This is a genomic window from Pseudomonas sp. 1, assembly GCF_056626735.1.
This window is the reverse complement of record NZ_JBWXMQ010000030.1, coordinates 1-43,107: the sequence shown is the minus strand read 5'-3', so window position 1 is coordinate 43,107 and position 43,107 is coordinate 1. Positions and strand designations below refer to the sequence as shown.

General features: G+C 53.7%; 30 protein-coding genes and 1 pseudogene. 13 read left to right on the top strand and 18 right to left on the bottom strand.

The window, feature by feature from the left end; translation table 11 throughout:
* The first annotated feature begins 150 nt into the window (after positions 1 to 150).
* A complete protein-coding gene (locus AC1MDC_RS28030; protein ID WP_085703083.1) occupies positions 151 to 615 on the top strand; it encodes a GNAT family N-acetyltransferase in 465 nt (154 codons plus the stop codon).
* A 25-nt stretch (positions 616 to 640) separates the two neighbouring features.
* On the opposite strand, the gene AC1MDC_RS28025 is transcribed toward AC1MDC_RS28030, so the two are convergent.
* From AC1MDC_RS28025 to AC1MDC_RS28015, 3 genes are all read right to left on the bottom strand, one after another.
* Entirely contained in the window at positions 641 to 1,051 is a 411-nt protein-coding gene (locus tag AC1MDC_RS28025) for a hypothetical protein (RefSeq protein ID WP_085702960.1), read from the bottom strand.
* A gap of 104 nt (positions 1,052 to 1,155) precedes the next feature.
* Positions 1,156 to 4,680 carry a transporter substrate-binding domain-containing protein gene (locus AC1MDC_RS28020; protein ID WP_480394150.1) on the bottom strand — a complete coding sequence of 1,175 codons (3,525 nt, stop codon included), beginning with the start codon at positions 4,678 to 4,680 and terminating at the stop codon, positions 1,156 to 1,158.
* Positions 4,681 to 4,791: 111 nt separating this feature from the next.
* Positions 4,792 to 5,406, bottom strand: a complete 615-nt coding sequence (locus AC1MDC_RS28015) for a response regulator (RefSeq protein WP_480394153.1) — start codon at positions 5,404 to 5,406, stop codon at positions 4,792 to 4,794.
* A 324-nt stretch (positions 5,407 to 5,730) separates the two neighbouring features.
* Between AC1MDC_RS28015 and AC1MDC_RS28010 the strand changes: the two genes are divergently transcribed.
* From AC1MDC_RS28010 to AC1MDC_RS27990, 5 genes are all read left to right on the top strand, one after another.
* On the top strand, positions 5,731 to 6,603 hold the full coding sequence (locus tag AC1MDC_RS28010; protein ID WP_480394149.1) for an EAL domain-containing protein: 873 nt from the start codon (positions 5,731 to 5,733) through the stop codon (positions 6,601 to 6,603).
* Between the two features lie 113 nt (positions 6,604 to 6,716).
* Positions 6,717 to 7,319: a fimbrial protein gene (locus tag AC1MDC_RS28005; RefSeq protein ID WP_480394148.1), complete on the top strand. Its 603-nt coding sequence runs from the start codon at positions 6,717 to 6,719 to the stop codon at positions 7,317 to 7,319.
* A gap of 52 nt (positions 7,320 to 7,371) precedes the next feature.
* Positions 7,372 to 8,067, top strand: coding sequence for a fimbrial biogenesis chaperone (locus AC1MDC_RS28000; RefSeq protein WP_480394147.1), 696 nt, complete (start codon positions 7,372 to 7,374; stop codon positions 8,065 to 8,067).
* 52 nt (positions 8,068 to 8,119) lie between these two features.
* Positions 8,120 to 10,579: a fimbria/pilus outer membrane usher protein gene (locus AC1MDC_RS27995; protein WP_480394146.1), complete on the top strand. Its 2,460-nt coding sequence runs from the start codon at positions 8,120 to 8,122 to the stop codon at positions 10,577 to 10,579.
* Positions 10,580 to 10,593: 14 nt separating this feature from the next.
* Positions 10,594 to 11,661, top strand: a complete 1,068-nt coding sequence (locus AC1MDC_RS27990) for a fimbrial protein (protein ID WP_480394145.1) — start codon at positions 10,594 to 10,596, stop codon at positions 11,659 to 11,661.
* A gap of 177 nt (positions 11,662 to 11,838) precedes the next feature.
* Here the strand turns inward: AC1MDC_RS27990 and AC1MDC_RS27985 are convergent, their stop codons facing one another.
* The 5 genes from AC1MDC_RS27985 to AC1MDC_RS27965 all read right to left on the bottom strand — a co-directional run bounded on the left by AC1MDC_RS27985 (position 11,839) and on the right by AC1MDC_RS27965 (position 17,344).
* Entirely contained in the window at positions 11,839 to 13,074 is a 1,236-nt protein-coding gene (locus AC1MDC_RS27985; protein ID WP_480394152.1) for an OprD family porin, read from the bottom strand.
* 100 nt (positions 13,075 to 13,174) lie between these two features.
* Positions 13,175 to 14,557 (bottom strand): tripartite tricarboxylate transporter permease, encoded by a 1,383-nt coding sequence (locus tag AC1MDC_RS27980; RefSeq protein WP_480394144.1) that lies wholly within the window; start codon positions 14,555 to 14,557, stop codon positions 13,175 to 13,177.
* Entirely contained in the window at positions 14,557 to 15,048 is a 492-nt protein-coding gene (locus AC1MDC_RS27975) for a hypothetical protein (protein ID WP_480394143.1), read from the bottom strand. The genes AC1MDC_RS27980 and AC1MDC_RS27975 overlap by 1 nt, the downstream gene beginning before the upstream one ends.
* An 89-nt stretch (positions 15,049 to 15,137) precedes the next feature.
* Positions 15,138 to 16,055: a hydroxymethylglutaryl-CoA lyase gene (locus AC1MDC_RS27970; protein WP_480394142.1), complete on the bottom strand. Its 918-nt coding sequence runs from the start codon at positions 16,053 to 16,055 to the stop codon at positions 15,138 to 15,140.
* A gap of 2 nt (positions 16,056 to 16,057) precedes the next feature.
* Entirely contained in the window at positions 16,058 to 17,344 is a 1,287-nt protein-coding gene (locus tag AC1MDC_RS27965) for a hydroxymethylglutaryl-CoA reductase, degradative (RefSeq protein ID WP_480394141.1), read from the bottom strand.
* 133 nt (positions 17,345 to 17,477) lie between these two features.
* Between AC1MDC_RS27965 and AC1MDC_RS27960 the strand changes: the two genes are divergently transcribed.
* The 4 genes from AC1MDC_RS27960 to AC1MDC_RS27945 all read left to right on the top strand — a co-directional run bounded on the left by AC1MDC_RS27960 (position 17,478) and on the right by AC1MDC_RS27945 (position 24,324).
* Entirely contained in the window at positions 17,478 to 18,854 is a 1,377-nt protein-coding gene (locus AC1MDC_RS27960) for an aminotransferase-like domain-containing protein (protein WP_234205267.1), read from the top strand.
* A gap of 703 nt (positions 18,855 to 19,557) precedes the next feature.
* Complete coding sequence (locus AC1MDC_RS27955; RefSeq protein ID WP_085702949.1) at positions 19,558 to 20,175, top strand: response regulator; 618 nt, start codon at positions 19,558 to 19,560, stop codon at positions 20,173 to 20,175.
* A 10-nt stretch (positions 20,176 to 20,185) separates the two neighbouring features.
* Entirely contained in the window at positions 20,186 to 23,380 is a 3,195-nt protein-coding gene (locus AC1MDC_RS27950; protein ID WP_480394140.1) for an ATP-binding protein, read from the top strand.
* Between the two features lie 110 nt (positions 23,381 to 23,490).
* Entirely contained in the window at positions 23,491 to 24,324 is an 834-nt protein-coding gene (locus AC1MDC_RS27945) for an EAL domain-containing protein (RefSeq protein ID WP_480394139.1), read from the top strand.
* Positions 24,325 to 24,371: 47 nt separating this feature from the next.
* Here the strand turns inward: AC1MDC_RS27945 and AC1MDC_RS27940 are convergent, their stop codons facing one another.
* The 4 genes from AC1MDC_RS27940 to AC1MDC_RS27925 all read right to left on the bottom strand — a co-directional run bounded on the left by AC1MDC_RS27940 (position 24,372) and on the right by AC1MDC_RS27925 (position 29,363).
* Positions 24,372 to 25,355 (bottom strand): fimbrial protein, encoded by a 984-nt coding sequence (locus AC1MDC_RS27940; RefSeq protein WP_480394138.1) that lies wholly within the window; start codon positions 25,353 to 25,355, stop codon positions 24,372 to 24,374.
* Positions 25,352 to 27,796 carry a fimbria/pilus outer membrane usher protein gene (locus tag AC1MDC_RS27935; RefSeq protein ID WP_480394151.1) on the bottom strand — a complete coding sequence of 815 codons (2,445 nt, stop codon included), beginning with the start codon at positions 27,794 to 27,796 and terminating at the stop codon, positions 25,352 to 25,354. The genes AC1MDC_RS27940 and AC1MDC_RS27935 overlap by 4 nt, the downstream gene beginning before the upstream one ends.
* Before the next feature lie 205 nt (positions 27,797 to 28,001).
* Positions 28,002 to 28,721, bottom strand: a complete 720-nt coding sequence (locus AC1MDC_RS27930; protein WP_480394137.1) for a fimbrial biogenesis chaperone — start codon at positions 28,719 to 28,721, stop codon at positions 28,002 to 28,004.
* 51 nt (positions 28,722 to 28,772) lie between these two features.
* Positions 28,773 to 29,363, bottom strand: a complete 591-nt coding sequence (locus AC1MDC_RS27925; protein ID WP_234205282.1) for a fimbrial protein — start codon at positions 29,361 to 29,363, stop codon at positions 28,773 to 28,775.
* Between the two features lie 277 nt (positions 29,364 to 29,640).
* Between AC1MDC_RS27925 and AC1MDC_RS27920 the strand changes: the two genes are divergently transcribed.
* Both AC1MDC_RS27920 and AC1MDC_RS27915 read left to right on the top strand, forming a co-directional pair.
* Positions 29,641 to 30,075: a YeeE/YedE family protein gene (locus AC1MDC_RS27920; protein ID WP_085702126.1), complete on the top strand. Its 435-nt coding sequence runs from the start codon at positions 29,641 to 29,643 to the stop codon at positions 30,073 to 30,075.
* A 2-nt stretch (positions 30,076 to 30,077) separates the two neighbouring features.
* Positions 30,078 to 30,497, top strand: coding sequence for a DUF6691 family protein (locus tag AC1MDC_RS27915; RefSeq protein ID WP_085696169.1), 420 nt, complete (start codon positions 30,078 to 30,080; stop codon positions 30,495 to 30,497).
* Between the two features lie 88 nt (positions 30,498 to 30,585).
* On the opposite strand, the gene AC1MDC_RS27910 is transcribed toward AC1MDC_RS27915, so the two are convergent.
* Complete coding sequence (locus tag AC1MDC_RS27910) at positions 30,586 to 34,329, bottom strand: autotransporter domain-containing protein (protein WP_480394136.1); 3,744 nt, start codon at positions 34,327 to 34,329, stop codon at positions 30,586 to 30,588.
* 435 nt (positions 34,330 to 34,764) lie between these two features.
* Here AC1MDC_RS27910 and AC1MDC_RS27905 point away from each other — a divergent pair, with 435 nt between their 5' ends.
* The gene (locus tag AC1MDC_RS27905) at positions 34,765 to 35,424 is read left to right on the top strand and encodes a hypothetical protein (RefSeq protein WP_480394135.1); all 660 of its coding nucleotides are present in this window, start codon (positions 34,765 to 34,767) and stop codon (positions 35,422 to 35,424) included.
* A 62-nt stretch (positions 35,425 to 35,486) separates the two neighbouring features.
* Here AC1MDC_RS27905 and umuC read toward each other — a convergent pair whose 3' ends face one another.
* The 5 genes and pseudogenes from umuC to AC1MDC_RS27880 form a co-directional block, all read right to left on the bottom strand.
* Positions 35,487 to 36,764: a translesion error-prone DNA polymerase V subunit UmuC gene (gene umuC, locus AC1MDC_RS27900; protein ID WP_480394134.1), complete on the bottom strand. Its 1,278-nt coding sequence runs from the start codon at positions 36,762 to 36,764 to the stop codon at positions 35,487 to 35,489.
* On the bottom strand, positions 36,757 to 37,182 hold the full coding sequence (locus AC1MDC_RS27895) for a LexA family protein (protein WP_085702940.1): 426 nt from the start codon (positions 37,180 to 37,182) through the stop codon (positions 36,757 to 36,759). Before AC1MDC_RS27895 ends, umuC begins: the two co-directional genes overlap by 8 nt.
* A 489-nt stretch (positions 37,183 to 37,671) precedes the next feature.
* Complete coding sequence (locus tag AC1MDC_RS27890; protein ID WP_480394133.1) at positions 37,672 to 38,022, bottom strand: hypothetical protein; 351 nt, start codon at positions 38,020 to 38,022, stop codon at positions 37,672 to 37,674.
* A gap of 3 nt (positions 38,023 to 38,025) precedes the next feature.
* Positions 38,026 to 42,897 (bottom strand): RHS repeat-associated core domain-containing protein, encoded by a 4,872-nt coding sequence (locus tag AC1MDC_RS27885; protein ID WP_480394132.1) that lies wholly within the window; start codon positions 42,895 to 42,897, stop codon positions 38,026 to 38,028.
* Positions 42,894 to 43,107, bottom strand: a pseudogene (locus AC1MDC_RS27880) (DUF4123 domain-containing protein); the annotation flags it as partial. The pseudogene AC1MDC_RS27880 and the gene AC1MDC_RS27885, both read right to left, overlap by 4 nt.

Sequence of the window (43,107 nt, the reverse complement as noted above, 5' to 3'; positions counted from 1 at the left end):
GGGTCAGTTGTAACGGCGGCGGACAAGCCAGGACGGAGATGTCTTCGTCCTGGTCAAGCAGTACCAGGCCCGAGATGAAGAAACTGCCGGCGTTTCCTTGGTACAGCCTGTAGCCTGGCTTTTCCCTTTGACTGAACCTCATGGATGCTTATGAAAATTCGCCGTTTCTCGCCAGGAGATGAGGCCGCGTTGTTTCGTGTCTTCTTCTCGAGTATTCATCAACTCGCAGCGGGTGATTACACTCAAAACCAGATTGATGCTTGGGCACCAGAAGACATTGACCCGCAGTACTGGACGACACGGATGCGAACAATCAATCCGTTTGTCGCTGAACACAATGGCGAAATAGTGGGCTATGCCGATATTCAGTCCAATGGTTACATCGACCATTTTTTTGTTTCCGGTGCCCATGCTGGTCAAGGCATCGGCACTCTTCTCATGAGTCGTATCCTTGACGAAGCGGATACGCTGGGAATTCGAGAACTCACTTCAGACGTCAGTCGCACCGCTGAGATCTTCTTTGAGCGTCACGGTTTTCATGTAGTGGAGAGAAAACTCTCGGTCACCCGCGGTGTGTCGTTGCCGAATGCGCTGATGCGTAAAGAGCTGAAGTGAAAGGTGAGTTCGACCGACTTAGAACCTAGAGTGCTGTAGCGCGAAGGTTTCCGGCTGGGGTCGGATTTATGATCCTTTGCAAATCTTCGCCTCGGACGGGTAGTTGCAATATACGAAGTGAGGGTAGTGAGCGTTTTTTGGCCCACTCGGCAAGGTGACGGCGCTCCTGAAAGTTCACATCCGAGGTGAGAATGATCAGGTTTATCGCGCGATACCAAGCAAGGGATTTCAGGCAATCGCTGTCCCTGCGAACTTCAAAATTGTCGAAGATCAACGTTTCGAATCGATCTCCAGCTTCGAGCAGTTCTACAACCTCTTTCGCAGTGCTACGAAGCGTGATGTTGAAAATCCCCAGGCGGTTAAGCAAGCGTGTGAACTCCAGCATCTCGCCAAAACGCTTTCCTATCACGACGACTCTCTCTTGAGTTCTCTGCATCGCTACGTCTCCAAAAAATCGCAAAAGCCTATGCAATTGATTGAGGGTTGTGCACAAGAAAAATCTTGTCTGGGGCCGGGTATATTCTCGAATATGCTCTGGGCTCACGAATCCGTCGAGGCCAGAAAGTTATTCAAATCGCTGAGCAGGTTCTCAACGGACTGATACAGTTCATCAACGACTTTCGCAAACTCCGTACTATCGGGTCCTGAACAGGCAAGTTGCAATTGATCACAGGCGTTTATCACGCGGTTAGCCATTATGATTCTTGCTACCCCCTTCACGCGGTGGGCCAAGTCATATAAGCCTATATGGTCGTCCAAGGCGAACAACCTGAGAATATGCCGTAAATCTTCCTCGCTCTCGCGGATGATGTCGTGTAGCAATTTAGTCATGAGCTCGGCATCGTGACTTGCGAGTTGTGTCAGGTTGGCAATGTTAAAGCTCGTCTGTTGTTGCGACGATTCGCTTTCTGAGTCACGTGCATCGACCGGCGCTGCCAAGTGTTGCAGCCGTTTTGCCAAATCATCCAAGCTGACAGGCTTGAACAAACAGTCATCCATTCCTGCTACCTTGCACATTTCCACTTCACGCGCCTGAGCATTTGCGGTAAAGCCTAAGATAAGGCAGGGGGCTCTAGCTGACGTTTTCTCCACGTGACGGATTTTTTTAGCCAGGTCGTAGCCGTTCAGAATGGGCATATTGCAGTCAGTAAACACGACGTCGAACCCGCCTGCATTCCAAGCACGGAATCCACTGATACCATCAACTTCATCGGCCACCTGATGGCCGAGATAGATGAGTTGTTGGGTCAGCAACAAGCGATTGGCAGGATGATCATCCACTACCAAGATCTTCAGTTCGCGACTCATGGGCATTTCGAGGATGCTGACCGCGTTACGTATCTCGGGTGGTGCAAATTCCACATTAAGATTTAACTCAACCTCCGTACCTTTTCCAAAGACACTCCGAAGATTCAAGGTACCACCCATCATGGAAGAAAGTGCCTTGCTGATATTCAATCCCAATCCTGACCCAACCGAAAGTGAAGCGCTATCAGTACCCACTTGGCTAAAAGGTGTAAACAGCTTTGGTATATCTTCAGCCTTAATTCCCACGCCGGTATCGCGGACACAGACATTTAACGCCAGATGGCTGGTACTCCATCGATGCGCGCTGACATCAACGGTGACATTACCCTGCGAGGTGAACTTGATCGCATTACTCAGCAAGTTGGAAAGTATCTGTTTGAAACGAAGTGGATCGATAAAAACCTCGCATTGGGCCAACGCATCGACCTTGACGTCAATACTGAGACCTTTCTGCCGAGCGAGATTGTGAAAAACGCGCGTGGTCGAAATGATAAGATCCTTCAACGCCACACGCTCAGGCGCGAGTGTTAGATGTCCCGACTCGACGCGTATGATGTCTAATGTATTCCCGATGATACCGACCAGATTTTTCGAAGAATCGTAAGCGACCTCGATCGCCAGTCGATCAAGTACCCCCTGCCGAGCTTTGATCATGGCAAGTTCCAACATACCCACAACAGCGTTCATCGGCGTCCTGATTTCGTGGCTTATGGTTGCTACAAATTTTGTTTTGGCTTGACTGGCGCTATCAGCCTCATGTTTCGCTTCTATGAGTTTTAATAGCAACGCTTCACGCTCTGTGACATCCACCCACCCACCAATAACACCTTTGATTACGCCATCATCATCCTGGTAAGGCACAACCCAATGGAAGGCGGTAATAGAACGACCTCCAGGGAGATAAAGCTTCATGTCCTCCGAGTATTGTTCGCCCCTCGCCATCACATGCAGGTATCTATTCTGAAAGACATTTGCATACTCTGGCGGAATGAATGAGTAGTCGGTCAGGAGCGTCCCCGTTACGTCGCTCGATGATAGTCCTGTTTCTGCCAGATAACGCTGATTGCAGGTGATCAAACGTGCAGCTTGATCCCTCACATATATGGGATGCGGGAGACTATTAATAAGAGTCTCCATGAACTTCATTTGATCTCGCAGCGCTTTTTCAGCGATTACTCTCTGGTTGATGAGATGCCGAAGGTACAGGATCCAGACGATGGCGACCGCGAGAAGAAGAACGGCCGACACTATCCCTCGGTAGTAGACACTGCGTGCAGCGACCAGCTCGGTTTTATCGATAGCCACGTCGCCGCCCCAACGACTCGCCAACGCTCTCAGCTGTTCCGGATTAAGCGATGCGACCGCAGCATCGATAATAGAATATAAAAGCTTATTCTCAGGACGTGTCCCCATTGCAAAGTGAGAAAATTTGCCATCCACGACATTGACGATGCGCAACTCATCCCTTTGATTTTTCGCAAGCGCATACTTGGCCGTTGCAAAATTCCCGATGCTGGCATCCACTTGGCCTGTTTTGAGTAAGTGGAGCGATGTATAAATGCCATCGGAGGGCACCTGTATTATGTCCGGATATTCTCGCCTTAGATAATCCACAAAATCGAGATTGGTAGTGTCGAAAGCAACGCGATGTCCTGCCAGATCAGAAATTTGTGTGATCCACGTATCCGACGCGCGCGAAATCAGAACTCTCGGAGTCGAGAGAAACGCGCGGGTGTAAATGATTTCAGCATCGGGTCGGATACCGGACAAATTAAGTACGATATCGACCTCACCATTCGCGAGCTTCGTTCTGACCTCTTCTGCTGAGGAGCACTCTACAATTTTAAAGTGTAAACCCGTGATCTCGCTTACGTATTCAAGAACATCAGCAGCTATACCCCGGTAAGCATAGTTTTGATCGTTAAAGGAGATAGGCGGATAATCGGTGACGAGACCAATTTTGACTGGGGAGTTTTCAGTGATCCAGTGGCGCTGGGTGGGTGTCAAATTCAGCTCAGAGAGGGGCGGGGGGTAGAGCGAGGTACCGGTCCAGCGCTGTATGATGCCTGCTTGTTTCTCTTGGTTAACCGCCGACAATACCAAGTTGACCGCGCGCTGCAGATGTTGATCGGATCGGCGAAACCTGAAGCGCTTCATACTCGACATCTCTTCAATCGGACTTAAATACAAACCAGAAAAAAAATTGGCATTGATCACATGTGCTGCATCCAAGGCACCACCCACAAAGCCATCTACTAAATCGAATTTGACAGCCGCAATCGCTTCCAGGGAGGTTGGGTAATTTGTAATTGTAACGTTAGGGTATGACTTGTGCAGAGCCGCCAGTCCAGTTGAAGACGTCACCGCAGATAAATGAAGCACCCGCTGCGAAGGGTTGAGGGGGAAAGCTTTCTGTCGAGTCACGATCACGCTGGGATCCACCCAATAAGAGGACGATTCAATAAATGACTCCGCAGAAGTATGTCTCGTTCCCGGGGGAGCCAACATGTCAACTTCACCGTTAAGTAACGCAGTTTCCGCCGAAGCTTCATCAATATATCGCCGGACGCGAATCTCCACACCCAGCGCGTCGGAAATCAGTTCAAGGTAATCAGCGGTAATTCCGCTGTACTCACCTTTTAAAGTCCTGATTTCCAAGGGAGGGGCTCCCGCAAGGGACGTACCAAACGTGATAATTTTTTTTTGCTGTAACCAGCTCTTATTGGGAAAATTATCGGACTGGATAAGTGGCATCATGTGCGACCGCCCGTTCAGCGGTAACGACTCGATTCCAGCGGCTGCCGAAAATGAATCTAATGTCAAGCTCCAAATCGCCAACACGCAAAGTAACTCTGTCCGGTACTTCATTTATATAAGGTTATTTCGTTTGGCGAAGTCGGCAAGATAGACGACCGAGCGTACTTGGAGTTTTTCGGCAAGTCGGGTTTTATACGTACTAACTGTCTTGTTGCTCAACAGCATAGCCTCGCCGATTTCTTTATTGCTAAAGCCACGAGCCAATTGCTGCAAAATAGCGAGCTCACGGTTCGAGAGATTCTGGATCATCAACTGTTCGGATTTCTCTGCGTCCGTACGGCACACCGAGCTAGTTGGTAACTCGGGGAAGAAGGGATAGCCGCTCATAACGGCTCTGACGGCTCTGCGCAGCTCCGCAAAGTCGCCGGTTTTACACACATACCCGGCGGCACCGGCTTGCATGCAACGGCGAGCAAAAAAGTTGGGCTCTTGCGACGTAAAGATCAAAACCTTGGTCGTCAGCCCATAGGTACCTATACGCGTCAGAACCTCCAAGCCATCAAGCATAGGCATTGCGATGTCCAGTACCAGTAACTGCGGGGCATACGTGCGTACCATCTGTACCGCCTCAGCACCATCGCCAGTTTCAGCGACAATATCAAACTTTTCTTCCTGCAAGAGCATCCGTACACCCACACGGATAATAGGGTGATCGTCAACAATCATCGCTTTCACATCGACACCTCTGCAACACAAACCTTGAATAGCTCAGGCTGTCACCAAGAGCAGATCAAGGATAGGTCAGATTCGAGCAGCGGTAATGTAGGAAATTTCTTACGACACGCCAGCCTCCCTCTGTGATGCGCGATCCAGCCTCTCTGTTGGCTGTCCCTGCTTTTCAGGATGCTGACTAGCAACAATGCTGGCAGATCGCCGCATTCTCCATAATTCGCCACTTGGGAAATTTCCTACAGATACCACAGCTGTTTCCTAATTACAGTGCCGCCATCACGACTGAACCACTCCTCCTATATAGGGATTTGAAATACCGTGAAGCGTCAATTCCCAGCATACCTCGAGAGCGAATTTGGAGTCAGAGATGCAGCAGCAAGCACTGCCCACTCTCAGCTATCTCTTGTGGCTGATATCAAACGAGGTTTGGAGTCACAGGAATTTAAAGCCTTTATACAGCCAAAGATTCATCTGCTTGATCGCCAGGTGGCGGGCGGCGAGTTGTTGGCGCGCTGGAACCATCCTGTTAGGGGAGTTCTTCCAGCCGGGGAATTTATCCCGGCAATGGTGCAGCATGGGTTGATCGACTCACTGCTCTGGGTGTTGTTCAAACAGGGGTTGGCACTTCAGAGACAGCTGGCACACATTGATGCTCTGGTGCCTCTTTCATTGAATTTACATCCAGTACAACTGGCGAATAAAAATTTGGTAGAGGGGTTAATTGAAGAAATAGAAAAAAATAACGTAAGCCACAACAGCATTGTTTTTGAAATTTTGGAGTCCGCGACGCTTCCCGGTAGTTCCGCCGCTTACGAAAATGCGTTGCATTTGAGAGGTGCAGGATGTGGATTGTCATTGGACGATTTTGGCTCAGGGTACTCAACGTTGGAGAGACTTATCGTATTGCCGTTTACCGAGGTGAAGCTCGATCGGGCATTTGTCCAAAGAATTCCGGATGATTTCCAGGTTGAGGCTGTCATCTCTTTCGCACTTGCGCTTACAGAGAAGCTGAGCATGTCAATGGTGGTAGAGGGTGTCGAAACTGCCACGCAATGTCAGCGTTTGATTCAGCTTGGTGTGCAATATGCACAAGGCTTTTTCTTCGCACGCTCGATGCCTTCGGAAGTGTTTGTTGAATATTGCGGTAAATTTGGAAGGGGCGTCTCCAGCGCCGTTACTCGGTTGTTTTGAGGGGAAGATGCAGAAATTATTTTTAATCGTCTAGTCACTAAGCGCGATCAAATAAAAAATAATCGCGCGACAGTTATGGCTTCCTAAACTCAATTAATGCAATTGGAAATCTTATGAAACACTACATCAAAACGCTCGCGGCCGTATCGGCTGTTATTGCTAGTGTCCACTCCGTAGCTGCCACAAACGTGTCAGGTGGCGTGATTTCTTTTAACGGCATGATCACCGACACCACTTGCACAATCAATGGTGGTAAGAGTGCCGACTTCACTGTCGCGCTTGCACCTATAACGGTTGCAGAGGCTGGGACGACTGTAGGTCCAATCTTAAAGAATAAGAAATCATTTTCAATGACCTTTTCGGGCTGTAATGCGGCCAGCAGTTCCGCGACTACGCCAGCTGCTCCAACCACGCCACTAATGATGTATTTTTCGTCAGCGGATAATATCTCCACCGATGGAAAGTATCTGGTGAATACCTCGGTAAACGAGAGCGATGCAGCGATTGCCAAAAACGTTGGCTTTTCTCTGGGCTTGCCTGGAACGCAAACACCTGTGCAACTCAATACGCCGTTCAATACCGGGATCATCGGTGCGAAGAAGTCGCCCGATTCAGAAACCCTAGTGTTCGACGCTTACTATTACAAGACAAACACGGCTGCTGCAAGGGTAGGGTCAATAAGCTCTAGTTTGATATATACCATTTCGTATCTCTGATACGTCCTTCGAAGCTCCAGGCCGCTACAGCAGGCCTGGTTTGGGGCAAGCGATGTTTAAGTTACTGATATTGGGATGTTTTGTTGTGGGCTCCGCCTGTGCCCAAGCAAACATAATTTTGAATGGTACGCGAATTATTTACCATGAAAGTAAGGGATTTAAAACCGTACAACTGACGAGCACGGGGGCGGATGCTTCTTTAGTTCAGGCCTGGATTGATGATGGAGATGTCAACTCTACGCCTGAAACAGCGCAGGTACCGTTTTTGTTATCCCCTCCCATCGTCAAAGTGCTCGGCCACGGCGGGCAGCAACTCAGGATCGAAAAAACTGACCAACCGGTACCCGGCGATCGTGAAAGTGTATTTTATTTGAATGTTCTAGAAATACCTGCATTTCCGGAACACTTGCAAGGGCAAAATACGCTGCAACTAGCCCTTAGAACACGCGTTAAGCTTTTTTTTCGCCCTAGCGCTCTGAAGTCGCTCCCTGACTTCAGTAATGAAAACATCAGAATTATGGCGCGCGGCACGAGTGTGTCTGTTTTCAATGACAACGCCTATCACTTGACGATTGTGCGAATTGCGGAAAAAAACTCGAGCGTTGAAATCGCGGGGTCCAACATGATTGCTCCTTATTCTTCATTGGACATACCAGGCAATACTAAACTTGAGCCTGGTACTCAATTTATTTTGACTTATGTTGACGACCTGGGTGCATACCGAGATGAAGTGGTCACATTGCGCTAAATCGATTTCTCAGGTAGAAACAATAAAGACTTTCGCTTGTTTTAGCGTACTAATGAGCGTTTCAGCGGTGATGCATGATGCGCGCGCGGAGTTGTTTGATACGTCACTTCTGGCCGGCAGGTCGAAAGAGTCAGATCTTTCGAGATTTTTGAGCAATGTTGAACTACCTGCTGGCCGACATAAATTGGATGTTTATGTAAATGATCTATGGAAGGGCCGATTTAAGGTGCTGCTTGGTAGTACACGAGAGGATGTTAAAATCGCCTCAACCGCTATTTCAGAACTGGGGCTGCAAACCTCCTTGGTGTCACCCGCTGCGGATTCCAATGATTGGATTCCTGTCCAGAAAATTTCAGAGGGCGCGACCTTTGTGCTGGACATCAGTACACAGAGTCTTCGCGTGAGTATCCCTCAAGCCTATGTACGACGTACTGATCAAAGCTACATTGATCCGCAGTTCTGGGATCCCGGATTGTCTGCATTAATTCTTGGTTACAATGCTGTTTATAACCGGCTGGAAGCCCAAAGTACAAATGTCGCCACCAATGACCTTTACTCAGGCCTGAGTCTAGGTGTAAATATCGGTGGGTGGCAGTTTAGAGAACTTGGCTCGGCAAGTAAGCGGGCCGACGAGCGGATGCAGTACCAGTCCAATCTCCGTTATGCACAAAATAATATTGCGTCATTGAAGTCCGTGGTAAGAGTCGGTGAGTTTTATTCTGGTGGGGAATTATTTGATTCTGTCAAAACCAAAGGTGTCGGTTTATTTTCGGACATCAACATGCTTCCTAACTCAATGCAAGCATTTTCTCCGGTTGTCCGAGGAACCGCCAGAACCAATGCACTGGTTATAGTGAAGCAGAACGGCAGCATCATCTATCAGGAAAACGTACCGCCAGGTCCCTTCGTGATTGATGCATTACCGCAGACCGGCTCGGCGGGGGATCTCACAGTGATTGTTCAAGAGGCCAGCGGAGAGGTCACGTCATTCACAATACCTTTTTCGTCCGTTCCTAGCATGCTGAAAGCCGGTGTTAGTAAATACGCTTTAACATTGGGCTCTGCCGTACAACCTAATACGAACTATACCCCGGATTTTTTCCAGGCAACCTGGCAACGAGGGCTTGATAATCGCGCGACGGGCTACCTCGGAAGTACAGTGAGCTCCGAATATCAAGCGTACTTGATCGGCGGCGCCTTTAATTTGCCAGTGGGCGCTCTGTCTCTGGACGTTACCCATGCGCGCACGGATCTAAAAGAGCAAGATTTCACCGGGCAGAGTATTCGAATCACCTACAGTAAACTTCTCGATGCCACGGCCACAAATTTCACGCTAGGCGCTTTTCGGTACTCGAGCGCAAATTTCTATACGTTTGATGATGCCATTTATGCGAAAGAAAACAATTTCAGTAAAGGTCGAAAAAAATACCAGGATCGATTTAATATACATCAGACCGAAGACACCTCTGTGATTGACATGAAGACTTGGGATTCGTTAACTGGTGCACGGCCCCGTAACAATTTCAGCCTCAATATCAGTCAACGTCTCCCCGGCGAATGGGGTTCTGTATATTTCGCAGGCGTGCAACGAGATTACTGGGGCTCCAACAAAAAAAGTCGGGAGTACCAGTTTGGCTTTTCGAAATCGTTCAACCAGGTATCCATTAGTCTGTCCGTCAACAAGGTCCGTGATTCACATGGGCATGAGCAGACGCGATCGTATATTGGTTTTACTATTCCATTCGAGATGTTTTCGAATCGTGCCACCATCGCCAGTAGCGTTTCATTTGCCGACTCACGTTATTCGCAAAGCAATACTAGTGTCAGCGGTAGCGCCCTGCAATCTCAACGGCTTAGTTATAGTGTGGCAGCGAGTCATGACCCTGAGAACCGTGCCATCAGTGTGGGCAGTACTTACCGCGCCAACAACTTCACTGTCGGGGGAACCCTCGGTGAAGCATCCGATTACCGACAGTTTGGCTTGGACGCACGCGGCACTGTGGTCATGATTCCAGGAAAAATTTTGGCATCCAATGATATGGGTAATACGATGCTAGTTGTCGAAGCTCCCAAGGCAAAGGGAATGGTTGTCAATGGTGATGCCAGTGTCGTTACCGATGAAGATGGTTACGCGCTTGTGCCTTACGCAAGCCCGTACCGCTCAAATTCAATCATGCTGTCCGAGGGCGCTAATGCCTCGGGAGGGAGAGTTATAGGCAACGTTGCTCACAGCGTGCCGTTTGCCGACGCAGTGGCAAAGGTCACATTCAAAACTGACTTGCGTCAGGCGCTGAACTTTCGTGCTTTACATGCAAATGGTTCCCCGTTGCCCTTCGGCGCCGAGGTGCTGGATCAAGCCGGGGACTCTATCGGCTATATTGGCCAAGCTAGTACGTTATATATAAATTATGACGAACGACCATCACAGCTAACAGTGCGTATGAATGACAGTGTCTGCGCTATAAACCTGCCGGATGTACTCGCGCCTCGAGCGTCCGTTTCGTGTCGATAAGTGGAGACGTGCTGATGTCTGTTTGGTCAACAACCAAGTTGTTTTTTGCTGTTTTGTTATTGAACCTTATTTTCAACTATACCGCCAATGCAACGTGCTATGATGATATTACATCCCGAGGCCCTGATATTGTGCTGGATCTTTCGGAGCGCTTGAAAAAGGATATTTCCCCAACGTGGACGACGACAGTCTATACTAACTTTACGAATCGGCCGTTTAGTTGTTCTGGAGGCGAACAGCTGAAGTATCAATCTGCTCTTAAAAAATCTGGCGGGGTATTAATCGGATTTCACAATGGCGCCTATTGGATTCGGGTAGAAATAATCTCGATGCCGGAATCCATACCCATGAAATCGGGTTCACATCGAGGCGCCGAGGTGAATACGGCCATTACGATGCGATTTACCTTGGAAAACGTGACTGGATCTGACGAGACAAAATTTGGCAGTAGCGTGGCGCTGCTCAAAAATTTCGTAAATGTCGTCGACGACTCAAACATGGGTTTGCTTGAATGGATTGGTTCTATTTTCAGCTCGGCGTACTATCTGGTGGCCGGAGCGCCCGATTGGAAAAGAAATATGTTCACTCAAAACTTGGCATTGATCTACACGCCCACCTATACCACTTGCAAGTTGGACAACCCCGGGCTCACCGTCAGTCTTCCAGAGGTTGGCATCTCAAGCCTTACCGCAGGTTCGCGGATTGGCTATACTCCATTTAATTTAAACTTTAGCTGTGACAACCTTCGGGGGAATGGATTCTCGGACCGCATGGTTGACATTTTCCTCTCTAGTACTGACTTGGGCACTCGGGATACCTATCTGGTTGATCAACGCCCCCTTGCAGCGCAAGGAGTCGGAATCATGCTGGTTGCTGCAAACAACCCATCGGCGCCCGTGATATTTTCACGATCATCGATGGCACGCGGACGAGCGACTTCGATTCACAGATTGCAACCCGGTATTTATAGCCCCGATCTCTTCAGCGTCTCACTGGGTGCGTTCTACTTCCCGTTTGCTCCGGACAAAGTGACTGTCGGCCCCATCAAGGCATCTGCCACCGTCAATATTACTTACCAATAGGAAGGCAGGCCTGACCATGCTCTGGAGAAATCCTGAAAAAGTCCTGATTTGACAAAATAACCGGACACCAATCGCTGAGCTTTTCAATGAAGAAGCATTTAAGCAATGGCGTCAGAACCACCTATCGATGTGTTCGGAATTAGTCGACCTATTAAAATGGGGCTCCGAAACCGGCTCCTACAGTAACGACAGTGGATAGCTGACAATCAAGCGGTTTTCATCAAACTCCAGGGAGCTGTAATCCCTACGCAAGGTGGAGTTGCGCCACCGTACACTGAGGTTCTTGGCCACTCCACTTTGCACCACATACGCAAGTTCCGATTCACGCCCCCATTCCTTACCATCGCTCACTGCACCGACGTGGGCGTTGCTGCCGCTGATGTAGCGGGTCATCAATGTGAAGCCCGGCAGGCCCAGATTAACGAAGTGATGGTCATAACGCACCTGCCAGGAGCGCTCTTGTGCCGCGTCATAACTGGAGTTGTAACTGTCGTTCGCCAAGCTGGTGCCCGCGGTGCCGTTCACACGCATCCAAGCGTTATCCCCGAACATCCGTTGTCCGCCGAGATAAAACGTGTTGGCACCAATTTTCGCCGACAGCATGGCCGACCATGCCCGGTTTTCCAGACTTCCGGCCAGGGCCTTACCGTTTTCTTTGCCCGTGAAATAACCCAGGTTAGCCCCCAGCACCCAGTTGCCTGCCTGTTGGCTGTGGGTCAGGTTGAAATAGCGTTGCTGGTAGATATCGACCAACTCCGAATACCAGACGCCCGCTTGGGTGTTTTTCTCGTTGAACTGGTATTCGACGCCGCCGAAGTTAAAGCGGTCCGAGGTTACCTTCGCACGGCCAGCCATAAACATGGCTTCCATGCTTGCTTCATTACGTGGACTGTTGGCGCGGAATTGACCGCCATACAAGGTCAGGCCGTTGAGTTCGCGAGACGTCAATTGCATCCCGCGAAAGGTCTGGCTCAGCGAGCGTCCATCGTCGGAACGCAGCACCGGCAAGACCGGCGCCCATTCGCCGGCCTTTAATTCGGTGCTTGAGATTTTCGCTTTCAATGCCACCCCAAGCCGGCCAAAATCATCCGCCGGGCGACCTTTATCGTGCACCGGCAGCAATTGGGTGTTGGCAGTGCCCTTGCCCCCGTCGAGTTTCACCGAATACAAGCCCAGCACATCCATGCCGAGGCCAACGGTGCCCGAGGTGAAACCCGAGCGTGCATCGAGGATGGAACTCTGAGTCCACTCTTCGGCCTTGGCTTGGGGATAATTGCGATCGACAAAGTTGCGATTGATATAAAAATTGCGCAGGTTCAAAGAGGCCTTGGCATCGTCAATAAAACTTTCGGCGTGGCCGTCGGCGGACAAAACCAGGTAAACCAACAGGGTAGGGGTGGAACGGGAAAGGATTTTCACTGTTGTTATTCCTTTTTAGCAGACAACACTCTCCCGTCGCGGATAAAACAGCTATCTGCGGGGAAAACGTCTTGGATGTTCTACGTGGGCGGAACTAGCCCACGAGCGCAATGATCGCCGGAACGCTAAGGACCGCCGTGTAGTAGCCCATGAACTGCACACCGGTGTTGAAACCCAGGAAGCGCGCAAGGAAACCGCCGAGCAAGCCCACCGTGACAATCACCAATAGGCCCAGCAAACCTCCCTCCCATATGCCAATCACGAGCACCAGGCCGATAAAGGTCGAGATCACTGCTTCATGGCTGATATTGCGCACCACGAATGCCGCGGCGCGGTGGGCGAAGTTCATAGTGAACGGGTAGGCCACTAGAATCGCCACGACCACTGCGAGCATTCCGTAACCAAGAAAATCCAAGGTGCTGAGCAGGTTGTGCAGGTTGTTGACTTCGCCGGTGGCGTTGTCCACCCAAAAGCGAGGCGGTGCGTTGAACAGCGGCGCTGCAGGGCCAGCAGCCACCGGACTCAAGGGCAACCCGAAGGCGATCAGTGGGATCAGCGTTTCGGCGATGTAGGTAGACTCAGTGACACCGTTTCGCGCAGTGATGACCGTTGTCAGGCGGTCATATGCCTGCTTGATTCGCGCACCAATCACTTCGCCGATGATCACGGTCATTGCTACCGGGCTGAACACGAAGGTCGCGCTCGACACACTGGCCGCCATGGCCGTGATCTTCATCTGACGCGGGTTGATGACCTTGAGCGGATTGGGAAAGTAACCTTTCCAACCCTTGACGTCCGGCGCCAGGGAAAAAAACCGGTATTCACTGCGGCGCATGCGCTCGCGCTCAGCCGGTGCCAACAGGGAAAACAGCGAAGCAATCAGCGGCGCCACGGCAATACCAAGGAAGTAACTTACTGACAACTTCACCCCGTAGTGGCCGGTCAAGACCTGCAAGGCGACAATTACCATGACAAACGGTATCAGCGCTAGTATGGAGGCCCAGCGCCCCGCCGAGAAGTAAGCGATACCCAGCGCCGCGCAGAGGAACACCCAAGGCGCGAATTGCTTGATCACCTCACCAAACGGCGCCAGTAATACTGCGAATAGAACCGACAGTGGCACCGCGATCAACGCGGCCACGGCGCCACCAGTGATCATTTTGCGCAGGGCGATATGTGGCACGCCGAGTTTGCGCAAGTAGTTTGCGTCGTCCAGCAAGGCAGTGGCCACTGTATCACCGGGAATTCCCAACAAAGCTGTGGGCACTGCGTGCGTCATATGCTTGGCAACCGCGCCGGCGAGGAAGAAGGTCAAGACCCCGGCAGGCGGTGCGCCGAGTAACACCACCAGCATCGTCAGAGGGGCGAGGGTCGATGTTTCGTCTGTGCCCGAGACCAGGCCGATCGCGGAAAACACCACGGCGCCCAACAAGCCTAGAGCAAACGCCATCATCACTTCATGCATGAGCATTTCCATCAGCCACGCCCTCCACTAGGGCTGGAGGTAACCTCGATGCTGCGGGTTGCCAGCCGATGCGTATTTTCTTCCCGCGCCTGGGCCTCACGGAGTAGGTCATACAGTCCCAGCTCAAGCAGTTCTGCGATCACTTCGTCGGACAAGTCTTCAAGACGACCGAGGCTGCCGTACTCCTTGAGCAGATCAACCAGCACTTGCTCGCGAAAAGCCGGATCGGTGGCGTGCTCCTGCACATCGCGTTTGGGTACAAACAATCTGGCACAGATTGCGCCGGCTAACAGGCAACCGAATACGCCCACCAGCATGGCGTATGTCTTGGCCATCTGTGCTGACTCGACGATAGGATGTAGCAAGTGGTGCGCGATGAAGTAGGCACCCAGGCTTACCACCGCACCGATGCTGATGGAGCCTGCCAAGTGTCGGCTATCGACAGTGTCGCCCCATACCTCGTAGAGGTTTTGCTTTGCAGGCGGTGAAAGAGAATGCTTCATGGTGCCCTCCGGCCCTTGCGGGCTTGTTGTTTTTGTTGAGGCTGGTAAAACATGGCCGGCCGTGCCGCAAATGCCGGCCGTATACGGCTTCATGTCGCGGTTGGCCTGGTCAATGTCTGACAGGTGAGCATCGCCTTGGCCACGCGTGATCCACCGCTGCGCTGCAATTGGCGATCGATGAACACGCCCACTTCGATCAGTTGCTCAAGGTCGACACCGGTTTGTACGCCTTGGCGTTCCAGCAAATACACCAGTTCTTCGGTTGCCACATTTCCGGTCGCCCCTGGTGAATAAGGGCAGCCGCCCAGGCCGGATACTGAACTGTCGAACACCCGAACCCCAGCCTCCAGCGCAGCATGAACATTCGCCACAGCCATGCCGTATGTGTCGTGGAAATGTCCGGCCAGCGTAACGACCGGTATCTCTTTGGCACAGGCGGCTATCAACCGAGCGGTCGCTCGCGGCGTGCCGACGCCGATGGTGTCGCCGAGACTGATTTCATAACAGCCCATTTCATAAAGTGCCGCCGCCACCCGTACCACTTGGCTGACGCTGACATCGCCACTGAAGGGGCAACCATGTATACAAGACACATAGCCCCGCACCGCGACACCCGCCTTGCGGGCCTTGACCAGTACTGGGCGGAAGCGCGCCAGGCTTTGATCGATAGAGCAATTGATATTCCTCTGGGAAAACATTTCTGAAGCCGCGGCGAACACTGCTACCTCCTGGCAACCCACTGCCAGCGCTGCATCCAGGCCTTGCAGGTTGGGCACCAGGGCGCTGTATGTCACCCCAGGTCGCTGGCCGAGCCGGCGCAGCACCTGATCGGTGCCCGCCATTTGCGGCACCCAGCGCGCCGAGACAAAAGCACCAATCTCGAGGGTGCGCAAACCGGCCGCGACCAACCGTTCCACTAGCGCTACCCGTGTGTCCACAGGCAGGCTGCGGACTTCGTTCTGCAAACCATCACGTGGCCCGACTTCCACCAATCGCACGGCGTCCACGCTTACAACCCGCGCTTTTCAAGCAGCAAGGCCTTGGCGCGGTCGGCACGTACGTCGCGATTCTCGACCATGCACTTGACTAACCAATCGAGTTCCTCGCCACGAGCGCCCGCCGACAGCGCGACATTGCGTGCATGCAGCGCCATGTGCCCGCGCTGAATGCCTTCGGTGGACAACGCCCGAAGAGCGCCGAGGTTTTGCGCCAGGCCCACTGCAACTGCGATCTCGCCCAGTTCCTGGGCGGTTTTCACACCAAGAATGTGCAGCGACAATTGCGCCAGTGGATGGGTCTTGGTCGCTCCGCCCACCAGCCCCAACGGCATCGGCATTTCAAGGGTGCCGACCAGGTTCCCGGCGCTGTCCTTTTCCCAAGTGGTGAGCGAACCATAGTGACCGTTGCGGCAGGCGTAAGCATGGGCGCCTGCCTCTACGGCGCGCCAATCATTGCCGGTGGCAACTACCAGCGGATCGATGCCGTTCATGATGCCCTTGTTATGCGTCGCTGCACGGTATGGGTCGATGACCGCAAAGGTGTAGGCATCGATGATGCCCTCGATGACTTCCTCACCGCTGTACTCGGCAGTCGCCAAGTGCTCCGGGGCGATACGCAGTTGCGCCCGGGCCAGGCGCAGGTCCGCCAGATTGGAGAGAATACGCAGGCGCACTTTACCGCCGGTCAGTGTCTCCATCAGCGGCGCCACCGCTTCGGCCATGGTGTTGACGGTGTTGGCTCCCATGGCATCGCGGACATCGACAATCAGGTGAACTACCAGCATCGGCCCGCGCGGACTGTCGGCAAAGGTGTGCACCTCGATGTCACGGCAACCGCCGCCCAAACTGATCAGTAATTGGTCCTTGCTGTTGGCCTGGGCGATGATCTGTTCCTTGTTACGCAATAAGCACAGGCGTGCATTTAACGGGTCACTGATACCGACGATCTGTACTTGCGCACGCATCAGGGGCGCACTGCTGGAAGTCTGGAATCCCCCGGCGTGCCGGGTCAGCTTGGCCATGAAAGACGCGGCAGCGACGACCGAGGGCTCTTCCACCACCAGCGGAATCACCACGTCGCGCCCGTTGATCTGGAAGTTACTGGCTACGGCGTAGGGCAACTCAAAAGTGCCGATCACGTTTTCGATCATGCCATCGGCAATCTCCAGCGGCAGAGCACCAGTGCCGCGAAGCAAGTCGCTGTCTTCGGCGCTGAGGCCCAACAGTTGCTGGAGGTATTCAAGACGCTGGTCGGGAGAAAGGCTGCGAAAGTTGGGCAAGCGGGAATCGATAGGCATCAAGGGCTCCTCTGGGAGTCGTTTGTTATTGGATAACGCCAAATTGCCCCATCTGTAGCCTTGAAAGAAGGTACAGTTTTCCCAGACAGTTCAGCGACTGTACCTATTACAAAAGTCCATAAGGAAATTTGCCATGGCGCGCCAGACCCTCGCGCAACAAGTAGCCGGAGCCATCGCCCAACAAATCACCGACGGCGCGTTGAAGGCCGGCGAAAAGTTGCCATCACTACGGGAATACATGCGCCTGCATGGTCATTCGAAAAACACCGTAATCACCGCCTACGAGCACTTATCCGCCGAGGGGCTGGTAGAAGCCCGCCACGGCCAGGGCTTTTTCGTGATCAAACGCCTGGCACACACGCTTGAAGAAGACGACAGCCTGCCTTACAACCGAGCGCTGGACACGATCTGGATGATGCGCCAGCAGTTCCTGCGCGACCCTGGACATTCGCCTCTGGGGGAGGGTTTCCCGCCGGTTGAATGGCTCATGGACATGCGTCTGGACAAATTTCATCGGCAGGTGGTGCGGGCCGGAGTCAACACCTTGTTCCGCTACGGCACGCGCCTGGGTAACGCTGGGCTGCGTGCACGGCTTGTGCAAAAGCTGGCGGACTACAACATTCCGGTTTCCCCCCGGCAACTGGTCACCACCCTGGGGGCCAACCATGCCATGGACCTGATCATCCGCCGCTACATCAATCCGGGGGACGCGGTATTGGTCGAAGACCCCGGTTACTATCCGCTGTTCGGCAAATTGCAACTTCAGGGCGCGATGATGCTAGGTGTACCTCGTGAGCCCGACGGACCGAATCTGGAGGTGCTGGAACAGTTGCTCAAGGCCAATCGACCCAAACTGTTCTTCCTTCAGTCCATCGGCCATAACCCCACGGGCTCAGACCTGTCACCGGCCAAGGCGCATCAGTTGCTACGGATCGCCGAGACTTACGACCTGCTGCTGGTGGAAAACGACTCCATGGCTGACTTCAAGCCCAGTTCAGCGATCAAGCTATCGGCCCTCGACCAACTCAACCGAACGTTGTACCTGGGCAGTTTTTCCAAATCAGTGTCGGCCGCGCTGCGGGTGGGGTTTATCGCCGGTAGCAAACAGCGGGTAGAAGAATTGGCCGATATCAAGATGATCCTGCACAACAGCGGCGCCGAGTACAGTGAGCGGACCATCGACGTGATCCTCAGCGAAGGCCAGTTCCTGCGGCACTTGTCGCGCTTGCAGGATCGTCTGCGCCAGGCGACTGCTCGCGGCCTTGCGCTACTTGACGAACTGGGCGCCGAGGTTTTTTGCCGTCCCGAACAAAGTCTGTATCTGTGGGCACGTTTTCCGCATATTGAGGACGCCAATGTCCTGACCCGGCTCTGCCTGGCCCAAGGAGTGATGCTGGCGCCCGGGGCGATTTTTTCGACCCAACCCAAAAAGGTAGTGCCCTGGACCCGTCTAAACGTGGCATACCTTGATGACCCGGAGTTCTGCAAGATCATTCGGGAATTGGGCTGACCGGAGACTAATCGAATGTGCTGTTGACTCCGTTACTTAACGCTCTGGGAGAGCAGCATGCCTTTAGGAGTCTGTCTTTCGGAAAATCCGACTGAAGCTGAGTGATAAGAATCTTGACTGTATATGGCTATAGCTTCCATCGAGCACGAGAGCTGCGGCCTTGCTTTTGAACTCAGCGACAAAGGAACGACGCCAAACGCTCTGAAGCGTGAAGACCTGAAGTGAAGGGAAAGTTCGATTGACATTGAGTGCCGCAGTTCGAAGGTTACGGGCTGCGAGCGGACTTAAGACCTCGCAAATCTTCGCTCCTAACGGGTAGTTGCAATGTACGTAGTGGTGCCAGTGAACGCTTTGTGGCCGCTTACGTGTCACGACGACTGTCTCTTGAGTTCTCTGCATCGCTGCGTCTACAAAAAATAGCAAAAGCCTATGTAGCGGGTTGAGGATTGGGCACAAGAAATATCTTGTCTTGAGCCGGGTATATTCTCGAAATGCATGGTGCTCCACAGGCGTGCATGTGTTGGTTCAAATCCGAAGATATCATTAAGACCAGGCGTGGCTGATTTGTACCGTTTTCGGAAAGCGAGAAAAACGGACCGGCCGAGCTAGCCAGTTACACACATATTTGATGAAAATATTGCTTATGAGCCCCGCATTTTCATCAGATGTTCAGAGGGCACGTCCTAAAAATTATGGTGACGACATGAGCAAAAAAGTCCTGATCGTTGATGATCATCCGTTGATTTGCCACGCGATCCGCTCAGCTTTGGCCCCGATCGGATTCGAGTCAGTGGGGGAGACTGCCGACGGCGTAGATGCCATACGCATGATCGAGTCGCTGACGCCGGACATTGTCATATTGGATATAGGTCTGGAAAAGCTTGATGGCTTGACCGTACTCAAACGCATCAGGCGGGATAAGCTGGATACCAGGGTGCTGGTGTTTACTTCCCAAGCAAAGGAGAACTACGCGTCACGCTGCCTGCAAGCCGGGGCCAGTGGCTTCGTCAGTAAAAACGAACCTATAAGCAAGCTGGTCAAGGCCATCGAGACTATTGCCGATGGGTACATTTTTTTTCCGAAAGACGCCATGCCTCTGCTTGGCAGTGTCGATGCGACGGCGGATCTCGAAGATCTTACCGACAGGGAATTACAGATTTTCAAGTTGCTGGCCGAGGGTCTTTCCAATAGTGATATCGCCAGCCGTCTTAGCTTGAGCAATAAAACCGTCAGTGGGCATAAGGTCAATATCCAAAGCAAACTTGGTGTTGCATCGGTAGTCGAGCTGGCAGACATTGCCCGCCGGCATCACCTCATTTGATCACCCAGCGATGAAAATCATCCTGCAAACCCTGTCGTTTGTACTTTTTTTGATATTCAGCTACGGCAGTCCGTCGTACGCCCGAGACCTGAGCCCAATCGCCCGACAACCTCTTGAGGATCTTAAAGTCCAGCTTTCTCAGGAGGAAAGACAGTGGCTTGCGCAGAAAGGACTATTGGTGGTCGGCGTTTTTGAAGATCCGCTGCCGCCTTATCGCATCTTCGAAGAAGATCAGAATTTCGAAGGCCTGATGGCCGATTATTTGGTGGCGCTGCAACGAGAGCTGGGTGTGCCAGTTCATCTGCGCTCTTTTGAAACGCGTGCTGCCATGTATGGCGCCTTGCTTGACGGCACCATCGACATGGTCAGCAACGTCACTCGGTTGATGGCGAAGAATCAAGGCATGAGTCTCAGCTCACCTTACGTCGTTACAGAGCTGGCGCTATTTTCCGAGGCCGGGGATTTGCATGAATATAGTGCTGACGATGGTCAGACGCGGATTGCAGTCGCCAACGGCAAGATGCTGGAACTGTTCCAGAGTGTAGGAGGGCGCGGACAGTTTCAACATTACCCATCTGCATTGTTGGCGATGTCGTCGGTTCTAACAGGGGAGAACCAGGTTTTTCTCGGGGATACGCTGTCCACTCATTACCTCTCGAGCCAAATATTCAGCAGCCAATTGGTGGTCAACCAGAGCGCGAAGCTGTCGGAAGTGGACGTCGGTTTCGGATTAAAACCGGGGAACGATATGCTGCAAGGCATACTTGATCGAGCACTGGGCGGACTTACCCGCTGCGAGATCATCAAGGCCCAGCATCTCTGGGGAGATACTGACGATTGCAACTTCAGCGAGTTTCGCGATCAGCTCTCCATGGCTGAGCGTGAATGGCTGGATCGCTCTTCAGCTGTGCATCTGGTTGTCAGCGAGGATCTTGCCCCCTACGCATTTTTCAACAGCCGCGGGCGCTTCAATGGTATCGCGTCGGACGTGCTGGACATTATCCGGCGCAAAGCCGGGATTCGTTTCACTATCCATCGTGTCAGTTCGATCAGCGAGGCTGCGGCTCAACTGGGGCATGGGGCTACGATTCTAAGTGTTCTACCCGAATCATCTGCGGATTCGTCCCGATTTCTTCATACTCGTCCGCTGACTTTTGCACCCTATCTATTCGTAGAGAGGCAAGAGGATGCGTCGGCAAACCTGGACTCGCAAAGCCAGGTTATCGTTGCAGTTGCCAAAGGCTATGCTGACCTGAGTATGCTCGGCAGCCAATACCCGAACCTGGTTTTCAAACAGACTGACACCATAGGTGAGGCCTTTAAACTGGTACGTGACGGTGACGCCGACAGAGTTCTGGCTCCGGCGCACGTAGCGCGTTACTACCTCTCCTACAAATATGAAAACAGCTTGAGGGTTGGAGGTGTCGTCAATGGATCCGGGGCACGAATCGTATTTGCGGCACCTCGGGATCAAGCGCTTTTCATCTCTATCCTTAATAAGGCGATGCTGGATATCACGCCTAGAAAGAACCTGCAGATCATCGGTCGATGGCGCGCCAACTCTGCGACAGATGACCGATATTGGGAGGGGCTGAGGTCGAGTTTCTGGCGCTCTCTCGGGGTTCTGACGGGGCTGCTGCTTGTAGCAGGCCTGCTGATTTTTGCCCAGCGTCGGCGCATTCTGCGCAAGCGGCAGGATCTGCAACAGCGTCAGTTGCTGCTCGATGAATTGCAAATCGCCAAAGAGTCTGCAGATCGGGCCAGTCGAGCCAAAACGGTGTTTCTTGCGACCATGAGCCATGAAATCCGTACGCCGCTCAATGCCATCATCGGCATGCTGGAACTGGTACTGACACGCAAGAGCAATATCGATCTAAATCAGCAGTCAGTGCACATTGCCTATGAATCGGCAATCGGTTTGCTTGCCCTGATCGGCGACATTCTTGATATATCGCGGATCGAATCGGGCAAACTCACCCTGACGCCCGAGCCGGCCCGTATGAAAGACGTGCTGGAGTCGGTAGGCAATGTTTTCTCCGGACTTGCAAGGCAAAAGCGGTTGAACCTGACACTCAACCTTGACTCGCTTGCCGCAGAGCAAGTGTGGATGGATGCAGTTAAGGTCAAACAGATCGTTTCAAATCTGCTGAGTAACGCGATTAAGTTTACCGAACGCGGAAATGTCGATCTTTCTTGCTCGGTGCACGCGGTTGGAGACTCCATCTTGAGTTTTCAGATCGCCGTCAGTGACACCGGGACGGGTATACCACCGTCTCATCTGGATCAAGTTTTGAAGCCGTTCTACCTGGTCGATGGTGTGACCAGCGATTCCAATTCCGGAGCTGGGTTGGGGCTGGCAATCAGTCAGGCGCTCTGCCAATTGATGCAGAGCACTCTGCAAGTGCAAAGCGAACTGGGCAATGGTACTCGCATGAGCTTTTCGCTCGATCTGAACAGGGTGGTTGATTCTGCCGCAACGCACGAGGAGGGCAAAGGGGCTGCGCGGAACACTGAAGAGCTGTTTACGGTCCTGATTGTCGAGGATCACCTGCCGAGTCAATATTTGCTCGTCCAACAGATAAGCTATTTGGGGCATCGTCCGCTTACCGCGAACAACGGCCTGGAAGGGCTTGCGGTATGGAGCGAGCATGATGTCGACATCGTGATTACTGACTGCAACATGCCGGAAATGGACGGTCTCGAGATGGCCCGCGCCATACGCCGGATGGAGCAGGGCAAAGGAATCAAACCGTGCCTGATCATCGGTCTCACCGCCGATGCGCAGCGGTCAGTGCAGCAGGCCTGCACCGACGCCGGAATGGACCATACGCTAGCCAAGCCGACGAACCTGGCAGTACTCAACCAAATGATTCCCAAATTTGGAAACGATCAATCACCCGTGCCGGACGGGACATCCTGGACCCAGGATATTCGTACCAGGATGGCCGAGGAGGTTTGCAGGAGCAATCAGAGGGAAAGTATTGCGCTGCGTGAGGCGCTGGATAGCGGAGACACATTCGCGATTCAAAACATCGCGCATAAGCTGAAAGGTACGGCTTATCTGCTCAATCATCAGGTACTTCTGGAGCGCTGTGTCGAGATGGAAGAACTCTCGGCGGGAGCACTCACTCAGGAACTGCTCGAAGCAGGGCAGATGCTTCTCGAATCTCTCGAGAGCATCAGTCTGTCGCTACAACCCCATTGAGGTGAGCTGAGGAACAGATTTGTCTTGGTAGAATTCAAGACGCGTCTTAGAGGACGTGGGCGATGACTCGCATACCCTTTGCGAATGATTTGAGCCAGGTTCTCTTGCACATGTTCACAGTATTCTCCCCTCCAAGACCTACCCATGACGAAGCACGTCGTACGGTTGCTCCCGATGCAGACGAGATCCGCAGAGGATTGCTAAAAGGGGAATTCCGGGCGTTTGTACAGCCGAAATTCGATATTGTCAGCAACGCCGTTCTTTCAGTGGAAGTCCTTGCGCGCTGGCAGCATCCCGAATGCGGGATGCTGACGCCCGCGGCGTTCATCTCGACGATGGCTCGCGAAGACCTGCTCGACGACTTGTTATTCGCGCTGCTGGATCAAGGTCTGGCCGCTCAGGTCGAGTTGCGTAACCAGGGCCAGGTATTGGGTTTTGCTTTCAATCTCAGCCTTAATCAGTTGGCGAACGAAACGTGGGTCAGTGCTTTGATCGCACGCTTGCAGCAACATCCGGTGTCGTTGTCGCTAGTGACTTTCGAGATTACGGAGGACGGCCCGGCAATCGCGAGCGCACGCTGCGTGCAGAACATCCTCCGCCTTCGTCAGATCGGGGTTCGGTTGTCACTCGATGATTACGGTACGGGGCACTCCTCGTTGTATCGTCTGTGCCAACTGCCGTTCGACGAAATCAAGCTGGCCGGCGAGTTTACGCGGGAAGTTCTTCGTTCCTCGCAGCATCAAAGCGTCGTCCGCGCCACTGTCCTGTTGGCGCGTGAGCTGGGTATGCGGCTGGTTGTTGAAGGCATTGAAACGCAAGAACAGCGTTTGTGCCTTGCGCAGATGGGGGTAAGGATCGGACAGGGATATCTTTGCGCCCGTCCGATGCCGGTTGAATGCCTGTCCGGCTGGCTTTCGTCATCGAGCCGTGACTTTGCGGCCTGAGCAACACCGGTTGAGCGATCGGTGCCCGACCTGTACACATCACCCAATCAGTTGTAGTCGAGGATGTAATTCAAAACCGCATCGGCTCTGCCGGGTTTTATCTTGGCGCTGCCTTTGCGCGCATATTTTGCATTGAACTCAAACGTATAGCGCTCGCCATCTTCTTCACTTTTTACCCATTGCATAGCTAACCCAGCCCATTTACTAAACGGAAGTTTCACCCCCGCTGGGGTGGTTAGGGCGACACCAATGCCTTCTGCTCCTCCGGGGGTCAAGTTGAGCATTCCGGCGCCTTCGTTATTACCTTCAAAGTATATTTTCACGGGAAGATTCGATCCTGGAAGAAGGCCAGTGCACAGTACGCTCAAGCCGACAGTACGAGGCGTCTGCTGTTCTAGAAGCGGAATAGCTACTTTGCCAAGGGGAATGTCCTGACGTTTTTCACCGGTGCATCCCGAGAAATAGTTACTGGAAATCAGCTCAACCTGCCCAATGACCTCTATTTCTGCCGCATCCCAATCTTCAACTTGCGCGTGTATCTTAAAGTTTACGTTGAGATTGCCTTTCTGGATGTCACGGGCTGTACGTATAAGTTCTACATGCAAAGGCTCTGGAAGCCGACCGATCATTCTTGGAGCATTGGTATAACTATTTTCAAAAGGTATAGCTTTGTTCAATCTAAAATCTACGAGCCGAATTCCAACCCCGGATAGATTAGTACGATAGACATCGTCGTATCCATCCTCCAAAGGAGCGTCTACTTTATAGCTATAGTGAATGGTATTTACTTTCGTGGGACACTTGAAGTCGATGTTGGTGCTCAAAGACTGCAAGGAGAATGATTGATAATTCATGCGTTGACCAATAGGCGCGAGATACAGCGTTTTAGGCGTCATTACTAAACTGAAATACATCTTTCTCTGATTGACCGTTTGTGGCGACCACCAGCACCCCGCTGTGTTATCAGCAGAGGCGGCACTGCTGGCTGCAATAAATAACAATGTCACAACACTATGTAATGCAAATTTCAACTTTTCACTCCTTGATCAGACTGCAGACCGCAGGTCACATTCATCTGGTCGTAAGTCAACGCAATGTTTTGGGGGGGGAGTCGATAGGGGGCCGAACAGATACCGTCAGCCCACTTTACTTTCAGCCAGCCTTCGTTTTTGATGCCGAAGACCAGCGCACGGGACTGGTTGTCGACCACGGCCAGTAATTTGCCGCCTTCGTCTTCTACCTGGGCGCCAAACGGCAGTTTTTTCCCGTCATGGAGGACAAGGTCGATCTGCACGCGCCGTCCGGACGACGCATCAAAATGCGCCTTGACCACGGCCCCACGGCGCGGCACGACGCGGGCTGAGGTTTCGGTGACCTCAACGTCAGTGCCCAGAGTCTGGGTGTCCAGGTCAAGATCGTTGTAGCGATAGGGCTGAACGTAACTCTCGATGGCGTATCCGGCACTGTCTGTATGCGACGCGGCACCGTTGATACTGGCGCCCTTGACTCCCGGCACCTCCACCAGCGCAAAGGTTTCTCCCACCGGCTGGCCAAAGGTGACGCCGCCGCTGTGAGCAACGACCGCCCCCGATGCAGACAGATCCATATGGCGTGCAGAGCCGGACATGCCGTAGTTGCCGGCAACCTTGGCCATTGGCGCATCCCACCCAATACCGATACTGCGTGAACGTTGATCGCCGTAGGCGTCGGCCTGGGCGGAGTACGAGAGCCGACCGTTATCGTCGAGATACCCCGAAACCCCGGTCTGAAGGCTGTCGTCGCTTTTGCCCGAGCGGGTGAAATTGCTGTACACGCGCTGCGACCGAGAGCGCGATCCAAAAGGAAAGCTCACCGACAGAGCGAGCTGATTGTCTGATTCATGCGAACGCCCCCCATCCTGCGTGTGCGAGGCGGTGATGCTGTAAGTGACTTCACCGACGTTGCCGCTGTAACCCAATTGCAGGCGTCGTGTGCTGCCGGCGCGATTCCAGTAACTGGTCTCTCCCGCGCTGACAAACACTGAACCGTGACCTCCGATGTTCTGATTGATGTTCAGGTCCAGTCGACTCTTGGGGCGACTGCTGATGAAGTTCTGCTGGTCAACTTCGCTCATCTCCTGGATATGCTCGCTAAGCGTGCGATAACCCGAAGTGGAGTAGCGGTAGCCCACCATGGTGAAGGTCGTATTGGTGCTGTTAAGTGTCTTTGAATAGAGAAAACGTACACTCTGGCCGGTACTCGCCTCGCCGTGAGCCGGTTGCGACAGACTATTTGTGATGTCCAGGGACATCCCGCCCAGGCCGGTGTTGAGGCCAAGACCAAAGTTGAAAGCGTTGTAATCCTCGGCGGCGAGCAAGCCTCCGTAGGTTGTCAGGTTGTCGGTGGCGCCATAGACCGCCGTGCCCTGCATCAAGTGAGGCGACTTCATTCCTTCGTTGTTGTATTTGCCCAGTGACAGGCTGTACTGAAACGTACCTCGCCTCACCATGACCGGCAGATAGGAATAGGCTTGCGTATACTTTCGCTCGCGTCCATCGGACTCGATGATCGTCACCTCAAGGTCACCGTTGGAGCCACCCGGATAGATGTCGTGAATCTCGAAGGCGCCAGGTGACACCGTCGTGGAATAGATGACGTAGCCGTTCTGGCGTACTTCAACAGTGGCATGCGTCTCGGCAATGCCGCGTACAACGGGCGCGTAACCCGATTCGTCATCGGGCAGCATGCCGATGTCCGAACCGAGTTGAATCCCACGAAAACGACTGCTGTCGAAGATGTCGCCATTGGTATAGAGCTGTCCGACTGCAAAGCGGCTCTTGAGTGAGGTAACGTCGTGCTCCAGATAGGTGCGGTTGCTGGAAAAGGTGCGTGATGCTCCAGTGCTCTGACTGAACGACGAATCGTTACGCAGGCGCCATTGACCGATGTTGAACCCGTTGCGCAAACCCAAGTAGCCGTAATCGTTTTTGAAACCGCCACCATTGTTGCGATTGAAGTTCAGTTGGTAGTTACTGAAGGCGGCGGTAATTCCCTCGTCCCACAGAGACGGATCGACGTAGCCACGTGAGCGGCGCTTGATGTAAGCCTGCGGTACGCTGATGTAGAGAGCCAGTTGGGAGACATCCATCTCCACCGTCGCCCCCTCGATACGCAGCACATTGACCGATTCGTCGTCCGTAATGTGCTCGGAAACAATGCCTTCTTTCTGCAGCCGCTCAACGTCCACGCCCATTTCGCGCAGCATGCCGAATTTCAGGATCGGCCGTGCATCAGCATTGGGCGTGTCTTCGTCGACAATAAAGGAAATATCCTGGCGTCGTTCCAGGCGTTGGTTCAGATATACGTCGACACTGTAGTCACCCGGTACGACACCATTGGATTGTTCGAAGAACCGCAAGTCGACCTTGGCTCCCTTGTCCTTGAGGAACATCGGGTTGAATTGTGTGGCGGATGCCGCCGAGGCACTTAACATGCTCGCGGCGGCCAGGCAGGAGAGATACTTGCCTGAGCGTTTTTGGGCGCGCTTCTTCCGAGACTTCCTGTTGTACTTTCTGATTCGCATGGAATAAGGCCAAACTTCCGTCAAAACACTACTTCCTGTGCACGAGGAGTCCTGGGATGCATATCCCAAGGCGTGCGCGGATGAAACGAGGGTGAAGCGGGAGAGGGGAGCGGCGTCAGAACTTGATCGAAGCCGTGTGTTCGATCAGTGCGCCGTAGTCATTGATCGATTCCCAAACGACCCGGGCATCGCCGCCCAGTGAGGCAGGTAATCCTTTGATGGCCATTTTCCGGGAACCTCGTGGGCCGATCATGGCGGGCTCCAGCGGGTATTCTTTTTCGCCGATCGTCACGCTCATCTTCGCGAAAGAAACATGAAAGGCTGAGTCATTGGTCGCCAGCAATACGGCTTGGCCGGCGGTTCTCAGAATGTTCCACTTCAAAGCTCCGGCGGCCTCTTCTGCGTTCCCTGGTAACCCGTTGGGGCGGTAGAACAGCTTCAGGCGCTGACGAAAAGCCACTTGCAGGCTGTTCTCGGAACTGCTGATTTGAGGGATTTCCTGCACGCTTACCCAGACCACCGATTCTCGGTCCTCCGGCAGTCCTTTGCCCTGGTAAAAGATCCGCAACGTCTGTTGCTTACGGTGACCCAGGCGCGCCAGTGACGGGGTGATTGCAAAAGGAATCTCACGATCGGCCTGACCTGGACCGGCCTCGATCCAGGACTGGATCATGATGTCATCGTTGCCTTCATTTCGAACCTGAAGCGAGGCTTCATGACTGGACGCCGGAAAGATGATCCTCGTGCCGCCCACTTGAATGCCCGCGTCGGAAGCGTCGGATAGCATTGAAAGTGTCAGTAAAAAACAGATACGAACGAAATTACCGGTATTCATCAGCGACTCGCAGAAAACGAGGGGCGTGTAAGCCCCTCTTTTTTGGACGATTTACTCGTACGTCAGGGTGAAAGGCAGAGTGCCGTTGGCAGTACCTGGCTTGAGTTCGGCACCGTTGGCCACATAAGAGGCCCGCATGCGCAAATCGGCGGAATACTTGGCGTCCTTACCTTCACCTTGGACCGTCAGTGGGGCGGAGTACGTTTCGTTTCCGGACATGTTGATCAGTTGGTTGTTGTCGTCGAACATGCCGATTCCCACACCCTCGGCACTCCCTGTGATCTTCAGCAGACTGTTGTTTTTCGGATCGACTCCGGAGCCGGACATCGGGTCGAAGCCAAACTTGACCGTCGTCAGGCCGGCGGCGGTGTTGCCGCAGTCCAGGTTGAGGTTGATGGCAGTACCGGCTGCAATGTTGCCTTCGCCCGCACCGTTAATGGCATCCATGCTGACCTTGCCGAGGTTCACGTCAACGATCTGCTGACCAGCACCACCGCCCACCGTGGAACCGGCGCCGGCAGACGCGATGCACGACGCCGCGACAATTTCGCCGGTGAAATTGATGGTGCCGTCAGCCGCCATCGCCGTGCCGGTCATGGCGCACACAGCCGTGGACAGCATCAGAAACTTAATTGCTTTCATGGAGATAAAACTTCCTTGCAGTGTTAGATCAGGCAAATAGCGCCGTGATGCAGCGCGAGGAAATTCTAGGAATCGGGGTAGGGGATAGGAACAAGAAAAATCTTGTGTGATAGGGGGAGGATTCTTGAATGCAGTTGTGGTGTTTGCCTATTACTTGGATTCGACTACCCACAAACTCATCAATTATCTGATGCACAGCTTCGCAATCTCCCATTAGCCTATGTTGTTGCTTCGCTGATCAACGTCTTTACCAGCACTTGTGTACAGGAGATACAAAATGCACATCGATTGGATCAACTTCACACCCTGGACGTCATTAGGCGGCGGCGCCTTGATAGGGCTGGCGGCCAGCTTGTTCGTTCTCGCTAATGGTCGTATCGCGGGCATCAGCGGCTTGCTAGGTAGCGTGATGCAATTTGATAGTGAAGGCTGGAGCGAAAAGGCGTTGTTTCTTCTTGGTCTTTTACTTGCGCCCTTGTTGTGGGGAGCGTTGACCGTTTTGCCGGAAATAGAGATCAAGACAGAGTGGCCGGCCCTGATTATTGCGGGGCTGCTCGTCGGCGTGGGAACCCGTTACGGCTCGGGCTGTACGAGTGGTCACGGCGTGTGCGGGATCTCCCGGTTGTCTCCTCGCTCCATCGTGGCAACGGTGTGTTTTATGACCGCCGGCTTCGCAACGGTGTACGTCATTCGTCATGTTTTGGGAGCTTGAAGATGATCAAGTTGAGCGCATTTTTTGCAGGGTTGATCTTTGGCTTAGGTCTACTCCTGGCAGGCATGGCGAACCCTGCCAAGGTATTGGCTTTTCTTGATGTCGCCGGGGCTTGGGATCCGTCACTTGCTCTGGTGATGGGAGGGGCCATTGCAGTGGCGGTTATTCCCCTGAATTGGGCGCGCAAGAACAAGCAATCCTTGCTGGGTGCCCGCATGCAGTTACCCGTAAAGCGAGAGCTGGACCCCCGCTTGATTGGCGGCAGTCTAGTGTTCGGTGTTGGTTGGGGAATTGCGGGGATTTGCCCTGGGCCGGCTGTAGCTACTCTGCTGACGGGGCACTGGCAAATAATCATTTTCGTGTTGGCTATGTTGGCCGGTATGTATTTGTTCTCTGTATTAGAAAGCCGACGCATGTGTTGATCAGGTGATAACCATGGACGTAAATGACGGAAACGCTGTCAGATACCTGCACCAGCCGAGTGTTCTATTGAGACGCCGCTCCCTGATATCAGAATCGCGTTCCGAGTCTGAGCATCAGCGCATGAGATCTGGAGTCGTCCCCCAATCCGTATGACCCTTGATAGGTCACGCCTGTCGTCAAGCCTCCTGGCAGTGAGAAGTCAGCTCCCAGCGCGACGGTCATCAGGTTTTCGCTTTGTCCCTGGGTGGATACGCCATAGGTGGCGTCACTGATGTCGGCGTACCCCATGCGCGCCGTGCTGTCACCGCTGAAGGTGTGGCTGTATTCGAGGCGACCACGCAGCGTCAGTTCCGTCGGCTTCAGCGACAAGCCATATTGCCCCCGCAAACCACTGGTTCCGGACAACACGCTCATGCGTTGTGCCGCGTATGCCAGGTCGAGCGCGCCGCTGCCGGATTCGCGAAATCCATCGAGCTTCGTCGATGACACGTCGACACGGCCATAGGGTGCGATACGCCAGGTGTCTTCCCTGAATTCATAACCCGAGCTGAGCGAGCCGAAGATCTGATCGCCATCACGCGAGCCCTTGGCGTATCCGCCGTTGTCGGTCACATAGCGGCGACTGTCGAACGACAGGTTGCTGTACCCAAGCAAGCCGTCGATGAATACGCGACCCGGGTGGAAACTGCCGTAGATTGCGCCGCTGAAGGAGTCGCCTTTGCTGTGGCTGCCTTGGGAACCGATATCGCTGGAGTCCCGGCCGTACCCGAAACCGATGCCGGCGGTGAAGGCATCAAAGAAGCGATAGTCGACGCCGGCGCTCATGCCGACCATGGTGCTGTCGAGCTTCACATCGTCTCGGCGGGTATCGCTGACGTTGACGTAGCCACCACTCCAGAACGACAGGTTCTCATCTCCCAGGAGTCCGTTGTTTGAGCCGGGCGCTGCGGACAATTGTGGGGAGGTTGTGCGATCGCTGCCACTGAGTGACGACAGCGCCTGGTACATCTCCGAGGCGCTGGTATTGCCGGTGCGTGACTGGCGTGATTGCGGCAAGCCGAGTTGTAAGTTGAAGCTGCTGCCACGACGGTTCTCTTTGTCGTGCAGTTGTTCGAGGCGGTCGTTGAAGTTGTCGATCTGTGCGCGGGCAAAACGTGCGGCACTTTGCGCTTGGGCGCCGAGCATGCCGATCACTTCCTGGTCTTTGCTCGGGTCGGAACGTCCGGCCACTTGCAGCGTCAGGGTGATGGGTTGCGACGCGCCCCAGCGATTGCTGAGGGTGTAACGGATGATCGCAGCGCCTGAAGCTTGTGCGGCAGCCACGAATGTCAGATTCGTCCCGCTGAGCGTCGTCTGTCCCATGGCTTTGGAAGGCGTGTCCAACAATGCCGCGCCGGTGAATGGCCCGCCGCTGATGCCATCCGCCAGGTTCACGGTGACTGCCTGCCCGGCGTACAAGGATGCGCTGCGGTCGGCGCCGCTTGGCAACGTGCCGCCGATGCTCAGGCTGTAAGCGACATTGAGCGTCGCACCGGTGGCGTCCGTGATTTGCACGGCAATGGTCGCCGAGCCTGCTTCCGAAGGTGTGCCGGAAATTGTCCCGGAGGAGGCATCGATGTTCAGGCCCGACGGCAGACCAGTGGCGCTGAAACGATAGGGGCTGCTGCCACCGCTTACGCTCAATGCTTGTGAGTAACGGGCACCGATTGTTGCCGCTGGCAGCGATCCGGCGGCGGGGGAAACGATCAGGGTAGGGGCTGAAATCGTCAGATTGACCGTCGCTGCCGGCGAGGTGCCTGAGGCATTACTGGCGGTGTAGGTGAAGCTGTCCGTCCCGGAGAACCCGGCCACTGGCGTATAGGTGATCGTCAGGCCTCGGGCCATCGCACTGCCGTGCATTGGTGCAGTGACAACCGCGACCGACGTGGCTGCTCCCCCCGCCAGAGACAGCGCAATACTGCCGCTGCTATTGGCAGCGATGGCGGCGGAAACCGGGTTGGCCACAGGCACTGGCCCACCGGCAATACTCAGCGTGTAATTGGCATTGCCGACGGCGCCATGTTGATCCGTCACGCTGACAGAGAGGTTGTAGCTGCCAGGACTGGCGGGCGTACCACTCAGAACGCCACTGGCTGCATCGAGAGTCAGCCCTGCGGGAACTCCGGAGCTTGTATAGCTATACGGCGCCGAGCCGCCGGTCGAGCTGAATGATTGACTGTAGGCCGTTCCCACCTGACCGGCAGGCAACGCACCAGCGGCCGGGGTCAACACCAGTGTCGGCGCCGTCACCGTTAGCGTGACCGTCGCGGGGGAGGAGGTGCCCGACAAGTTACTGGCGGTGTAGGTGAAGCTATCTGGACCTGAGTAACCTGTCACGGGGGTGTAGGTGATCGTGGTACCACTGGCAACCGCTGAACCGTGGAGCGGGGCAGAGGCGACAGCAACCGAACTGGCAACACCGCCAGATAGCGCGAGGTTCACCGGCGTACTGGCATTGGCGGCAACCGTGGCAGAAACAGCACCGGTGACGGGCAGTGCACCGGCGACGATGCTGACCGAATAACCCGTGCTCCCCGTTGCGCCATGGCTATCGGTGGCCGTAATCGTGAAGTTGAAACTGCCGACACTGGTGGGTGTACCGCTCAACATGCCGCTGGCCGAATCAAGGTTCAAACCGGTCGGAACAGCCCCTGAACTTGCGTAGCTGTAAGGCGCGGTTCCGCCCGCAGCGCTGAGCGATTGACTGTAGGCCGTGCCGATCTGGCCTGCGGGCAAGGAACCCGGGGTCACCGCCAGTGTTGGCGGTGTCACGGTGATGGATACGGTGGCTGCCGAAGAGGTACCCGCCGTATTGCTCGCCGTGTAAGTGAAGCTGTCCGTTCCCGAATAACCCGCAGCCGGCGTATAGGTGATGGAGGTGCCGCTGGCGGTGGCAAGCCCGTGTAAAGGGGCGGATGCAACGGCAACCGACGTCGCAGTACCGCCTGAGAGGGCCAAAGTGATCGGATTGCCGGAACTGTTGGCTGCCAGGGTCGCGGACACATTGCTCGCATCTGGCGCAGCGACGGCCCGAGTGACCGTGATGGTGTACAGGTGCGTGGTACTCCCGTCCTGGGCAGTACCCAATACGCTGATCGTGTTCGACCCCGTGTTCAGGCTGATTGCTGGCGATGTAGCACCCGAGCCCACACTCATTCCGTTGATCGTGATCGTGGCGTTACTGTCGGAGGCCGTCGGCGTAAAGGTGATTGACGATACGTTGCTCGCGACCGCGACATTGTAGGTACTGGTGCCCGATGAAAATGAAGGCGACAAAGTACCGGCTGAAGGGATCAGGTTCGACAGGGAGGCATCGCTGGAAACCGCCGCACCACAGTTGATGGTCACCGTGCTCAGGTAGGTGCCGACCTTGGTGCTGATGAACAGCCCGTTGGTCAGATTTGCAGCCGAAGCACTGCCCGCATGACTACCTGCACTGCCGGTATTACTGCGGTAGTCGAAGTAGGGCGAGAAGGTGGTCGGGTTGCGCAGGATCACGTTATCGGCGGACGACGGATTGCTGTTGCCGACGTTGCCGCCGTTGTCACTGAACGTGACCGAGACGCTCTCGCCGGCAGAAAAGGAACCAGCAGGAAAGGAGCGAGAAAAGCTACCCGAACCGCTCAAACTGTTGAGCGTCGTGCAGCTGGCCGATAACGCGTACGCCGAAGATGAATCAAACAGCAGGCTGCAAATGGCGAGTGCCATGAACACAAAAAATCTGGAAACCCTGAATGAAACGTACCGACCGTTCATTGACGATGTTTTGACAAACTTTTGTGTTGAATACATGCAGAGAAACCTGATTCAGAGGCGGAGCGCGCAATGCTGCCCATTCTGTCGACTCGTACGATATCGACTGCGCAGAATGAGTCTTTAAGCCGTAGTTAGAGGTGACTTGCGTGAACGTCGCCAGGCGCCGAGCAGGACTTGAGCGAGATGATGGCAATATGGCATTGCTCGTGAAAAGTCTCAATCTTCTCAGAGGTACAAGGTCGGGTGAAGGTTTGCTCTACAGGAAAAAGATGCACACGAAAATCGTAGTAATTAGCCCACTTCAAAAGATAATCAATGACTCGCAATACACGGTTCAAACGCTACTGATCCTGCCACGCTAGCTGAAACCTCCTACTTTTTTGAGGCCGCGACTTTGTTAGCGTACGTGACTGCATTTGTGAGCGTGCCCGAAGTCCAGGCCGCTATCTAAAAAGATCAGGGAGGCGGACAGTGAAGGATCACTTGTTTAGTAGGACGGGGGCCGGATCGAGTAGAGCAGCGCTACTGCGCAAGCGACTGGACGATCTCGGTAACGTGTTTGAGTTTGTAACAATGACTGTTGATCAAGACGCCAGGGGTGGGGCAGGTTTGCATCGATATGCTTTGACAGCGCTTTACGATCAGATCATGGCCAGTCAGCGTGACTGGCATCAAAGGGTTATTCGGAAGCTGCCGATAGCTGACTACCCCGAACCGAGTATGAGTTGGAACCTGGATGATGCGGTGGGGGAGGAATTGAGCCAGCAGCAGTTAGCCAATCTTCTGCGGACAGATATCGACGCCATTGGAATCCCGGCACTTTACCTCGATTTCATCCGGCCACTTTCTTTGCCAAAGGTACTTGATGCGGCTGGAGTGGGGCGCGCACTTTTTACTGAATGGGTCGACACCATAGGGCTTTTGGATCAATGCGATGTGGTGGCGTTCAGTTGGTTGAACAGACCAGGTCAACCTTTGTCGGCGCCCCTGAATGGACACAATGAAAGTGCAGTATGGACAGACTTTTTTCATCCAGGATCCTTGCCCGATTATGCCTGGTGTCTGACTGTATGGAATCCGGAGCGTCGAACAATATCGGCATTCGCAGTCTGTTCCACGAGGCAGATGTAAGAAATCCCGTTCTTGGCCACGCTGCTTTGCCGGCTAACTAGATCACCAGAAGCATTTCGTCGTTAACGACAAGAGACCTTCCACAATTGATCGAGTCTTGTCGTATAGCTTTGGCTCATCATTTCGCGACGCATTGCCCAGGCTGGATTGGCTGGAACACTCCCTGCTCGCAGCGTGCCCCGACCCCATCGCTGATTGATCTGATCAAGCACGGCCATGGTCTTTGTCGCTTCGCCAGGTTGTGAGGTGGCAAACAAGTCGTCGGTGTATTCACCGTGCTGGCAAAGATTCAGCAACAGAACCTCGGCCTTGCTGTATTTGAAGCCTGGTCTGAACAAGTGCTCAAGAGCATCGGTGGCTACCTTGGTCAGCAGTCTCACGTCATCAGTCGGGTAAGGTAGATCAACCACTACGCCGTTGGCGTATTTGGCTTCCTCCGGATTAAACATGCCGGTACGAATGCTGACTCTGATTTTCTTGCAAAGTGAAAGCTGTGCTCTGAGCTTCTCTGCCGCCCGCTGCACGTAGGTGGCGACCGCTTCTCTGATTGGCGGTAGCTCCTTCAGGCGCTGGCCAAACATTCGGCTACAACAAATCTCCTGTTTAGGAGGGTTCGGCTCATCGAGTTCAAGGCAGGGGGTGCCTGCTAGCTCTCGTGCCGTTTTCTCAATGACTACGCTGAAATTTTTACGCAACGTCCAGGCATCGGCTTTGGCAAGGTCCATAGCTGTTTTGATACCCATGCTGTCCAAATGCGATTTCATTCGCCGGCCGACTCCCCATACCTCCGCGACATCGGTGTTTCGCAACACCCAATCCCGTTTGTGTGGATCGCAGATGTTAACGACGCCGCCAGTTTGAGCTTGCAGGCGTTTGGCGGTGTGGTTGGCCAGTTTGGCCAAGGTCTTGGTATGAGCGATTCCTACGCCGACAGGGATGCCCGTGCAGCGCAGAACCTGACTGCGTATCTGACGGCCTAGTGGGTCGAGATCTTTAATACCTGTGAGATCGGCGAATGCTTCGTCAATGCTGTAGACCTCAACCGCCGGCACCAGTGACTCAATGACTGTCATCACTCGCTCACTCATGTCGCCGTAGAGCGCGTAATTGGACGAGAAGGGGACGATACCGTGCTGGCGGAGTTTGTGCTTTATCTGGAAGTACGGCTCACCCATTTTGATCCATGGTTTGGCGTCTGCTGATCGTGCGATTACACAACCATCATTGTTGGACAGCACGACGATCGGGACCTTGGCTAAGTCTGGACGGAATACTCGCTCGCAGCTGGCATAGAAGCTGTTGCAGTCGATAAGAGCGAACACGGGAAGGGATTTAGACATGACTGCGTACACTACCGGTGATGACTCCCCAAATTGCCAACTCGTCTCCCTCTAGCACGTAGCGGGGAGGGAATTTGGGGTTCTCAGAGAGCAGGATGACGTCCTTGCCGCGAAGGCAAAGACGTTTGCAAACGGGATCGTTGTTTAGCAGGGCAACCACGATGTGTCCGTGAACGGGCTCTATCGAGCGGTCTACTACCGCAAGGTCCCCATCAAAAATACCTGCACCCTGCATGCTCTCGCCTGTGATCGAGACAAGGTAGACGTGTGGGGCCCGGATGTTCATCACCTCATCCAGCGAGATGTGGGCTTCAATGTGATCCGCTGCGGGAGAGGGGAAACCAGCCGGCACGCTGGCGAGGCAAAGGGGCAGTTTTCGGCCGCCCACGGCGATTGGGCCTAGGATTGAAAAGCTCATGACGCACGACTTCCGATACTGTACGAATGTACAGTTAACGATGCAGAATGGTCGACGTCAATTTGGTTGAAGGAAAATCTGACAGTCGGGTGTAGATGTGACCGTTTTCGCTACGGTTTGAAGCGTCGGTTCAGCCCCGGGCTCTGGTGCTATGGCATTCTCACGTCAGAGCGCGCTATGAAGGGAGCTTCAAAGGCCAGTTAACCATACATGAATAAAAGGTCGTCAATGAGCTTAAGTTCTTGCCGCGTAAACTGGACTCTATTAAATTGTCGAATGTCCTCAAGCACCCCTCTGATTGGAACTTGCCGTGAAGAGTCCTGAATGATCTTGATCAGATGATCATAGTGGGGATCCCTTCCCTTGAGGTACTTTTCGATCAGCTCTTGTAGAGCTAAACGATATTTATGGTCGATGAGCAAATTATTCAAAAAAGATTAGTAGGAGAGAACTCCCGTCGTCTCACCAAAGAGACGACGGGAAAATTTGTTACTGGTAAAGCCCTGACGAGGAATCTAGAACGTTCAGCAACTCTTCAGAAGATATGGAGTACTGATTCAGATCGGTCATATCCAAGTCTCCCCAGCTTTGATTGTCATCAATTTCCAATACTAACAAACCGATATTCTTCTGCTTAAAAAAACTGATGATGTCACGAACTTCCTTTTCGCGCTGAACGTGATCATTCCCGTATAGCTCGCAGGTGTAGAAAAATCCTTTCTCTCCCATGGCTAATTTTTTCTGCGAGCCAATCAGCGACATTTTGAAGCGCTGATGTAGAAATTTTGCAGCTTCAATATCGTTTGTCGGTGTGGCAGCAGCAATGCTTATTTTAGTCATCGTTCAAAAGTCCTCGGGAACAAGAGGGTTCAGCGGTTTCCCCATTGTGTCATTTTGGAAGTTACCACCATGCCACCTGAAGAAATGCTCATCTCGTGTAGCAGGATAAATGTTGAATGGTTTGTCAGCCAAGTGCGGATAGTCCAACGCATTGTACAGGTGATGACCTTCGATGGTTTTGCCATCAAATTTCGGCCTCTTACCGCTTTTGATAGCGTCGGCCTGGGTTTCATCCCAATTCCGTGTCCCCGCTTCACCCGCACGAAGTCGTTTGCGCTCTTCTGACCAAAAACGATCTACACCACGTTGGCGCCGATTTGAGAAACGTCTATCCCAGTCCAAGTGTGCAACTTCATCTTTTGTTGCCGTTCTGTTGGCGACTTTGCCTTGCAATACCTTCTTCTGAGGGTCTCCGAGAGGTTTGTACGGCGTCTCATAGCGGGGGACTTCCGGGGTACCCTCATCCACAACCGGTTTTTTTTCGGTCGTTTCAGGCTTACTTTCTCCGGGTTGAGGGCAACCTTCTAAACCTAGAGGGTCAACCCACCCCGTAGGGTTAGGCACGTACTGGTAGTTATTCAACCCACCAGCAAGCTTGATCGGATCCGGAGTCAGAAAACGCCCAGTCCCCGGATTGTAGTAGCGATGCCGGTTGTAGTGTAGGCCCGTCTCTGCATCGAAATACTGACCCTGGAATCGCAACGGGTTGTCGATTTCACTGACATCCAGTGCCGCGAGGTTGCCGTAGGCGCGGTACTTCGCGGACCACATGATCTCGCCACTGTAGTCGGTGAGTTCCTGCGGTGTTCCCAGGTGATCGAGTTGGTAGTAGAACGGCGTTGCCTTGCGCGGGCCTTCGCCGTCGAGCATGGCCAGCGGGCGGAAGCTGCCGGGTTCGTAGATATAGGTGCGATAACGGTTGTCGGCACTTTCGGCGATCAGGCGTTCGCCTTGCCACAAGAATTCGGTGGTATGGCCATCGACAGTTTTCTCGATGCGGCGACCGAAGGCGTCGTATTTGTAGGACGCGGTTCTGCCACCCGGCAGGCTCGCGCCGATCAGTCGATGCTGGCAATCGTAGCGATATTCGGTGACGAGTTTCTGTCCGGTGCCGCGGCGTTCGCGGATCAGGTTGCCATAGGCGTCGTAGTCGTAATGGCGGTCGCCCTGCATCAGCAGACGGTTGCCTTTCACGTTGGCGAGGTTGGCTGTGCCTTCGTTGTTCTGCCCAAGCAGGTTACCGGCCGGGTCGTGGGCAAAGGTTTCCGGTGTCGCGCCACGTACGCTGGTCAAGCGGTCCAGCGGGTCGTAGTGGAAGCTGCGGTTGCCCTTGCGGCTGTCGTCGATGCCGACGAGGTTGCCGTTGGCGTCGTAGTTGTAGCGACGCTGGAACAGGTTTTTTTCACGCTGGCTGACGCTGTGCGCTTGCAGGCGACCTTGTTCGTCGTACTGGTATTGGCTGAGCAGCAGTCCTTGTTGGCGTTGCTGTTCGCGACCGGCGCTGAATTGGTGGCTGGTCAGGCGTGAGCCATTGAGGTCAATACTGCTAAGGCGTCCCCCTGAGAGATGACGGTAGTCGAGTGTGCTGCCATCGGGGAGGCGGCAGTGACTCAGTTGTCCGACGCTGTCGTATTCGTAACGTGTGGTGCCCCAACCCTGGTGTTCGGTGATCAGGCGATCCTGCACGTCGTATTCGTAGGCAAGCGGCCAGTGCCCGTCGTCGACATTCACCAGACGACCCAGGGCATCGTAGCTGTAGTGAATCTCTTCGCCATCGGCGAGGGTTTTCACCAGCAGTCGTCCGGCAGCGTCACGCTGATACTCGGTGACCAGTTCGCTGCCGTCGTCGCCGAATTCGGTTTTCTTCAGCAACTGGCCGTTGAGGTCGTATTCGTACGCGGTGCGGCGGCCGTCGAAACCGGTTTCCTGCTGGATCAGACCGTTGGCGTAGTAGTCGAGTTTGTAGTGCTCGCCGCGCTCGTTTTCGATTTCAGTGAGCAGCAGACCCGCGTTGTCGTAGCGATAGAGTAACTGGCTGCCGTCCGGGTTGATGCGGCGGCTGACCAGATGCAGGTTGTCGGCGTATTCGTAGCGGGTAATGCGGCCGAGCTCATCGCGTTCGGCGGTGACGCGTCCGTACGGGTTGTAGGTGAAGGCACGGGTGGCGCCGCCGGGGAGGGTGATCTGGGTAAGGCGATCGACGGCGTCCCATTGATAATGGGTGATGGCTCCGAATTCGTCCTGACGCGTGATCTGGCGTCCAAGTGCGTCGTAGCGGTACTTGCGTTGACCACCATCCGGAAGGCGTTCTTCAAGCAATTGACCGAGATTATTCCAGCCCAACTGATGGCGACTGCCGTCTTGATGCTGAACCTCAAGCAGACGACCTTTTTGGTCGTAGGTGAAATTAGTCTCGTTCCCATTAGGATCGATTTGTTGGGTGATATCTCCCTGTGTATTGCGAGAATATTGCCAACGGGCCTTGCCACGTTTGACTTCGACGAGCTGGCCGTTGAAGTAGTTGTAGTGAGTCGGCTCATCCTCAGGTGGAAATACGGCTATTAACCGACCAGCGTCGCTGTATTGATACTCGGTGATGGCTCCCATTGGATCTTTTACAGCAACCAGGCGTCCCTGATCGTCATAGGCATTCTGCGTTTCTGCACCATCGGCAGTGGTTTGGCTGAGCAGGCGTGCATTTTCGTCGTGCACATAAACCTGTTCACTGCCATCGGCGTTGTGAACCGTCACCGTGCCTTTGTCATCCCACTCGTAGCGAGCTTCCAGTTGTGAATAGTTGGCCCAATGACGTACGCAACGGGAGAGTTTGCCTTCACGTTCCCATTCCCAGAAGAAGCTGGCGCCACCGGCCAGTTGCCGCTCAAGGATGACGTGCTGATCGTTGTAGCGGTAATGCTCGGTTTCACCTGCCGCATTGGTCGCGGATACCAACTGGTTTTGCGCGTTGTAGCGATAGGTGATGAGGGTCTGAATAGTCAGCCATGGATCCTGGCGCTCACCACGCTCGTTATACTCGGCTCGTTGATGCTGATGATCTACCGAGGTGATGTGGCGATCGTCGTAACGAAAGAGCAATGCGCGTCCAGCGCCATTGTCAACTCTCTGGATACGTCCAACCAAGTCATAACTGATGTGTACTTGATTTCCGTACGAGTCGCTAATTGTCGTCAGACGGTCAGCCCGGAAATGATAAAAACGATCGGCTTCTGCAGATTGGTTGAGGATCAACTCACCTGGAGCATCGCCCAGGTAAATCGCAGACTCCGCGAGGCTATTGATGATAGTGGGGCGCTGCTGAGTCGGGATTGGGAACCGGGTCTGGCGGTTCTCGTTGTCCGTCCAAAGCACACCGTCATCGTCGAATTTCAAGCGATGAGAAAGCGAATGACTCCAGCCATGCCCCAAACGGTTGTCTATTTCGACTGCACTGCTTCGGTAAAGGCGTGTCCACTCCAGACGTAACAAACCGCATAGTTCACCATCAGTCAGGGTGAGTAGTTCCTCCCCCGTGACCATGGAGACAGGCTCACCATTGGTGCAAGTTTTTCCAGAGCACTGTGCGGGTTGCTCCGCCGGATTCTTCGACTGTTCCGGAGCGTTTTGAACCGACTCTTTTTGTTCCAGACGCGTTTCACTCTGGGTTTTGCTTCGCGTGTGAATCTGCGCGTCTGGTTCAACCTTGGCACCCGCAGCCGGTGTGGGATGTTTGGGCTGAACGGCCGATTGAGCTGGCATGTGAGGTGAGATCTCTGCCGCGACTTTTTTGCTTGAGTTGGTCACTCCAACGCCGGAAAGCCTCAACGGGGCGGCTGCCTCCGCGTGTACTTTTGAGCGAATGCGGCTGATTTCGATCAGCTTGGCGGTGAGCTTCTCTACCAGTTTGAGAGCTTTTTCAGCCTGCAACGTTGATGTGACAGTTTTGGCGCCAGCACGTAATGCAACACCAAGGCCGGCAGTGAAGATAATCCCGAGAATAATGTAAACAATTTCAGTCTTGAGTCGTGCGACAACTTGCGCGCGCGTTTGCGGTGGCAGCATAGTGACCCAAGCCCATACCGCAGAGATATAAACCCATAGAAGTGGCTCATCACATGCAATCAAGAATGCGGTTCTGAGAGACTCCTTCGATGAGTTATATATCTTTTTGATGGCTTCTTCGGTGAAGTACTTTTTGAGCTTTTCATAATTTTTTCGAGGGTTAGTAACCAAGTCGTAGAGCGACGTGATGTCGCTCCAAATGCTCATTATGAAACTCCAGAAACCATCCCAGTCTGCCTGCATTTTCTGCCAGAGCTTTTCTGACAAGGATGCGTTGCTGTGCTCCTTCCAGAGTGGCAGGCATGTTGTGCTCCATTCATTTTCAAGCCATTTTGTCAAGTCACCCATGACGTCATCATAGGATTTGAACAGGCGTTCAAGGTCTGCAGGTGTCGGATTCGGAAAGAAGGAGACCCGATACCGTTGGTGCGGCTTGAGGTCGGAAATAACCTCAATACCGCTAGGGCCGATTTTCTTCGTTAGGGCGGGCCCCATCGGTTTGTTTTCTTTATCGACGGGTATTAGCTCGATTGGAGTGTTTCCAATAGGAACGAACCTTGCGGACTCGAAGCTATGAATGAGTGTTAGCTTTCCATTTTCAGGACAAGTTGCATAGTTTACGGCCCTTTCTTTACTGTCCTTGGGCGCAGGTTTTAATACTTCGTCACCGACCTGAAACTGTTGCTCCACGTCAAGGCCAGGTAAGTATCTGGCCTTGGAACGATAACCTGAGAGGCAATTTTTGAACTCGGCAATTATCTTTTTCGGGTCTGGCTGTTTCTCGGTGAGATAAATAAAAGTTTCGCCCAGGCTCATACATCTACCTCACTTTCCAGATGGGCCTTCAGCAGGCCGGTAAAATTTTCTTCCGTGAGTGGCGTGCGTTTTACGAAGCGCGCCACTTTCTTTTGCAGGTTTGATTCCGGGAACGAGAAGTACAGGTCTGCATGCTCTTCCTGCAACCACTGCATCATGTTGCCGATGATGGTCGACGGGTTTTCAGCCATCAGGCTGTCCAGTAGATCT

Coding starts and splice junctions, on each gene's coding strand:
- AC1MDC_RS27980 (WP_480394144.1), bottom strand. CDS start 14,557: ATGGAAATGCTCATGCATGAAGTGATGATGGCGTTTGCTCTAGGCTTG.
- AC1MDC_RS27950 (WP_480394140.1), top strand. CDS start 20,186: ATGAAAATCATCCTGCAAACCCTGTCGTTTGTACTTTTTTTGATATTC.
- AC1MDC_RS28000 (WP_480394147.1), top strand. CDS start 7,372: ATGTTTAAGTTACTGATATTGGGATGTTTTGTTGTGGGCTCCGCCTGT.
- AC1MDC_RS28030 (WP_085703083.1), top strand. CDS start 151: ATGAAAATTCGCCGTTTCTCGCCAGGAGATGAGGCCGCGTTGTTTCGT.
- AC1MDC_RS27930 (WP_480394137.1), bottom strand. CDS start 28,721: ATGAATACCGGTAATTTCGTTCGTATCTGTTTTTTACTGACACTTTCA.
- AC1MDC_RS28015 (WP_480394153.1), bottom strand. CDS start 5,406: ATGATTGTTGACGATCACCCTATTATCCGTGTGGGTGTACGGATGCTC.
- AC1MDC_RS27910 (WP_480394136.1), bottom strand. CDS start 34,329: ATGTATTCAACACAAAAGTTTGTCAAAACATCGTCAATGAACGGTCGG.
- AC1MDC_RS27955 (WP_085702949.1), top strand. CDS start 19,558: ATGAGCAAAAAAGTCCTGATCGTTGATGATCATCCGTTGATTTGCCAC.
- AC1MDC_RS27935 (WP_480394151.1), bottom strand. CDS start 27,796: ATGTTAAGTGCCTCGGCGGCATCCGCCACACAATTCAACCCGATGTTC.
- AC1MDC_RS28005 (WP_480394148.1), top strand. CDS start 6,717: ATGAAACACTACATCAAAACGCTCGCGGCCGTATCGGCTGTTATTGCT.
- AC1MDC_RS27920 (WP_085702126.1), top strand. CDS start 29,641: ATGCACATCGATTGGATCAACTTCACACCCTGGACGTCATTAGGCGGC.
- AC1MDC_RS27925 (WP_234205282.1), bottom strand. CDS start 29,363: ATGAAAGCAATTAAGTTTCTGATGCTGTCCACGGCTGTGTGCGCCATG.
- AC1MDC_RS27895 (WP_085702940.1), bottom strand. CDS start 37,182: ATGAGCTTTTCAATCCTAGGCCCAATCGCCGTGGGCGGCCGAAAACTG.
- AC1MDC_RS27885 (WP_480394132.1), bottom strand. CDS start 42,897: ATGAGCCTGGGCGAAACTTTTATTTATCTCACCGAGAAACAGCCAGAC.
- AC1MDC_RS27995 (WP_480394146.1), top strand. CDS start 8,120: ATGAGCGTTTCAGCGGTGATGCATGATGCGCGCGCGGAGTTGTTTGAT.
- AC1MDC_RS27965 (WP_480394141.1), bottom strand. CDS start 17,344: ATGCCTATCGATTCCCGCTTGCCCAACTTTCGCAGCCTTTCTCCCGAC.
- AC1MDC_RS27990 (WP_480394145.1), top strand. CDS start 10,594: ATGTCTGTTTGGTCAACAACCAAGTTGTTTTTTGCTGTTTTGTTATTG.
- AC1MDC_RS27890 (WP_480394133.1), bottom strand. CDS start 38,022: ATGACTAAAATAAGCATTGCTGCTGCCACACCGACAAACGATATTGAA.
- AC1MDC_RS28020 (WP_480394150.1), bottom strand. CDS start 4,680: ATGATGCCACTTATCCAGTCCGATAATTTTCCCAATAAGAGCTGGTTA.
- AC1MDC_RS27945 (WP_480394139.1), top strand. CDS start 23,491: ATGTTCACAGTATTCTCCCCTCCAAGACCTACCCATGACGAAGCACGT.
- AC1MDC_RS28025 (WP_085702960.1), bottom strand. CDS start 1,051: ATGCAGAGAACTCAAGAGAGAGTCGTCGTGATAGGAAAGCGTTTTGGC.
- AC1MDC_RS27975 (WP_480394143.1), bottom strand. CDS start 15,048: ATGAAGCATTCTCTTTCACCGCCTGCAAAGCAAAACCTCTACGAGGTA.
- AC1MDC_RS27915 (WP_085696169.1), top strand. CDS start 30,078: ATGATCAAGTTGAGCGCATTTTTTGCAGGGTTGATCTTTGGCTTAGGT.
- umuC (WP_480394134.1), bottom strand. CDS start 36,764: ATGTCTAAATCCCTTCCCGTGTTCGCTCTTATCGACTGCAACAGCTTC.
- AC1MDC_RS27960 (WP_234205267.1), top strand. CDS start 17,478: ATGGCGCGCCAGACCCTCGCGCAACAAGTAGCCGGAGCCATCGCCCAA.